Annotated in this window: 52 protein-coding genes and 1 pseudogene (1 of these 53 running past the window's edge); 33 read left to right on the top strand and 20 right to left on the bottom strand. The window is 73.0% G+C overall.

Annotated elements, in window-relative coordinates:
- The 3 genes and pseudogenes from DEI81_RS16290 to DEI81_RS13295 all read right to left on the bottom strand — a co-directional run.
- Positions 1–305: pseudogene (locus tag DEI81_RS16290) on the bottom strand (hypothetical protein); the annotation flags it as partial.
- A 241-nt stretch (positions 306–546) separates the two neighbouring features.
- The gene (locus DEI81_RS13290) at positions 547–1476 is read right to left on the bottom strand and encodes an AraC family transcriptional regulator (RefSeq protein ID WP_181434586.1); all 930 of its coding nucleotides are present in this window, start codon (positions 1474–1476) and stop codon (positions 547–549) included.
- Positions 1477–1628: 152 nt separating this feature from the next.
- Complete coding sequence (locus DEI81_RS13295; protein WP_181435427.1) at positions 1629–2222, bottom strand: TetR/AcrR family transcriptional regulator; 594 nt, start codon at positions 2220–2222, stop codon at positions 1629–1631.
- 258 nt (positions 2223–2480) lie between these two features.
- Between DEI81_RS13295 and DEI81_RS13300 the strand changes: the two genes are divergently transcribed.
- Positions 2481–3755, top strand: a complete 1275-nt coding sequence (locus DEI81_RS13300) for an FAD-binding protein (RefSeq protein WP_111011211.1) — start codon at positions 2481–2483, stop codon at positions 3753–3755.
- Positions 3756–3941: 186 nt separating this feature from the next.
- On the opposite strand, the gene DEI81_RS13305 is transcribed toward DEI81_RS13300, so the two are convergent.
- A complete protein-coding gene (locus tag DEI81_RS13305) occupies positions 3942–4970 on the bottom strand; it encodes a LacI family DNA-binding transcriptional regulator (protein ID WP_111011212.1) in 1029 nt (342 codons plus the stop codon).
- A 183-nt stretch (positions 4971–5153) separates the two neighbouring features.
- Here DEI81_RS13305 and DEI81_RS13310 point away from each other — a divergent pair, with 183 nt between their 5' ends.
- The 4 genes from DEI81_RS13310 (at position 5154) to DEI81_RS13325 (ending at position 10565) form a co-directional block, all read left to right on the top strand.
- Positions 5154–6101, top strand: a complete 948-nt coding sequence (locus tag DEI81_RS13310) for a carbohydrate ABC transporter permease (protein ID WP_111011213.1) — start codon at positions 5154–5156, stop codon at positions 6099–6101.
- On the top strand, positions 6098–7063 hold the full coding sequence (locus tag DEI81_RS13315; protein WP_111011214.1) for a carbohydrate ABC transporter permease: 966 nt from the start codon (positions 6098–6100) through the stop codon (positions 7061–7063). The genes DEI81_RS13310 and DEI81_RS13315 overlap by 4 nt, the downstream gene beginning before the upstream one ends.
- Before the next feature lie 86 nt (positions 7064–7149).
- Positions 7150–8487, top strand: a complete 1338-nt coding sequence (locus DEI81_RS13320) for a sugar ABC transporter substrate-binding protein (protein ID WP_111011215.1) — start codon at positions 7150–7152, stop codon at positions 8485–8487.
- 65 nt (positions 8488–8552) lie between these two features.
- Positions 8553–10565 carry a beta-galactosidase family protein gene (locus tag DEI81_RS13325; protein WP_111011216.1) on the top strand — a complete coding sequence of 671 codons (2013 nt, stop codon included), beginning with the start codon at positions 8553–8555 and terminating at the stop codon, positions 10563–10565.
- A 185-nt stretch (positions 10566–10750) separates the two neighbouring features.
- Here DEI81_RS13325 and DEI81_RS13335 read toward each other — a convergent pair whose 3' ends face one another.
- Both DEI81_RS13335 and DEI81_RS13340 read right to left on the bottom strand, forming a co-directional pair.
- On the bottom strand, positions 10751–11266 hold the full coding sequence (locus tag DEI81_RS13335) for a hypothetical protein (RefSeq protein ID WP_111011217.1): 516 nt from the start codon (positions 11264–11266) through the stop codon (positions 10751–10753).
- A gap of 95 nt (positions 11267–11361) precedes the next feature.
- Entirely contained in the window at positions 11362–13035 is a 1674-nt protein-coding gene (locus tag DEI81_RS13340) for a phospholipase D family protein (protein WP_258368730.1), read from the bottom strand.
- A gap of 44 nt (positions 13036–13079) precedes the next feature.
- Here DEI81_RS13340 and DEI81_RS13345 point away from each other — a divergent pair, with 44 nt between their 5' ends.
- From DEI81_RS13345 to DEI81_RS13435, 19 genes are all read left to right on the top strand, one after another.
- Positions 13080–15452, top strand: a complete 2373-nt coding sequence (locus tag DEI81_RS13345; RefSeq protein WP_111011219.1) for an alpha-galactosidase — start codon at positions 13080–13082, stop codon at positions 15450–15452.
- Between the two features lie 144 nt (positions 15453–15596).
- Positions 15597–17108, top strand: a complete 1512-nt coding sequence (locus DEI81_RS13350; protein ID WP_111011220.1) for an alpha-N-arabinofuranosidase — start codon at positions 15597–15599, stop codon at positions 17106–17108.
- A 78-nt stretch (positions 17109–17186) separates the two neighbouring features.
- A complete protein-coding gene (locus DEI81_RS13355; RefSeq protein WP_258368731.1) occupies positions 17187–18200 on the top strand; it encodes a substrate-binding domain-containing protein in 1014 nt (337 codons plus the stop codon).
- 106 nt (positions 18201–18306) lie between these two features.
- Positions 18307–19992: a xylulokinase gene (locus DEI81_RS13360; RefSeq protein WP_111011260.1), complete on the top strand. Its 1686-nt coding sequence runs from the start codon at positions 18307–18309 to the stop codon at positions 19990–19992.
- The gene (locus tag DEI81_RS13365; protein WP_111011222.1) at positions 19989–20720 is read left to right on the top strand and encodes an L-ribulose-5-phosphate 4-epimerase; all 732 of its coding nucleotides are present in this window, start codon (positions 19989–19991) and stop codon (positions 20718–20720) included. The genes DEI81_RS13360 and DEI81_RS13365 overlap by 4 nt, the downstream gene beginning before the upstream one ends.
- A complete protein-coding gene (araA, locus tag DEI81_RS13370) occupies positions 20717–22228 on the top strand; it encodes an L-arabinose isomerase (RefSeq protein ID WP_111011223.1) in 1512 nt (503 codons plus the stop codon). The genes DEI81_RS13365 and araA overlap by 4 nt, the downstream gene beginning before the upstream one ends.
- A gap of 433 nt (positions 22229–22661) precedes the next feature.
- A complete protein-coding gene (locus DEI81_RS13375; protein WP_111011261.1) occupies positions 22662–23357 on the top strand; it encodes a transglycosylase family protein in 696 nt (231 codons plus the stop codon).
- A 258-nt stretch (positions 23358–23615) separates the two neighbouring features.
- Positions 23616–24209 (top strand): molybdopterin-dependent oxidoreductase, encoded by a 594-nt coding sequence (locus DEI81_RS13380; RefSeq protein ID WP_111011224.1) that lies wholly within the window; start codon positions 23616–23618, stop codon positions 24207–24209.
- A complete protein-coding gene (locus tag DEI81_RS13385; protein ID WP_309146635.1) occupies positions 24206–25039 on the top strand; it encodes an FAD-binding oxidoreductase in 834 nt (277 codons plus the stop codon). The genes DEI81_RS13380 and DEI81_RS13385 overlap by 4 nt, the downstream gene beginning before the upstream one ends.
- Positions 25036–25335, top strand: coding sequence for a DUF6510 family protein (locus DEI81_RS13390; protein ID WP_181435070.1), 300 nt, complete (start codon positions 25036–25038; stop codon positions 25333–25335). The genes DEI81_RS13385 and DEI81_RS13390 overlap by 4 nt, the downstream gene beginning before the upstream one ends.
- Positions 25336–25423: 88 nt before the next feature.
- Positions 25424–26218: an HAD family phosphatase gene (locus DEI81_RS13395; RefSeq protein ID WP_111011226.1), complete on the top strand. Its 795-nt coding sequence runs from the start codon at positions 25424–25426 to the stop codon at positions 26216–26218.
- Positions 26215–28722, top strand: a complete 2508-nt coding sequence (locus tag DEI81_RS13400) for a glycoside hydrolase family 65 protein (RefSeq protein WP_111011227.1) — start codon at positions 26215–26217, stop codon at positions 28720–28722. The genes DEI81_RS13395 and DEI81_RS13400 overlap by 4 nt, the downstream gene beginning before the upstream one ends.
- On the top strand, positions 28719–29303 hold the full coding sequence (locus DEI81_RS13405; protein WP_111011228.1) for a DUF1697 domain-containing protein: 585 nt from the start codon (positions 28719–28721) through the stop codon (positions 29301–29303). Before DEI81_RS13400 ends, DEI81_RS13405 begins: the two co-directional genes overlap by 4 nt.
- Positions 29304–29385: 82 nt before the next feature.
- Positions 29386–29853 (top strand): hypothetical protein, encoded by a 468-nt coding sequence (locus tag DEI81_RS13410; protein WP_111011229.1) that lies wholly within the window; start codon positions 29386–29388, stop codon positions 29851–29853.
- A 10-nt stretch (positions 29854–29863) separates the two neighbouring features.
- Entirely contained in the window at positions 29864–30460 is a 597-nt protein-coding gene (gene folE, locus DEI81_RS13415; RefSeq protein WP_258368732.1) for a GTP cyclohydrolase I, read from the top strand.
- A complete protein-coding gene (folP, locus tag DEI81_RS13420) occupies positions 30457–31491 on the top strand; it encodes a dihydropteroate synthase (protein WP_111011231.1) in 1035 nt (344 codons plus the stop codon). Before folE ends, folP begins: the two co-directional genes overlap by 4 nt.
- Positions 31488–32405, top strand: a complete 918-nt coding sequence (locus tag DEI81_RS13425) for a pyrimidine reductase family protein (RefSeq protein ID WP_220035688.1) — start codon at positions 31488–31490, stop codon at positions 32403–32405. Before folP ends, DEI81_RS13425 begins: the two co-directional genes overlap by 4 nt.
- A complete protein-coding gene (locus DEI81_RS13430) occupies positions 32405–33067 on the top strand; it encodes an HAD-IA family hydrolase (protein WP_258368734.1) in 663 nt (220 codons plus the stop codon). The genes DEI81_RS13425 and DEI81_RS13430 overlap by 1 nt, the downstream gene beginning before the upstream one ends.
- A 186-nt stretch (positions 33068–33253) precedes the next feature.
- The gene (locus DEI81_RS13435; protein ID WP_111011232.1) at positions 33254–33817 is read left to right on the top strand and encodes a type 1 glutamine amidotransferase domain-containing protein; all 564 of its coding nucleotides are present in this window, start codon (positions 33254–33256) and stop codon (positions 33815–33817) included.
- Positions 33818–33909: 92 nt separating this feature from the next.
- On the opposite strand, the gene DEI81_RS13440 is transcribed toward DEI81_RS13435, so the two are convergent.
- Positions 33910–34515, bottom strand: a complete 606-nt coding sequence (locus DEI81_RS13440) for an MOSC domain-containing protein (protein WP_258368735.1) — start codon at positions 34513–34515, stop codon at positions 33910–33912.
- A gap of 160 nt (positions 34516–34675) precedes the next feature.
- Between DEI81_RS13440 and DEI81_RS13445 the strand changes: the two genes are divergently transcribed.
- Together DEI81_RS13445 and DEI81_RS13450 are read left to right on the top strand one after the other, a co-directional pair.
- Positions 34676–36292, top strand: a complete 1617-nt coding sequence (locus DEI81_RS13445; protein WP_111011233.1) for an AlkA N-terminal domain-containing protein — start codon at positions 34676–34678, stop codon at positions 36290–36292.
- Entirely contained in the window at positions 36289–36924 is a 636-nt protein-coding gene (locus tag DEI81_RS13450) for a methylated-DNA--[protein]-cysteine S-methyltransferase (RefSeq protein ID WP_111011234.1), read from the top strand. Before DEI81_RS13445 ends, DEI81_RS13450 begins: the two co-directional genes overlap by 4 nt.
- A gap of 124 nt (positions 36925–37048) precedes the next feature.
- Here DEI81_RS13450 and DEI81_RS13455 read toward each other — a convergent pair whose 3' ends face one another.
- Positions 37049–38275 carry a cobalamin-independent methionine synthase II family protein gene (locus tag DEI81_RS13455; protein WP_111011235.1) on the bottom strand — a complete coding sequence of 409 codons (1227 nt, stop codon included), beginning with the start codon at positions 38273–38275 and terminating at the stop codon, positions 37049–37051.
- Between the two features lie 525 nt (positions 38276–38800).
- Between DEI81_RS13455 and DEI81_RS13460 the strand changes: the two genes are divergently transcribed.
- Together DEI81_RS13460 and DEI81_RS13465 are read left to right on the top strand one after the other, a co-directional pair.
- The gene (locus DEI81_RS13460) at positions 38801–39625 is read left to right on the top strand and encodes an alpha/beta fold hydrolase (protein WP_181435428.1); all 825 of its coding nucleotides are present in this window, start codon (positions 38801–38803) and stop codon (positions 39623–39625) included.
- A gap of 74 nt (positions 39626–39699) precedes the next feature.
- The gene (locus DEI81_RS13465) at positions 39700–40575 is read left to right on the top strand and encodes a hypothetical protein (RefSeq protein ID WP_111011237.1); all 876 of its coding nucleotides are present in this window, start codon (positions 39700–39702) and stop codon (positions 40573–40575) included.
- 13 nt (positions 40576–40588) lie between these two features.
- Here the strand turns inward: DEI81_RS13465 and DEI81_RS13470 are convergent, their stop codons facing one another.
- Complete coding sequence (locus DEI81_RS13470; protein WP_111011238.1) at positions 40589–41398, bottom strand: DUF4184 family protein; 810 nt, start codon at positions 41396–41398, stop codon at positions 40589–40591.
- Between the two features lie 156 nt (positions 41399–41554).
- Between DEI81_RS13470 and DEI81_RS13475 the strand changes: the two genes are divergently transcribed.
- Positions 41555–42073: a hypothetical protein gene (locus DEI81_RS13475; protein WP_111011239.1), complete on the top strand. Its 519-nt coding sequence runs from the start codon at positions 41555–41557 to the stop codon at positions 42071–42073.
- Between the two features lie 122 nt (positions 42074–42195).
- Here DEI81_RS13475 and DEI81_RS13480 read toward each other — a convergent pair whose 3' ends face one another.
- The 3 genes from DEI81_RS13480 to DEI81_RS13490 form a co-directional block, all read right to left on the bottom strand.
- On the bottom strand, positions 42196–42975 hold the full coding sequence (locus DEI81_RS13480; RefSeq protein WP_111011240.1) for a DNA-formamidopyrimidine glycosylase family protein: 780 nt from the start codon (positions 42973–42975) through the stop codon (positions 42196–42198).
- Positions 42968–47653 (bottom strand): ATP-dependent helicase, encoded by a 4686-nt coding sequence (locus tag DEI81_RS13485; RefSeq protein WP_111011241.1) that lies wholly within the window; start codon positions 47651–47653, stop codon positions 42968–42970. The genes DEI81_RS13480 and DEI81_RS13485 overlap by 8 nt, the downstream gene beginning before the upstream one ends.
- 303 nt (positions 47654–47956) lie before the next feature.
- Positions 47957–48286, bottom strand: a complete 330-nt coding sequence (locus DEI81_RS13490; RefSeq protein ID WP_111011242.1) for an ATP-dependent DNA ligase — start codon at positions 48284–48286, stop codon at positions 47957–47959.
- 167 nt (positions 48287–48453) lie between these two features.
- Between DEI81_RS13490 and DEI81_RS13495 the strand changes: the two genes are divergently transcribed.
- Together DEI81_RS13495 and DEI81_RS13500 are read left to right on the top strand one after the other, a co-directional pair.
- The gene (locus DEI81_RS13495) at positions 48454–49122 is read left to right on the top strand and encodes a PadR family transcriptional regulator (RefSeq protein ID WP_111011243.1); all 669 of its coding nucleotides are present in this window, start codon (positions 48454–48456) and stop codon (positions 49120–49122) included.
- A gap of 122 nt (positions 49123–49244) precedes the next feature.
- Positions 49245–49787, top strand: coding sequence for an NUDIX hydrolase family protein (locus tag DEI81_RS13500; protein WP_111011244.1), 543 nt, complete (start codon positions 49245–49247; stop codon positions 49785–49787).
- Positions 49788–49931: 144 nt separating this feature from the next.
- On the opposite strand, the gene DEI81_RS13505 is transcribed toward DEI81_RS13500, so the two are convergent.
- From DEI81_RS13505 to DEI81_RS13530, 6 genes are all read right to left on the bottom strand, one after another.
- Positions 49932–50129: a CsbD family protein gene (locus DEI81_RS13505; RefSeq protein ID WP_111011245.1), complete on the bottom strand. Its 198-nt coding sequence runs from the start codon at positions 50127–50129 to the stop codon at positions 49932–49934.
- Positions 50130–50235: 106 nt separating this feature from the next.
- Complete coding sequence (locus DEI81_RS13510) at positions 50236–51822, bottom strand: DEAD/DEAH box helicase (RefSeq protein ID WP_111011266.1); 1587 nt, start codon at positions 51820–51822, stop codon at positions 50236–50238.
- A 375-nt stretch (positions 51823–52197) separates the two neighbouring features.
- A complete protein-coding gene (locus DEI81_RS13515) occupies positions 52198–52566 on the bottom strand; it encodes a GntR family transcriptional regulator (protein WP_258368737.1) in 369 nt (122 codons plus the stop codon).
- Positions 52563–53222 carry a DUF1684 domain-containing protein gene (locus tag DEI81_RS13520; RefSeq protein ID WP_258368738.1) on the bottom strand — a complete coding sequence of 220 codons (660 nt, stop codon included), beginning with the start codon at positions 53220–53222 and terminating at the stop codon, positions 52563–52565. The genes DEI81_RS13515 and DEI81_RS13520 overlap by 4 nt, the downstream gene beginning before the upstream one ends.
- A 100-nt stretch (positions 53223–53322) precedes the next feature.
- Positions 53323–53814 (bottom strand): hypothetical protein, encoded by a 492-nt coding sequence (locus DEI81_RS13525; protein WP_146244102.1) that lies wholly within the window; start codon positions 53812–53814, stop codon positions 53323–53325.
- A gap of 7 nt (positions 53815–53821) precedes the next feature.
- Complete coding sequence (locus tag DEI81_RS13530) at positions 53822–54463, bottom strand: GNAT family N-acetyltransferase (RefSeq protein WP_111011248.1); 642 nt, start codon at positions 54461–54463, stop codon at positions 53822–53824.
- Positions 54464–54498: 35 nt separating this feature from the next.
- Between DEI81_RS13530 and DEI81_RS13535 the strand changes: the two genes are divergently transcribed.
- Positions 54499–55128, top strand: coding sequence for a hypothetical protein (locus DEI81_RS13535; RefSeq protein WP_111011249.1), 630 nt, complete (start codon positions 54499–54501; stop codon positions 55126–55128).
- 58 nt (positions 55129–55186) lie between these two features.
- The gene (locus tag DEI81_RS13540; protein WP_111011250.1) at positions 55187–55489 is read left to right on the top strand and encodes a DUF427 domain-containing protein; all 303 of its coding nucleotides are present in this window, start codon (positions 55187–55189) and stop codon (positions 55487–55489) included.
- A gap of 119 nt (positions 55490–55608) precedes the next feature.
- Here DEI81_RS13540 and DEI81_RS13545 read toward each other — a convergent pair whose 3' ends face one another.
- Positions 55609–56838 carry an Nramp family divalent metal transporter gene (locus DEI81_RS13545; RefSeq protein WP_111011251.1) on the bottom strand — a complete coding sequence of 410 codons (1230 nt, stop codon included), beginning with the start codon at positions 56836–56838 and terminating at the stop codon, positions 55609–55611.
- Positions 56835–57146, bottom strand: the 3' portion of a protein-coding gene (locus tag DEI81_RS13550) for a CGNR zinc finger domain-containing protein (protein WP_258368739.1). The gene runs 378 nt beyond the window's last position; the window shows 312 of its 690 coding nt (coding positions 379–690); its start codon lies beyond the right edge, outside the window; its stop codon occupies positions 56835–56837. Before DEI81_RS13550 ends, DEI81_RS13545 begins: the two co-directional genes overlap by 4 nt.

The following is a 57146-nucleotide window of genomic DNA, read 5'->3' on the forward strand; positions in this document are numbered from 1 at the left end:
GGGGCCGGAGCTGCCGGGCGGGGCGCAGGTACCGCGGGAGCGGGCGCCGCCGGGGCCGGAGCCGGTGCTGCGGGGCGGGCCACGGGCTGGACCGCGGTGCCGACGCCGTCGACCACACCGCTGACGGTGTTCCCCACGGCGCCGAGCAGGGAGTGCGACGAGGTCGTGCCCGGGGTCGTCTCGGCCGCCGAGGCCGGCTTCGCCCCGAGGAGCAGTCCGAGCACGACGAAAGCCGCTGCGACGACGGTGCCGAGCAGGGCGAGCCGGACGAGCGCGATCCTGGGTGCGCGCAACGGCTTGTCCATGCGCTCACCTCCTGATCTGGCTGCGCACGACTGAGTGGTTGTCAGGGAATGTACTCCGGCTCGTGAGCGGGTCGACGAATGCCAGGGATCTCTCAGGTTCTCCGAGCGGCGGGCGTGATGACGCCTGCCGACCGCGGAACCTGCCGCGGGGACGCACGCCCCCGAGCGCGTGGAGCCACGAGCGCGGGTGGCTCCCGGGCCGACGCCGGGTTCCCGCGGCGTGGTGCCGGCAGCGGGCCGGTCAGTGCCGGAGGGTCTCCTTCGGGTACTCCCCGAACCGCGCCGCGTAGGCCGCCGAGAACCGGCCGAGGTGCAGGAAGCCCCAGCGGTTGGCGACCTCGGCGATCGTCGTCGTCGTGGCACTCCGCTCACGGAGCTCCGCGTGCACCCGGTCCAGGCGGACCTCCCGGATGTACGTGTTCGGGGTGACGTCGAACTGGCGCTGGAACGCCTGCTGCAGCGCCCGGAGGCTCAGGTTGGCCTCCTGCGCCAGGTCGGTGCTCGTGATCGGCAGGTGCGCGTTCTCGTGCACGTACTCGACGGCGCGGCGGATGTGCGCGTTCCGGGGGAGCAGCAGATCGCGCGGCAGCCCGTCCGTCTGCTGCGGGAACAATTCGAGGAACGAAACCGCCCCGAGCCGACCCATCTCGGCCTGGAGGAGCGGGCTGGCCTCGCGGTCCAGGACCGTCTTCGAGATGAGCGACACCGTGTCCCGCCAGAGCTGCATCGCCCGGTCGCTCGGCTCCGCCGTGTGGTCGAACCGGACCGTCGGCGCGTCGAGCCCGCGCTCGGCCGCGACCTCCTCGACGGTGGTTCGTTTGATCTGCACGAGCTTCTGGTCGTAGTCCTCGAAGGCGAACCGGAAGGGGCGGTCCGACGGCCAGATGCGGGGCCGGTTCGGCAGGAGGTCGACCTCGTCGCGTCCCAGGTCGAGCCTGCCCGTACCGGACGTGATCCACTGGACCACGTAGTCGTCCCCGCGGGGCATCTCGCCCTCGAGGCGGCCGTGGAAGCGGACGTTCCGCAACGTCAGATGGTCGTCGCCGACGACGCTGTACCGGAAGTCGAAGTCGTCGGCGGTGCGTTCAGCGCGCCACGATGCTCCGGCGTACTCCGCAGCGAGTACGTCGCGTGCCTCGTCGAGGTCGGCTCCTCGGAGGTCTTTGCGCACGCGGGATGCGCGGTCGTCAGTCATCATCCACCGCGCGCAGTGTCGCACATGCATGCAAACAATTCGTCGGCGCTGTCCGAAGAGCGCGGACGGGCCGCACAGCCGGCCATCGCCCCGGGAGGACGCACGGCGCGTCCGACGGGCCCAGCGCCTCAGTGACCCTCGACCGTGTACACGGCGATGAGCATCGCGGCCGCTGACCGAGCGGACGACGCGGGACGGACCGACCCGTGGATGGCCGCCTCGACCTGCGCGCCCTCCGCGAGCAGGGACACGGCGTGCGCGAGGTGACCCGGCAGCCCCGCCCGGTCGCAGAGCTCGGCCAGGTACCGCTCGAACCAGGTCAGGTGCTCGTCCGCCAGTTGCGCGACGTCCGCATTCCGCCGGCCGAGTTCCCCGTAGCCGTTGATGAAGGCGCAACCGCGGTAGGAGCGCTGCCGGAAGGTCGCCTCGAGGTACGAGAACACCGCGAGGATCTGGTCACGCGGGTCGGTGAACACGGACACCGCGGCGGTCAGGTCCGCGACCCAGGAACGGTGCCGGGCCTCCATGACGGCGACGACCAGCTGGTGCTTCGTCGGGAACTCGCGCCGCAGCGTCTCGAGCGGCAGGTCGGCGTCACGAGCGATCCGCCCCACCGACACCGGCCCGAACCCGCTCCGGTCGAACAGTCGGTCCGCGCTCGACAGGAGCCTCGAGCGGAGCTGCCGTTCGAGGATGGTGGTGTTCCGAGGAGGAGGCGTCATGGTGTGGGGTGTGCGGTGCGCCCCCGATGGTAGGGACGAGCGCTGAGCGCGTGCCCCGCCTGTCCGTGATGAGCGGGGACCGGCGTCGATCATCCAGGAAACGCTGGTCCTGGCCTCCGACCGTCACCGCGACCGCGCCGGCCGCGACGTTCCTCCACGTGTGGCGGTCGGGGTGGCGAGCGTCGGAGCGGCTGCACTACCGTGTGCACCACCGCGGGTGAGCGCTCACCCGCGACGCCCGACCCGCGGAGGAGCGGCATGAGCACCATCGAGACCACCGGCGCGGACCTCCGCACGAACTGGGCCGGGAACGTCACCTACCGGGCTCGCGAGGTGGTCAGGCCGACCACCCTCGACGAGCTCCGCACCGCCGTCACGAGCAACCCCCGGGTGACGGCGCTCGGCTCGCGGCACTCCTTCAACCTCGTCGCCGACACCGACGGCGTGCAGATCGCCCTCGGCGCGATGCCCGAGGTCATCGAGATCGACAGCGAGCGGCGGGTCGCCCGTGTCGCCGCCGGTCTGACCCACGCGCGCGCTGCCGCCGCCCTCGACGAGGCCGGGTTCGCCCTCGCCAACCTCGCATCGCTGCCACACATCTCCGTCGCGGGCGCCGTGGCGACCGGCACCCACGGATCCGGCGTCCGGAACGCGTCGCTCGCGTCGAGCGTCGTCGGTGTCGAGATCGTCCGTGCGTCCGGCGACGTCGAGGTGCTCGATGCCGACCACCCCGACCTCGACGCCCACCGGGTGGGCATCGGCGCACTCGGCGTCGTCACCGCCGTCCACCTGGCGATCGAGCCCCGGTTCGACGTGGCCCAGCGCATCCACACCGGCCTGCCGTGGGAGGTCGTCGACGCCCGCTTCGAGGACGTCATGTCCGCCGGGTACAGCGTCAGCATGTTCACCGGGTACGTCCACGACGGCATCCGGCAGGTGTGGACGAAGCGCCGTGTCGACCGTGACGACCCCGTGGTGGACCTCGAGGACCTCGGCGCCATGCCCTCGACCTCGCCGCTGCACCCCGTCCCCGGGTCCGACAACGCCGGCGTGACCGAGCAGGCCGGCGTGCCCGGCCCGTGGCACGAGCGGCTCCCGCACTTCCGATCCTCGTTCACCCCGAGTGCCGGTGCCGAGATCCAGTGCGAGTACCTGCTGCCCGCGTCGGACGCGGTCCCCGCGATCCAGGCCCTGCGCGGCATCGGCGAGGCCATGGCGCCCGTGCTCTACGTCTCCGAGATCCGTCGCGTCGCCGCCGACACCGCGTGGCTCGCCCCGAGCAGTGAGCGGGACTCGGTCGCGTTCCACTTCACGTTCCACCGCGACCCCGAGGGCGTCGCGGCCGTGTTGCCCCTGATCGACGCGGCGCTCGCCCCGTTCGACGCCCGGCCGCACTGGGGCAAGGTCACCGCGATGCCGGCCGAGCAGCTCCACGTGGTCTACCCGCGCCTCGGGGAGTTCGCGGCGCTCGCCGACCGGGTCGACCCCGAGCGGCGGTTCCGGAACCCGTTCCTGACCGAGGTGCTCGGCTGAGCGAGGGCGCCCGCCGCTCGGCAGCCCGGCTTCCGTGACATCCGACGGTGCCGCTGTCGCTCGACCGCGGGACCGTCGACGCATGCTCGTGGGTCGGATGCAGCCGCATCAGGCGACTCGACCGGTGTCGAACGACAGCGAGTGTCGGGAACAGGCGGCGTTCTCGAGAACCGGGACGCAGGGCGGCTAGCGGTTCGGCGGCGCCGCGCTCGCCCGCTCCACGAGTGACACGGGGACGAGCCCTCCGTGGTCGGGCGCCGACCGCCCCTCGATCTCGGCGATCAGGGTGGACACCGCGCGCCGCCCGACCTCGTCGAACGACTGGTGCACCGTCGTGAGGGGCGGCCAGAACGAGTCGGCCTCGGGCATGTCGTCGAACCCGACCACGCTCAGCGTCCCGGGAACGGCACGCCCGGCCTCGTGTGACGCACGGAGGATGCCGAGCGCGGTCTGGTCGTTCGCGGCGAAGACGGCGGTGATCTCCGGCCGGGCGGCGATCCGCTGCCCGGCGGTGTAGCCGGCGTCGGTCGTCCAGTCGCCCCGGATGACGTCGGGCACGGGACGCCCGGCCCGTTCGAGGGTGGCGCGCCACGAGGCCTCCCGCCGCATGGCGGAGTACGACGCGCGGGGTCCGCTGACGTGCCAGACGGTGTCGTGGCCCAGGTCGAGCAGGTACTGCGTGGCGATCCGGGCGCCCTCGGCCTGGTCGGTGTCGATCGTGGGGTGCTCGGCGGTGGCGGAGGAGTCGACCACGACGACCGGCACGCCGTCGGGCAGCGCGACCTCGGCGGCGTCGAGCACGTGCGACTCGATGATGATCACGACACCGTCCACGGCCTGTTCGGACAGCCGGGTGAACGCGGACCGGACCCCTGCCTCGGTGCGCCGGGCCATCGGGAGCAGGGTGATCGTGAAGTCGGCTGCGCCCGCGGCCTCGGCGATGGCCTCGAGCGTCCGCATGTTGCCGAACGACGCCAGGGTGAACAGGATCACCCCGATGGTGCGGAACCGCCCCGAGCGGAGGGCCCGGGCGGCACGGTTCGGCCGGTACCCGAGCTCGGCCATCGCACGACGCACGCGCTCCCGGGTGTCGTCGCTGACGTTGTCGAACCCGCGGGCGACGCGGGACACGGTCTGCATCGAGACCCCGGCGGCCTGCGCGACCGCGGCCAGTGACGGGGCCTTGCGGATCTCCGACGGGGTCTCCGTGCTCATCGGGGTCCCCTCCTGGCCCGCCGCGATCGGTCGGGTCCACCTCGTTCGGCCGCATCATCGCACGAACCGGGCCTCTGGTCACGATTCTGCGTCGGCGCTTGCATGTTGACGTTGCCATGCTACGGTGAACCGCGCGATGTTGACGTCAACATCTGCGGAGCACCGTCTGGACGAAGGAGTCGTATGACCGCGATCACCGCGCGCCGGGGAACGTCACCCGGCGGCCGGAACGGCGCCCGTGGCGGCGCCCGGGGCAAGGGCCGAGCCCGCCAGCGCTGGACCGGCTGGCTGTTCGTCGCGCCGTTCATGATCGTGCTCGTCGCGATGCTCATCGTGCCGATCGGCTACGCGCTCTGGCTCAGCCTGTTCCGCGACCAGCTCATCGGCGGCAACCAGTTCGTCTGGTTCGCCAACTACCTGCAGCTGTTCCAGGACGCCAAGTTCTGGGCCGGGTTCCTGCGCGTCGTCCTGTTCCTCGTGGTCCAGGTGCCGGTCATGCTCGTCCTCGCACTCGTCGCCGCACTCGCACTCGACAGCGGTCGCCTCTACGGCTCGGCGTTCTTCCGCATCGGGGTGTTCCTGCCCTACGCGGTGCCCGGTGTCGTCGCCGCGCTCATCTGGGGCTTCATCTACGGCAACCAGTTCGGCCTGACCGGCGCTGCGAACAAGGCCCTGGGCATCGACCTGTTCGAACCGTTCAGCCCACACTGGGTCCTTGCGTCGATCGGCAACGTCGTCACGTGGGAGTTCCTCGGCTACAACATGCTGATCTTCTACTCCGCGCTCCGGGTGGTGCCGACCGAGCTGTACGAGGCGGCCGAGATCGACGGCGCCGGGCCGCTCCGCACGATCATGTCGATCAAGATCCCGGCGCTGCGCGGCTCGATCGTCATCGCCACGATCTTCTCGATCATCGGCAGCTTCCAGCTCTTCAACGAGCCGAACCTGCTCAAGACGCTCGCCCCGAACGTCATCGGCAGCGCATTCACCCCGAACATGTACGCCTACTCGCTGTCCTTCAGCGGCCAGCAGTTCAACTACTCCGCCACCGTCGCGATCGTCATGGGTGTCATCACCGCCGTGATCGCCTACGTCGTCCAGGTGCGCGGCACGCGAGCGGAGAACCGATGAGCGCCGTCCAGACCCCACCGCCCGTCACCATCGCGACCGAGGGCACACGCGGCCGCGACCCGCGTGCCCGCGCTCCCCGGGCCTCCCGTCCGGGTCGCCGGATCGGCGCTGGCTCGCCCAGGCCGCGCCGGAGCGGGCTGCTCACCGCCGTCATGGTGGTGTTCACCGTCTACTCGTTCGCGCCGCTCGCCTACCTGGTGATCAACAGCACGAAGACGCAGTCGTCGCTCCTGTCGACGTTCGGCCTCTGGTTCGGCGGACACTTCAACCTGATCCAGAACCTGCACGACACGCTGACCTACAACGGCGGGATCTTCCTGCAGTGGTTCGGCAACACCCTGCTCTACGTCGTCGTCGGTGCCGGCGGGGCGACGCTCCTCGCCACGGTCGCGGGCTACGGCATGGCGAAGTACGCGTTCCCCGGCCGCCGGGCCGTGTTCGCCATCGTGCTCGGCGCGGTCGCGATCCCGGGCACGGCGCTGGCCGTCCCGACGTTCCTGCTGTTCTCGCAGGTCGGCCTGACGAACACGCCGTGGGCGATCATCCTGCCGTCGCTCATCAGTCCGTTCGGGCTCTACCTGATCTGGACGTACGCGATCGACGCCATCCCGATGGAGCTCATCGAGGCCGCCCGCATGGACGGTGCCGGCGAGTTCCGGATCTTCTTCACGATCGGGCTCCGACTGCTCATGCCCGGCGTCGTCACGGTGCTGCTGTTCGCGGTCGTGGCCACGTGGAACAACTACTTCCTCCCGCTGATCATGCTGAGCGACCCACGCTGGTACCCGCTCACGGTCGGCCTGAACCAGTGGAACGCGCAGGCCACCGGCGCCGCCGCCCAGCCGATCTACAACCTCGTCGTCACGGGTTCGCTGCTCACGATCATCCCGATCGTCGCCGCGTTCCTCTTCCTCCAGCGCTTCTGGCAGTCCGGCCTCGCGGCCGGATCCGTCAAGGCGTGACTCCCCGCCCCGTCGGCCGGGAGGCCCGGGGCAGCACCCAGCACCACCGCACCCCTGCGATCCACAACGAAGTGAAAGGCATCACCATGCACAAGCGTCTCCGGCGCGGCCTCGCCGCCGTCGCCATCGGCGTCTCCGCCGCGGTCGCCCTCGTCGGCTGCGCGAGCGGCAGCTCGTCGGCCTCGGGCGGCAGCGCGAGCGACGTCTCCGCCGCGCTGAAGAAGGGCGGCACGATCACGTACTGGTCGTGGACCCCGTCCGCCAAGGCCCAGGTCGCCGCGTTCGAGAAGGCGTACCCGAAGGTGCACGTCAAGCTCGTCAACGCCGGCACCGGCACCGACGAGTACACGAAGCTCCAGAACACGATCAAGGCCGGCTCGGGCGCGCCCGACGTCGCGCAGGTCGAGTACTTCGCCGTCCCGCAGTTCGCGCTGTCGAACTCCCTGGCCGACCTCACCTCGTACGGGTTCGGCTCGCTCAAGGGCAAGTACTCCGCGAGCACGTGGGACTCGGTCGCCATGAACGGCAAGATCTACGGTCTGCCGCAGGACTCCGGCCCGATGGCGCTGTTCTACAACAAGCGCATCTTCGACCAGTACGGCCTCGCCGTCCCGAAGACGTGGAGCGAGTACGTCGCCGACGCCAAGAAGCTGCACGCGGCGAACCCCAGCGAGTACATCACCGCGGACAACGGCGACCCCGGATTCGCGACCAGCATGATCTGGCAGGCCGGCGGCACCCCGTTCACGACGAACGGCACGAAGGTGTCGATCGACCTGCAGGACGCGGGGAGCAAGAAGTGGACGTCGACCTGGAACCCGCTCGTCCAGGGCAAACTCCTCTCGACCACGCCGGCCTGGAGCGACGACTGGTTCAAGCAGCTCGGCAACGGCCAGATCGCCTCGCTCATCACCGGCGCCTGGATGCCCGGCAACCTCGAGGCGAGCGCCCCGGCCGGCAGCGGTGACTGGCGCGTCGCCCCGATGCCCACCTACGACGGCAGCAAGGCCGTCACCGCGAACAACGGGGGCAGCTCGCAGGTCGTCATGAAGCAGTCGAAGAACCCGGCGCTCGCGGCGGGCTTCCTCAAGTGGCTCAACTCGTCGAGCGCGAGCACGAAGATCTTCGCCAAGTCCGGCGGGTTCCCGTCGACCACCGCCGACCTCGAGTCGTCGTCGTTCCTCAACGACAACCCGTCGTACTTCGGTGGCCAGAAGATCAACGAGGTCCTCGTCGACGCGTCGAAGAACGTCAAGTCCGGCTTCACCTACCTGCCCTACGAGGTCTACGCGAACAGCGTCTTCGCGGACACGGTCGGCCAGTCCTACCAGAACAACACGTCGCTCGACAGCGGCCTGCAGTCCTGGCAGAGCCAGCTCGTCAAGTACGGCAAGCAGCAGGGCTTCACGGTCTCGTCCAAGTGACCGAACGGTGCCCGGGCGCGCGTCGCCCGGGCACCGTCCCCTCCCATCCGAAGAAAGGCACGCTCATGCGTTTCGCCATCGGCCCCGACGACTTCCTGCTCGACGGCGAACCCCACCGCGTGCTCTCCGGAGCGCTCCACTACTTCCGCGTCCACCCCGACCAGTGGGCGGACCGGATCCACAAGGCCCGGCTCATGGGCCTCAACACCATCGAGACGTACGTCGCCTGGAACGCCCACGCGCCGTCGCCCGACACCTTCGACCTGACCGGCGGGCTCGACCTCGGCCGGTTCCTCGACCTCGTCGCGGCCGAGGGCATGCACGCGATCGTCCGCCCCGGCCCGTACATCTGCGCCGAGTGGGCGAACGGCGGACTGCCGTCCTGGCTGTTCGCCGACGCGAACGTCGGCGTGCGCCGGAACGAGCCCCGGTTCCTCGCCGCCGTGCAGGCGTACCTCGAGCGCCTCGCCCCCGTGCTCGTGCCCCGGCAGATCGACGCCGGCGGCCCGATCGTGCTCGTGCAGGTCGAGAACGAGTACGGCGCCTACGGCTCGGACCCCGCCTACCTCCGGGCGCTGCTCGCCATGCACCGCGACATCGGGCTCACCGTTCCGTTCACGAGCGTCGACCAGCCGATGGGCACGATGCTCGAGGACGGCACGATCCCGGGTCTCCACGCCACCGGCTCGTTCGGGTCCCGCGCGTCCGAGCGACTCGCGACCCTCCGAGGTGTGCAGCCGACCGGCCCGCTCATGTGCTCGGAGTTCTGGGACGGCTGGTTCGACAGCTGGGGCGAACACCACCACACGACCTCGGCGACCGACTCCGCCCGGGAACTCGACGCACTCCTCGCCGCCGGGGCGTCCGTCAACGTCTACATGTTCCACGGCGGCACGAACTACGGCCTGACGAACGGTGCGAACGACAAGGGCGTCTACCGACCGATCGCGACGAGCTACGACTACGACGCACCGCTCGACGAGGCCGGGCTGCCCACCCCGAAGTTCCACGCGTTCCGATCGGTCATCGAGCGGTACGCGCCCGTGCCGGACCTGCCGCCGGAGTTCGCCCCGGACGCACCCGCCCCGGCCCCGGTGCCCGATGTCGCGATCCGGTTCGACCGTGCCCTGTCGCTCTGGAGCACCGTCGACGACATCGCCACGTGGACGCACCACGACGACGTCCCGACCGTCGACGCACTCGGGAGCGGCGCCGGCTTCGTGCTCTACCGCACCGAGGTCGACCTGCCCGCGGGCGGCGTCCTCACCGTCGAGGAGGTCCGCGACCGCGCCCAGGTGTTCCTCGACGGGCGACCGGTGGGCGTCCTCGAGCGCGAGCACCACGACCACGCGCTCGTCCTGCCGCCGGTGGGCCGCGCCGTGCTCGACGTCCTGGTCGAGGACCAGGGACGCGTCGACTACGGCGTCCGCATCGGGGAGCCCAAGGGCCTGGTCGGCCCGGTGACCGTCGACGGCGTCCCGCTGGCCCGGTGGTCCGTCACGCCGCTCGACCTGGTCGCGGCCGTCGCCGGTTCCGCGGACGGCCGGGAGGCCCGGCACGCGTCCGTCCCGCAGCCCGCGCCCGCCGTCCCCGCCGCCGTCGCATCGCTCGGCCATCACCCGTCGGACGGCGCCGCGAAGCCTGCTGCCGTGTCCCCGGCTGCGGAGCCCGCCGCCGACGTGCCCCCGGTCGCGGACAGCCCGCTCGGCGAGCACATGACGGAAGGGGCCGTGCTGACGGCGCCGGCCCCGGCCCTCCCGGTCGTCGCCGCGCTCCGCGATGCCCGGCCCGACCCGGCCCCGACGCTCGCGGGGCCGACGTTCGCGCTCGCGACCGTCGAGCTCGACGCCGTGCGGGACCTGCACCTGGCGCTCGACGGGTTCGGCAAGGGCGTCGCCTGGGTGAACGGGTTCTGCCTCGGGCGGTACTGGTCGCGTGGCCCCCAGCGGACGCTGTACGTGCCGGCGCCCGTCGTCCGCGCGGGCCGCAACGAGGTCGTCGTGTTCGAGCTCGGTGCCGCCGCCCGCCGCGATGCGGTGTTCCGGGGCTCCGCGGACCTCGGGCACACGGAGGCCTGATCCCCGAACCGGCTGGTCTACTCCGTCACGGATGACCACATCGTCGTGTTGCAGGCGCGCGACCACTCCTGAGGTGACCGAGCCGGAGCGGTCGGTGTCGTGCTGATGGCACATGGCGTCCGGATCGCCGAGGCGCGACCGCTCCGATGTCGCCTGTGAGGGCAGGGTCGCTGCCACCGCACGAGTCACACCCCGATCATCTGGGGCCGACGCCGGGCTCCGACGATGCGGCCCCGCACGAAGAGCACGACCGTCCGCCCGAGCACCTCACCGACGGCCATCAGCAGGAGCGCGTCCACCCACGCCGATTCCTCGATCCGGTGCTCGACGCTGAAGGTGGTGAGGTGCAGCTGCCCGGCAGCCGAGTTCGCCCAGAGTTGGAACGCCAGGCGGAACCCCATGCCGAGCACCCAGAGGGCGGCTGCCGCCGGTGTGGCCCGGGCGAACGGGTGACCGTCCTTCCGCCAGACGCGCGTCAGAGCCGCGGCGCCGATCCCGAGCGTCACACCCACCGCCGGTCCGAGGAGGACGAGGAGGACCCCGTTCGCGGTCGTCGGGAGTGCGTGCCCGTAGTGGAGCACGGCCACGGCGACGAGTGCGATCGGCAGGAGGAGCTGCACGATGCCGAGCCGTCGTCCGCGGAGTTGCAGCACCACGAGTCCGAGCAGGGTGCCGTCGATGAGCCAGTCAGTGATCGTCATGCGGCAAGCCTCGCGATCCCCGCGCGGCTGGGGCACCACCCCGGGGTGGTGCCGGGGGTGGTGATGTGGCACCCGGTCGGGCGGAGCCGGACCGGTCAGAACCGCGCCGTGCCCCGCAGCCGCCGCGGTCGCCCGTCCGGGTCCACCGCCAGCCGCGCGACCGCTCCGGCCCAGAGCCGCTGGACCGCCGAGATCGGCTCGGGCGTGTGCTGCCGGACGTGTCCGACCGGCCGCGGTCCGGGCTCGCCGTCCTCGTGCCAGTGGTCGAGGGCACGAGCGGTGGCCTTCCACAGCGCGAGTCCGCCGGTCAGGTCCTGGAGCCGGGGGTCGTCCGGCGTCGTCCCGAGGTGCTCCGCCCACAGCTGGAGGCGCAGGTCACGCGGCAAGGAGGAGTCCGGGCCGTCGTCCGGCCGCGCCGCTCCGTCGACCACGGCGCAGGTGAGCTCGCTGTCACTGGTCCAGGATCGGCGGTTGAAGTTGTCCGACCCGCACGTCATCCAGGTGTCGTCGACGATGCAGATCTTGGCGTGGATGTAGATCGGCGTGCCCGCGGTGTTCTCGAGGTCGAACACCCCCACCCGGTGCGGGGCGGTGCGCTGCAGGGCCCGCACGGCTCGGAGCTGCCCGATGCGGCTCGGTGGTCCGGCGAGGGGACCGTCGGAGTCGGGGTAGCGCGGCACGACCACGATGACGTGCAGGTCCGGGTTCCGCTCGAGCGCGTCCGCGATGCCGGTGGCGACCTCGGTGGACCACAGGTACTGGTCCTCGATGTAGATGAGTCGCCGCGCCCGCTCGAACGCCTTCGTGTACGCCCGGGCGACGCTCCGCTCACCGGCGGGGGCGAACGGGAACGCCGGGCGCTTCACTCCGTAGGTGCGGAGGAGCTGGACCGCGTGCGTGCCGGCGGGCGGCGGCGGGGGTGCGGTCTCCGGCAGCGGCTCGGGGTGCCGCGGCATCCGTGCGAGGCGCTGCAGGAGCATCCGGTAGGGGTCCCGGTGGTCGAGCGGGTGCGGATCGTCCCACCGCTCGGCGAACACGGCGAGGACGTCGGCCACGACCGGTCCGTGGAGTTCGAGGGCGGCGTCGTGCCACGGCGGTCGGTCGCCGTAGCGGGGGTCCATCGAGAGCGCCTGCGGGTCACCGGCGTGGTCGGCGTCGTCCCGCCGGCTGTGGCAGAGGTCGATCCCGCCGACGAACGCGACGTCGCGGGCCGGGTCGTCGCGGTGCCGGATGACGAAGAACTTCTGGTGGTGCGAGCCGAACACCCGCACGCGCTGGTCGAGGAGCACCTCGCCGCCGGCGTCGTTGACCTCGCGCCCCAGCAGCTCGTTCGACCTGCCGCTGATCGGCGAGGAGATCCGTTCGCCGTGCGATCGCCAGACCAGGCCGCGGACCTCGACACCGCCTCGGGCCAGGTCCGCGAGGAGTTCCCCGATCGTCGGCCCGTCGGGGAGCAGGCGCTCGTCCGCGTCGCCGCGCCAGTCCGTGAACCAGACCCGGTCGCCGGGCTCCAGCGCGGTGAGTTCCTCGTGCAGCCGGGCGAAGTACGGCGCGCCGTGCACGATCGGCACGACGAGGTTGCCCTCCGACCACGCCGGTTCGCCGTCGCGGTCGGCATGCACCGCGGTGGCCGTGTTGCCACGCTCGCCGGCGCGCAGGAACCAGTGGCGGGCGTCCTCGTACACGGTGGGAACACTACGGGAGGCGCTCCCGGGCGTCCCGTGCGTGCGCACGAGGGCGTACCGCCGCGGGTCGTGTTGTGTGCGCACGGCCGGAGCCGGGATGCTGGCAGGGCGACGAGTCAGGAGTCCCGATGACGCACCTCCCGGTCCCCGATCAGGCCACCGCATCCTCCGTGCCGGACGCGGTGGTCCACCTGAGCAGCGGCGGGGTGAGCCTCGTGCTCGACGCGTCGTCCGGCCTCCTGCCCGCGGTCGTCCACTGGGGAGCCGCGCTCGGGTCGCTGACCGCGGACGACGTCGCGGCGCTGTCCGAGGCGGACGTCCCGCCGGTCGGCGGGAACGCCGTCGACGAGCCGGTGCGCGTCGCCGTGCTGCCCGAGGGGTGGACGGGATGGACCGGGAGGCCCGGGATCAGCGGCCACCGGAGCGGCCGGGACTGGTCGCCGCGGTTCCGCACGACGGCGGTCCGCCTGGAGGCCCGGGGGCACGAGGGCGCGCTGGCCGACTTCCGGGAGGTCGGGGCCGGCACCGTCACCGTGACCGCGGCGGACGAGGTGGCCGGGCTCGGGCTCGTGGTCGTCGTCGAACTGCTCGAGAGCGGCCTCGTGCGGCTGCGCGCCGAGGTCGAGAACACGGGTGCGGAGGAGTACACGCTCGACGACGTCACGCTCGCGCTGCCCGTGCCGTCGCGAGCGCGCGAGGTCCTCGACTTCGGCGGACGGTGGGGCGCGGAGCGGACACCGCAGCGGACCGAACTCGTGACGGGCATCCACGAGCGGCAGGGCCGCAAGGGCCGAACCGGTGCCGACGCGGCGACGGTGTTGAGCGTCGGGACGCCCGGGTTCGGGTTCGCCGGCGGTGAGGTCTGGGGCGTGCACACCGCGTGGAGCGGGAACCACCGGCACGCGGCGGAGCGCGTGTTCAGCGGCGAGCAGGTGCTCGGCGGTGGGGAGCTCCTGCTGCCGGGCGAGGTCCGGCTCGGCCCCGGCGCGTCCTACCGCACGCCGTGGGTGTTCGGCGCGTACGGGGTCGGTCTCGACGACCAGGCGCGGCGCTTCCACCGGTTCCTGCGCTCGCGCCCCCGACACCCGCGGCGGGACCGCCCGGTGACGATCAACGTGTGGGAAGCCGTGTACTTCGACCACGACCTGGGACGGCTGACGGACCTGGCGGAGCGCGCTGCCGGGCTCGGGGTGGAGCGGTACGTGCTCGACGACGGGTGGTTCCGGGGCCGCCGGGACGACACCCGCGGGCTGGGCGACTGGGTGGTCGACGAGGACGTCTGGCCGGACGGGCTGCACCCGCTCGTGGACCGCGTGCGGGAGCTCGGCATGGAGTTCGGCCTGTGGTTCGAGCCCGAGATGGTGAACGAGGACAGCGACGTGGCCCGCGCGCATCCGGAGTGGCTCATGCAGACGGGAGCGCGCCTCCCGGTCCGGTCACGGAACCAGCAGGTGCTCGACCTGGCGATCCCCGAGGCGTACGAGCACGTGCTGGGGCAGATGACGGTCGTGCTCGAGGAGTACGCGATCGCGTACGTCAAGTGGGACCACAACCGGGACCTCGTCGACGCGGGGCGGTGGCCGGGCGGCGAACCGGCGGTGCACGAGCAGACCCGGGCGGCGTACCGGCTCATGGCCACGCTGAAGGAGCGGTTCCCGGGGCTCGAGATCGAGTCGTGCTCGTCCGGGGGCGGGCGGGTCGACCTCGGCGTCATCGAACACACGGACCGGGTCTGGGTCTCCGACTGCATCGACCCCCTCGAGCGCCAGCGGATGAACCGGTGGACGATGCAGCTCCTGCCGCCGGAACTGCTCGGGTCGCACGTGGCCTCGGGCGTGAACCACACGACGGGGCGGTGGCACGAGCTGTCGTTCCGCGCCGGGACCGCCCTGTTCGGCCACTTCGGGATCGAGTGGGACCTGGCGCGGGCGACGGAGCTCGAGCTCCGGGACCTCGGCGCGTGGATCGACCTGTACAAGCGGTACCGGGACCTCATGCACCGCGGGGAGCTCGTGCGGGTCGACCAGGTGGACCCGACGCTCAACGTGTACGGCGTGGTGGACCCCGCGCGGCGGGAGGCCCTGTTCTTCGTCGCCACGATCGGGCGGTCGGACGTGTCACCGCGGGGTCGCCTGACGTTGCCCGGCCTCGACCCGGCGACGCGCTACCGGATCACTCCCGTGCTCGTCGGCGACCCCGAGGCGGGGGTGCAGCCCGCATCGTGGTGGGGGCCGGTCGTCACTGCTGCCGATCCCGCCACGGCATCCGCATCGAACCGCGTCCTTCCTGACGAACCCCGCGATGACGCGGTTCGAACGGACGGAGGCGGTGCAACGCCCACGGGTGCCACGTGTGCCACGGGGACCAGCGTCGGCGACGGGACGGTCCGTCGGTTCCGCGGGACGGTCCTCCCGGGCAGCGCGCTCGCGTCGGCGGGGCTGCAAGCGCCCCTGATGTACCCGGAGCGCGTGGTCCTGCTGCACGTGACGGCCGAGGACTGACCGCCCCGGGTCACCGGACGCGGCGCTGCCCAACAGACGCGACGGCATCCCGCGGCACGGCGCGGATCGCGTTGTGTCCCTCGGGCTTCCGCCGTACACTCGGACCCACTACAACGTTGTAACCGCGAACGAAGGAACACCGCAATGCCGCGCGTCCACCTCTCCCTCGACCCTGCGTTCACCATCGGCCCGGTCCGGCGTCGCCTGTTCGGCGGGTTCGTCGAGCACCTCGGCCGCCACGTCTACGACGGCATCCACGAGCCGAACCACCCCACCGCCGACGAGCAGGGCTTCCGGCAGGACGTCATCGAGCTCGTCAAGGAGCTCGGGGTCACGACGATCCGGTACCCCGGCGGCAACTTCGTGTCGGGCTACAACTGGGAGGACGGCGTCGGCCCGGTCGACCAGCGTCCCCGCCGTCTCGACCTCGCGTGGCACGCCACCGAGACGAACCAGGTCGGGCTGCACGAGTTCTCGCACTGGCTCGACCAGGTCGGCAGCGACCTCATGCTCGCGGTGAACCTCGGCACGCGCGGCACGAAGGAGGCCATCGAGCTCCTCGAGTACACGAACGTCCCCGGTGGCACCACGCGCTCCGAGGAGCGCAAGGCGAACGGGCGGGAACGGCCCTTCGACGTCCGCATGTGGTGCCTCGGCAACGAGATGGACGGCCCGTGGCAGGTCGGCCACCGCAACGCGGTCGACTACGGCAAGCTCGCTTCGCGCACCGCCAAGGCGATGCGCCAGATCGACCCCGACATCGACCTCGTCGCGTGCGGGTCCTCGGGCCGTGGCATGCCCACGTTCGGCGCCTGGGAGCGCGAGGTCCTCGAGCAGACGTACGACGACGTCGACTACATCTCCTGCCACGCCTACTACGAGGAGAAGGACGGCGACCTCGTCAGCTTCCTCTCGTCCGGTATCGACATGGACCAGTTCATCCGCTCGGTCGTCGAGACCGCGGACCACGTCAAGGCCGCCCGGAAGTCGGACAAGACGATCGAGATCTCGTTCGACGAGTGGAACGTCTGGTACATCACCGACTGGGAGGCGCAGCAGAAGACGTACACGATCGACGAGTGGCCGATCGCGCCGCGGCAGCTCGAGGACATCTACTCGGTCGCCGACGCGGTCGCCTTCGGCGGGCTCATGATCACGCTGCTCAACCACGCCGACCGGGTCGCCTCGGCCAGCCTCGCGCAGCTCGTCAACGTCATCGCCCCGATCATGACCGAGCCGAACGGCCCGGCCTGGCGGCAGACGACGTTCTTCCCGTTCTCGCTCACGTCGCAGCTCGCCCAGGGCCAGGCGCTCAAGGTCGCGATCGACGGCGACACGATCGACACCCCGGTCTACGGTGCCGTCCCCGTGGTGGACGCCGCTGCGACGACCGACGGTGAGCGCACGTCGGTGTTCCTCATCAACCGGAGCACCGACGCGGCGACGACCGTCACGCTCGACCTCGGCCGGCTCGGCGCGAGTGCGACCGGCGCGGTCAGCGCCCAGGGCATCTGGGACGACGACGTCTACGCCAAGAACACGCTCGAGGACACCGAGCGCGTCGGCCTGCGGACGAACGACACCGCGACGTTCGAGGACGGCACGCTCACGATCGAGCTGCCGGCGACGTCGTGGACGGCGGTGACCATCGGCTGAGCCGACCTGGCGGGGTGCGGGTCGGTCCCGCACCCGGCCAGGGCTCGGTCGCCGATGCCGGAACGGTACGGTGCAGACGTGACAGCAACCCCGGAGCGGAGCGTGACGCGCTCGCCGACGATCTTCGACGTCGCCGAGCGCGCCGGGGTCTCCCACCAGACGGTGTCCCGCGTCATCAACGGTGACGCGACGGTGCGGGCGCCGTTGCGCGAGCGCGTGACCGCGGCGATCGCCGAGCTCGGGTACCGACCCCGTGCCGCCGCCCGGGCCCTCGCGAGCCGGACGAGCCGCGCCCTCGGTGTCGTGTCCACGGGCGGTGCCCTGCACGGTCCCACGAGCACCGCGCTCGCGTTCAACCAGGCGGCCCGTCGTGCCGGGTACCACGTGCTCACCGCGACGCTCGACCGGGCGGAGCCGGAGTCGATGCGCGACGCCGTCGAGACCCTCCTGGCGCAGGACGTCGCCGCGATCGTCCTCGTCGCCGCGGACTCCACCGCGACCGACGCCCTCGCCGCGCTCCCGGTGGCCCCGCCGGTCCCCGTCGTCATCGCGAACGGTCGCGCCGGCCAGGTCGCGGGGTGGACCGCGGTCGCGATCGACCAGGCTGCCGGCGCGGAACTCGCCGTGCGGCACCTGCTCGACCGGGGGCGGCGCCGGATCGCGCACCTCACAGGCCCGGAGGTCTCGCAGGAGGCCGTGGTCCGCCGCGACACGTACGAGCGACTCGTCCGCGAGGCCGGGTTCGAACCGCTCGTGCTGGCGGGTGACTGGACGCCCGAGAGCGGGTACGACGCCGGGCTCGCGCTCGACCGGGACACGGTCGACGCCGTGTTCTGCGGGAACGACCAGATGGCGCTCGGCGTGCTCCACGCGTTCGCCGACCGGGGTGTCCGCGTGCCCGAGGACGTCGCCCTCGTCGGCTTCGACGACATCCCCGAGGCGGCGCACTTCACCCCGCCGCTCACCACCGTGCGGCAGGACTTCGCATCGCTCGGCGAACGTGTGCTCGAGGCCGTCCTCGTCGTGCTCACCGGTGGTGCCGTGACCGACCGGACGGTCGAGCCGGAGCTCGTCGTGCGCACCTCGACGTAGCCCGCACCGCCGGTCGTGACCGGCCCACCCACCCGATCCGTGCCTCCCGGCCTTGCCGAAGTGAGCGCTCACATGGCACGATCACACCATGACGAAGGAGTCGCCCATGCCCGATGACGACCAGGCGCGCCAGCGCCACGCCGACGAGGTCAGCGAGGGTCGCGCGACCCTCGGGATCGAGCTCGGCTCCACCCGCATCAAGGCGACCCTCGTCGGCGCCGACCTGCTGCCGATCGCATCGGGCAGCCACGAGTGGGAGAACGAGTTCGTCGACGGCCGGTGGACGTACCCGCTCGACGCCGTCTGGTCGGGCCTCCAGGCCTGCTACGCGGACCTCGTGTCCGACGTCCAGGACCGGTTCGGGGTGCGCCCCACGCGCTTCCGGGCCATCGGCGTGTCCGCGATGATGCACGGCTACCTGGCGTTCGACGCGGACGGCGAACTGCTCGTCCCGTTCCGGACCTGGCGCAACACCTCGACCGGCGCGGCGTCCGCCGAGCTGACCGAGGCGCTCCAGTTCAACATCCCGCTCCGTTGGTCCGTCGCGCACCTGTACCAGGCGGTCCTCGACGACGAACCGCACGTCGCCGACATCGCGTCGCTGACGACGCTCGCCGGGTACGTGCACTGGAAGCTCACGGGGCGTCGGGTGCTCGGCGTGGGGGACGCGTCGGGCGTGTTCCCGATCGACCCCGCCACCGGCACCTACGACGCCGGCATGCTCGCCACGGTCCAGGAGCGCGTCGGACAGCGGGCCGCGCACCTCGACCTCGCGGCCGTGCTCCCCGAGGTGCTCCCCGCCGGACGGGAGGCGGGGCACCTGACCGCGGACGGCGCACGACTGCTGGACCCGACCGGCTCGCTGCAGGACGGCATCCCGCTCTGCCCGCCCGAGGGGGACGCGGGTACCGGCATGGTGGCCACGAACGCGGTCGCGCCGCGCACCGGGAACGTGAGCGTCGGCACGAGCATCTTCGCCATGGTCGTGCTCGAGGAACCCCTCACCGCCGCGCACCACGAGCTCGACGTCGTGACGACGCCGTCCGGTGACGCCGTCGCGATGGTGCACTGCAACAACGGCGCGAGCGAGCTCGCCGCCTGGGCGCGGGTGTTCGGCCGCTTCGCCGAGGTCACCGGGTCGCCGGTCGAGCCGGACCGGGTGTACGCGGCGCTGCTCGCGGAGGCCCTGGACGCGGACCCCGACGCCGGTGGCCTGCTGTCCTCGAACTACCTGTCCGGCGAGCCGGTGACGGGCGTCGAGGAGGGGCGACCGCTCCTCGTCCGCAGTCCCGCGGGTCGGTTCACGCTCGGCAACCTCATCCGGGCCGAGGTGGACGCGGCGTTCGCGACCCTGCGCATCGGCATGGACGTCCTGGCGGGCGAGGGAGTCGCGGTCGACCAGCTGCTCGCCCACGGGGGCCTGTTCCGGACGCGCGGGCCGGCCCAGCAGTTGCTGGCCGCCGCGTTGCGGGTGCCGATCGCCGTCGGGGCGACCGCGGGTGAGGGCGGCCCGTGGGGCATGGCGGTCCTCGCCGCGTACCTCGAGGCCGCCGACGAGCGGTCCCTGGCCGAGTACCTGGCCACCGAGGTCTTCGATGGCGACACGGTCGACGTCGTGCAGCCGGCGGCCGAGGACGTCGCGGGCTTCGCCACGTTCCTCGAGCGGTACCGGGCCGGCCTGGCCCTGCAGCCGGTCGCGGTCGCGGCCACACCGGCCGGCACGAGTGACGGCGACGCCGCCGGCGACGCCGTCGCGATCGGCGACACCCCGAACGAAGGAGCAACCCCATGACCGAGGACACCCCCGTGTCCGGCGACGCCGTGTCCGACGACGTCCGTGCCGCCGTGCAGGCGACCCGCGAGAAGGTCGCCGCCCTGCACAGCGAGCTGACCCGGAACGGACTCGTCGTCTGGACGGGCGGCAACGTGTCGGAGCGCGTGCCCGGCGCCGACCTGTTCGTCATCAAGCCGTCCGGCCTGACGTACGACGAGCTCCGTCCCGAGAACCAGATCGTCTGCACCCTCGACGGCGTGCCCGCCGACGGTTGGGCCAACGAGCACGGTCCGTCGAGCGACACCGCCGCGCACGCCTACGTGTACCGCCAGATGCCGAGCGTCGGCGGCGTCGTGCACACCCACTCGACCTACGCCACCGCGTGGGCCGCGCGGGGCGAGGAGATCCCGTGCGTCATCACCGCGATGGCGGACGAGTTCGGCGGGCCCATCCCGATCGGTCCCTTCGCGATCATCGGTGACGACTCGATCGGCCGCGGCATCGTCGCGACGCTCGAGGGGCACCGCTCGCGCGCCGTGCTCATGCAGAACCACGGGGTGTTCACCATCGGCAAGGACGGCCGCGACGCGGTCAAGGCGGCCGTGATGGCCGAGGACGTCGCCCGCACCGTGCACATCAGCCGGCAGCTCGGCGAGCCGCTGCCGATCGACCCCGCCGACATCGACCGGTTGTTCGACCGGTACCAGAACGTCTACGGACAGGAACCCAAGGGAGCGATGCAATGACGCAGATCGACAGCGGACTCGACGGATACGAGATCTGGTTCCTGACGGGGAGCCAGGGGCTCTACGGCGAGGAGACCCTCCGCCAGGTCGCGGAGCAGTCGCAGGCGGTGCACGCGCAGCTCGCGGCGCAGGTGCCCGTCGAGCTCGTGTGGAAGCCGGTGCTCACCGACCCGGACTCGATCCGCCGCGCCCTCATCGAGGCGAGCGCGGACGACCGCGTCATCGGGGTCACGACGTGGATGCACACGTTCAGCCCGGCGAAGATGTGGATCGGCGGCCTCGGTGCGCTCACGAAGCCGTTGCTGCACCTGCACACACAGGCGAACGTCGAGCTGCCCTGGGGCGAGATCGACTTCGACTTCATGAACCTCAACCAGGCCGCGCACGGCGACCGCGAGTTCGGCTACGCGCTGGCCCGCATGGGGGTCGCGCACGCCACGACGATCGGCCACGTGTCGGATCCGCGTGTCGTGGCCGAGGTCTCGGCGTGGGCCCGTGCGGCCGCTGCCTGGGCCGCCGTCCGGTCGCTCAAGCTCGCGCGCTTCGGTGACAACATGCGGTACGTCGCCGTCACCGAGGGTGACAAGACCGAGGCCGAGATCGCGCTCGGCGTCCAGGTGAACACCTGGGCCGTCAACGAGCTCGCCGACGCGGTCGCCGACGTCGACGACACCGACGTCGACACCCTCGTGGCCTCGTACGAGGAGGAGTACGACGTCGTCGCCGAGCTCCGTCGCGGTGGCGAGCGCCACCAGTCCCTCCGTGACGGGGCCGCGATCGAGCTCGGGCTCCGCTCGTTCCTCGAGGCCGGCGGGTTCGGTGCGTTCACGACGAACTTCGAGGACCTCGGCGCGCTCAAGCAGCTGCCGGGCCTCGCGGTGCAGCGGCTCATGGCCGACGGCTACGGGTTCGGTGCCGAGGGCGACTGGAAGACCGCCGTGCTCGTCCGCGCGATGAACGTCGCCGGGGCCGGGCTCCCCGGCGGCGCCTCGCTCATGGAGGACTACACGTACGAGCTCACGCCGGGTCGCGAGAAGATCCTCGGCGCGCACATGCTCGAGGTCTCGCCGACGTTGACGGCCGCACGCCCCACGCTCGAGATCCACCCGCTCGGCATCGGCGGCAAGGACGACCCCGTGCGCCTCGTGTTCACGGCCGATCCGGGTGAGGCCGTCGTCGTCGCGATGTCCGACGTCCGCGACGGCTTCCGCCTGACGGCCAACGTCGTCGACGTCGTCGAGCCCGACGCGCCGCTGCCGCACCTGCCCGTCGGCCGCGCCGTCTGGGAGCCCCGGCCGTCGTTCCCCGTCGCCGCCGAGGCCTGGCTCGCCGCGGGTGCCGCCCACCACACCGTCATGACGAACGCGGTCGGGCTCGACGTCGTGGAGCGCTTCGCGACGATGGCCGGGACCGAGTTCGTGGTGATCGACGAGCACACCACGATCCGCGAGTTCCGGCAGGAGCTCAAGGTGCAGCAGGTGTGGCACCGCCTCGACCGGGGGTTCTGAGCCTCCCACTCAGAACGCACGACACGCCGTGTGCACCCGAGTGCACACGGCGTGTCGTGCACTCTGGGCAGGGTCGGCGTGACCCCCGGATGCGGGGTTCCCAGGTGATTCGGATGATCGCGGCGCCCAATGCCGCCGATCCGCGCGGTCATGGCGATCCCGGGGTGTCGTTCCGCTCAGGCTGCGCGCCCGACCGAGGGGTGGACCGATCGTTCCCGGTTGAGTCCGCGTCGAGCGGTACCTATCGTGGCCGAGGTCGTCCCGGGGGTGGGGAACGACGGTGGCCGCCCCAGGCGGTTGCACCAACGAGGCCGGACGCGCGCGAACAGCTGCCCCGCGACGGAACCCTCGACCTGACCGCAGATCGGCCGGGGTGGGCAGCGGTCGTCCGACGATCGTCGGCGTGCGCGGCCCCGTGAGGAAGCACCACACCATGAAGAAGTCCATCCGTACCCGCGCGCTCGTCAGCGGGCTCGCGTTCGCCGGCCTCGCCGTCACGGGCGTCGCCCTGGCGGCACCCGCCAACGCGGCCTCCGAGTCGACCTGGGACCAGATCGCCCAGTGTGAGAGCAGTGGCAACTGGGCCACCAACACCGGCAACGGCTACTCCGGCGGCCTCCAGTTCTCCCAGAGCACCTGGGCCGCCAACGGCGGGACCGGGACCCCGGCGTCCGCCAGCAAGTCGGAACAGATCGCGGTCGCGAACCGCGTGCTCGCGTCGCAGGGCTGGGGCGCCTGGCCTGCGTGCTCGTCCCGGCTCGGTCTGAGCGGCACCGAGGGCGCGTCCGCTCCCGCGGCGACCACCTCGACCGCTCCGTCGTCGACCACCTCCACCGCTCCGTCGTCGACCACCTCCACCGCGCCGTCGGCCGCCTCGTCCACCGCGACGTCGAGCGCGGCGACCTCGAGCGCGCCCGTCGCGGCACCGTCCGCACCCGCGGCGCCGTCGATCCCGTCCGTGGCGACGAGCGGCAAGACGTACACGGTGCTCTCGGGCGACACGCTCAACACGATCGCCACGAAGCTCGGCGTGAGCGGCGGGTGGACGCGCCTCGCTGGTGCGAACACGCGCACCGTGACCGACGTCGACCTGATCTACCCGGGGCAGGTCCTGCAGCTCCCGGCCTGATCGCAGGCGCCGCTCGGTCCGCACCACGCGCGGACCGAGCGGGACACGACGGACGGGACCCGGGCGACCGGGTCCCGTCCGTCGTTCCGTTCGGCGTGGACACCGCCGTGTCGACGCCCTGTCCGGCTCGTCCTCCACATCGGCCGGTGCATGAACGCTGCCCACCATCTCGGCTCGGCACCTTGTCGGCGGGCGTGCTTCCCGGCCATCATCGGAGCACGCGCCGCGGGGTGCGCAGGAGCACGAGGAGGACGGGACATGGCGACCTTCACCAGGGGGTTCGGCGGGCGGCGGCGTGACGTGGACCCGCGGCTGCCACCGGGACAGACCACCGTGGCCGACTGGCCGGTGCTCTCGGCGAGCGGCACCTTGATCATCGAGCCCGAGGAGTGGCAGTTCTCCGTCCGTACCGAGACCGGCGCGGTGCACGAGTGGTCGTGGGACGAGGTCCGGGCGCTCGGGATCGAGGACATCCGGACCGACATCCACTGCGTGACCCACTGGTCCAAGCTCGACATGGGGTGGCGGGGCGTCCCGCTCGACGCCGTCTTCGCCGACGTCGAGACCTCGTTCGACCACCTGATGGTCCACAGCTACGGCGGCTACACGACGAACCTGCCCCTGGCCGAGGTCCTCGACGGCAAGGCGTGGATCGCGTTCGAGGCCGAGGGCGAGCCCCTGTCGCCCGAACACGGCGGCCCGGCGCGGTTGCTCGTGCCGCATCTCTACTTCTGGAAGAGCGCCAAGTGGGTCCGCGGGATCACGATGCAGGCGAACGACGAGCCGGGCTTCTGGGAGAACGCGGGCTACCACCTGCACGGGGACCCGTGGAAGGAAGAGCGCTACTGGTGAGCGTCGACGTCGGAGCGACCGCATCGGCGCAGACGGTGTCGGCCACGACGGGTGCGCCTGCGGACCCGGCCTCCCGTCCCGCGTCCGCACTCCCGCGCCCGGGGTGGCACGTGGCGCGCGTCGTCGCGGCCGCGTCCGAGACCCCGACGGCGCGGCGCATCGTGCTCGACGTCGCGGGCTGGCCCGGGAACGAGGCCGGCCAGCACCTCGACCTGCGCCTCACCGCCGAGGACGGCTACCAGGCGACGCGGTCCTACTCGATCGCCTCGCACGGGGCGAGCAGCCGGGTCGAGCTCGCGGTCGACCGGGTCGACGACGGCGAGGTCTCGCCCTTCCTGGTCGACGACGTCATGGTGGGCGACGAGCTCGAGGTGCACGGACCGCTCGGCGGCTGGTTCGTCTGGCGGCCACCGACGGAACCGGAACCGCGCCCGGTCCAGCTCATCGCGGGCGGATCCGGCGTCGTCCCGCTCGTCGCGATGGTCCGTGCGCACGCGGAGGCCGGGGACCCCACGCCCTTCCGGTTGCTGTACGCGGTCCGCACGCCGGAGGACGTCTTCTTCCGCCCGGAACTGCGGGCGGCGCTCGACGCGGACGCTCCCTTCGCACTGACGACGGTGTACTCGCGACGGACGCCCCCGGGCGACGACGCCGCACCCGGCCGCCTGACGCGGGACCGCCTCGGTGCCGCGATCGTGCCGGCGGCGGCCCACCCGCGCATCTACGTCTGCGGCTCGACGCCGTTCGTCGAACAGGTCATCACGTGGCTCGGCGAGCTCGGGTACGACACCCGGGGCGTGCGAGCCGAGCGGTTCGGAGGCAGCGCATGACGACCCGACTCGACGGCAACGCGGCGGCCGGGGTCCTGGCCGACGTCTTCGGCACGGACACCACCACCGCACGGGTCCGATGCTCCGGCTGCGGGGCGGTCGGGGTCGTCGCCACGGTGGTCGTCCTGGCCGATGCGGCGGGCACGGTCCTCCGCTGCCCCGAGTGCGACGACGTCCTCGCCACGGTGGTCGACGACGGCGCCACGGCCTGGCTGTCCATGCCCGGGGTGAGCGCGATCGGCATCCCACGACCGGTGCCCCTGGGCAGCCGCGCACGGGCCCGGCCCGGAGGCTGAGCGGACACGCCCTGGTCGGACTCCTACACTGGCCAGTCGCAGGAACCCCACCCCACCCCGCCACACCCCTCGGAAGGTCGATCGCCCGATGACCACCCCGTCCACACGCGTGCCCGGCAGCCTCGCCGAGCAGCGTGCGCTCCTCTTCGACCTCGACGGCGTCCTGACGCCCACCGCGGACGTCCACATGCGCGCATGGTCACGGCTGTTCACGCCGTACCTCGAGCAGCACGGGGTCGCCCCGTACACCGAGCAGGACTACTACGCGTACATCGACGGCAAGCCGCGCTACGACGGCGTCCGGTCCCTGCTCGTCGCGCGGGGGATCCAGGTCCCGGAGGGCGACCCGTCCGACGGCCCGGACGCCGACACGGTCTGTGGTCTCGGCAACCGGAAGAACGCCGCGTTCAACGCCGAGCTCGAGGAGAACGGCGTCCTGCCGTACCCCGGCTCCGCGCGGTTCCTCGACGCCGCCATCGCTGCCGGGTACCTCGTCGCGGTCGTCTCGAGTTCCGCGAACGCCCGGTCGGTCCTGCGCACCGCGGGGATCCTCGACCGCTTCCCCGTCGTGGTGGACGGCACCGTCGCGATCGCCGACCACCTGGCCGGCAAGCCGGCCCCCGACACCTTCGTCGACGCGGCGCACCGCCTCGGACTGACGCCGGCGTCGTGCGTCGTGTTCGAGGACGCCCTCGCCGGGGTCCAGGCCGGCCACGCCGGGGCCTTCGGACTCGTCGTCGGCGTCGATCGCGGTGCGGGCGCGGACGCCCTCCGCGCGCACGGCGCGGACGTCGTCGTGCCCGACCTCGCCGACCTCGTCGACGACCTGCCGGCTCCGGGCACCGTCACCCACCCCACGGACGCTCCCGGGAAGGACGCATGAACCCGATCACCGCGGATCCCCTTGACCGCACCCGCTACCCGATCGACGAGTGGGCGCTGGAAGAGGCCGAGTACGCCCCCGACGAGCAGGGCGTCGCCGAGACGCTGTTCGCGGTCGGCAACGGGTACCTCGGCCTCCGGGGGAACTTCGACGAGGGCCGGGGCGGGTTCTCGTACGGCACCTACGTGAACGGGTTCCACGAGATCTGGCCGATCCGCCACGCGGAAGAGGCCTTCGGGTTCGCGAAGGTGGGACAGACCATCGTCAACGCACCGGACGCCAAGGTGATCCGGCTCTACGTCGACGACGAACCCCTGGTCCTCGCCGAGGCCGACATCCTCCGGTACACGCGACGGCTCGAGTTCCGTGACGGCTACCTGCTCCGTGAGACCGAGTGGAGCACGCCCTCGGGTAAGCGCGTGCTCATCCGCTCGCGCCGACTCGTGTCGTTCGCCGACCGGCACTTCGCGGTCGTCGACTACGAGGTCACGATGCTCGACCACGATGCCTCCGTGCTGCTGTCGAGCCAGATCCTCAACCGCCAGGACGTGCCCGACGAGTACCACGCGATGATGCAGACCGCGGCGCCGATGTTCGACCCGCGCAAGGCGGAGCAGTTCACGAACCGCGTCCTGCAACCGCGCTTCCGGCGGAACACGGGCGAGCGGTCGCTGCTCGGTTACCAGACGTCGAGCTCGGGCATGACCATCTGCGTGGGGGCCGAGCACCGGCTCGAGACCGACAACACGTGGGACCACACCGCGCAGATCGACGACGACCTCGCCAAGCACGTGTACCGGATCACGGCCAAGGCCGGACAGCCGATCCGCCTCGTCAAGACGATCACGTACCACACGTCGCGCGGGGTCCCCGCCCGGGAGCTCGCCGATCGCTGCGACCGGACGCTCGACCGTGCGGCCGAGACCTCCGTGGACGACATGTTCGCGCACCAGCGGGCGTGGATGGACGACTTCTGGGCCCGGAGCGACGTCGAGATCCCGCACGAGCCCGGCCTGCAGCAGGCGGTCCGGTGGAACCTGTTCCAGCTCGCGCAGGCCACCGCCCGCACCGATGGCCACGGCATCGCGGCGAAGGGCGTGAGCGGCTCCGGGTACGGCGGCCACTACTTCTGGGACACCGAGGTCTACGTGCTGCCGTTCCTCAGCTACACGGCACCGATCGTCGCCCGGAACGCCATGCGGTTCCGCTACAACATGCTCGACGCCGCCCGTGACCGCGCTCGCGAGCTGAACCAGCGCGGCGCCCTGTTCCCGTGGCGCACGATCAACGGTCAGGAGTCGAGCGCGTACTACGCGGCCGGCACCGCGCAGTACCACATCGACGCCGACATCGCCCACGCGCTCATGCAGTACGTCCGGGCGAGCGGTGACCGCGAGTTCCTCAAGCGTGGGGCGATCGACATCCTCGTCGAGACCGCGCGCTTGTGGGAGGACCTCGGTTTCTGGCGGCGGAACGGCGACCGGAAGTTCCACATCGACGGCGTGACGGGCCCGGACGAGTACACCACCGTCGTCGACGACAACATGTACACGAACGTCATGGCCCGCGCGAACCTGTGGTTCGCCGTGAACGCGTGCCGTGAACTCCGTGCCGACGACCCGGTCGAGTTCTCGCGCATGGTCCGTCGTACGGGCCTGGACGAGTCGGAGATCGCGGGCTGGGCCGCGGCGGCCGAGGCCATGGAGATCCCGTTCGACCCGCACCGGGGCATCCACCCGCAGGACGCCCAGTTCCTCGACAAGGAGCTCTGGGACCTCGAGAAGACGCCGGAGTCGAAGCGCCCGCTCCTGCTGCACTACCACCCGCTCGTGATCTACCGGTTCCAGGTGCTCAAGCAGGCGGACGTCGTGCTCGCGCTGTTCCTGCAGGGCCACGAGTTCACGCCCGCCGAGAAGCGCCGCGACTTCGAGTACTACGACGCGCTGACCACCGGTGACTCGACGCTGTCGGCGGTCGTCCAGTCGATCATCGCGGCCGAGGTCGGGTACCACGAGCTCGCGGAGCAGTACTTCCTCACCTCGCTGTTCGTCGACCTCGCCGACCTGCACGGCAACACGTCCGACGGCGTCCACGTCGCCTCGACGGGCGGCGTCTGGGGTGCCCTCGTCAACGGCTTCGGCGGCATGCGCGACCACGGCGGCCGACTGACGTTCAATCCGCGGCTGCCGAAGACATGGCCCGGCCTGACCTTCCGGCTCACCGTGCAGGGGAACCGGATGCGCGTCGAGCTCGAACCGGATCGCATGACCTTCACGATCGAGCACGGCACCGAGGTCACGGTGTGGGTGCACAACGAGGAGTTCCTCGTCTCGGCGGACCACCCGCTCGTCGTCGAGCTCGGGCACCAGGGGCCGCGGCTCGAGGCGCACGCGCCGACGACGAGCGACATCCAGGGCACGCTCCGTGCCGACGGATCCGTCATCACCGCGTCCATCCCGACGATCTCGCTCGAGCGCGACGAGGTGGAGGCGCAGCCGTCGTGAGTGCACGCCGGGTCGCCGCCGACGCGGACGTCGGCACCCGCTGGGTGGCCCTGCTCCGCGGCGTGAACGTGGGCGGGGTCACCGTCCGGAACCCCGAACTCACCGCGGTCGTCGCGGGGATCGGCGGCACCGACGTCCGACCGGTGCTCGCGAGCGGCAACGTGGTGTTCACGGCCCCGGCGCCCGACGCCGGACCGGAGCACGCGGTCGCGCAGGACGCTGCGGAGGCGACCCTCCGGGACCGGCTCGAGCGCGGCCTCCAGGACCGGTTCGGCCGCCCGGTGCCCGTGGTGCTCGTGCGACAGGACCGACTGGCGGCGCTCGTCGACGCGTTCCCGTTCCCGGTCGACGCGGCGACGCACGCGTACGTCGTGTTCTCGTCGGACCAGGACGCCCTCGAGGCCCTCGTCGCCGACCCGGTGCAGCCGCCGGATCGGGTGGTCGTCGGCGACGGCGTCGTCTACTGGGCGTGCCCGAAGGGGTCGAGCACCGACACCCCGTTCGCCAAGCGTGCGGCCACGTCGCGGTTCCGCGCGACGACGACGACGCGGAACGTGAACACGCTCCGTCGCATGGCGTGACCGCGGCACCATGCGCCAGGGAAACGCGCCGGGGGACACCGCCCCGGGGGCGACCGGCAGCCACCCGAGTACAACGATCACCATGACGAACGAACGTCCCGACACCGACGGGCCCGACGCAGCCCATCGGATCCCGGAGGGGGTCGACGACGCCACGGTGGACGCCCTCGGCAAGCTGTCCGAGGGGCTCGAGGCGCTCGAGCACGCTCGCGGCCTGCTGTACGGCTTCCACCGCCTCACGGGTACGGCGGACCTCGCGATCGGTGAAGCGGTGGACCTGTTCCGCCAGGCCGGACACGACGACGTCGCCGACCGCATCGAGCGTGACGTCGTCGGCCGCAACGTCATCGCCGGCCGATGGACGTTCCAGATCGTCGAGGACTATGACGACGGCTACTGGTCGGTCGTGCGCGACGCCGAACGGGAGGCCCGCGAGCAGCTGGCCGGCGGCCGTCGCCACCTCTTCGAGGCCCGCATGAAGGAGCAGCGCCGCACCCACGGGGCGCCCCACCACGAGGCCCTGCCCGCCGATGTCGGCGAGCAGGTGTGATGATGGGGCGGTGAACGGACGCCAGGACCGGGCTCGCGTCGAGGCGGCCGTGCGCGAGCTCCTCGCCGGTGTCGGCGAGGACCCGACGCGTCCGGGCCTCCAGGCGACGCCCGCGCGGGTGGCGGACGCGTTCGCCGAGTTCTTCAGCGGCCTCGGGGTCGACGCGACCGACATCGTGCGACGCGGGGCGGTGCCGGCCGAGCCGGACGAGCTCGGTGAGGTCGTGATCGTGCGCGACGTCCGGTTCCGCTCGGTGTGTGAGCACCACCTGCTGCCGTTCCTCGGGGTCGCCCACCTGGCGTACGTGCCGGGCGAGCGGATCATCGGGCTCGGCACGCTCTCGCGAGTGGTCGACGCGATCGCCTCGCGGCCGCAGCTGCAGGAGCGGCTCGGGTCCGAGGTCGTGTCGGCCATCGCCGAGGGGCTCGACGCCCCGGGGGTGCTCGTCGTGCTCGACGCCGTGCACGCCTGCGTGACGACCCGTGGTGAGCGGCAGACGGCCAGTTCGACGGTGACCGTGGCGAGCAGCGGAGTCCTCGCGGACCCGGTCCGTCGGGCCGATGTCATCGCGCTCATCGGCGCGGCCGGCAGCGGAGCGGTGGCATGACGGCGGACGCGGCCGTGGGCCTCCCGACCGGCGCCGTGCTCGTGACCGAGCCCGAGCGCGCGGCCGACCCCGAGCGCGCGACCGGCCCTGAGCGCACGGCCGCCCCCGTGCTCGCGACCGGTGCCGTGCTCCCGCCGCTCCGCCACCCCGTCCGCAGGATCGGCCGCCGGACGTTCGACTTCGACCGGCGGATCGCCGTCATGGCGATCGTCAACCGCACCCCCGACTCGTTCCATGACCGAGGCGCCACGTTCGCGCTCGATCGAGCGGTCGCCGCAGCGGTGGCGGCGGCGGACGAGGGCGCGGACTGGGTGGACGTCGGCGGCGTCAAGTTCGCCCCCGGCCCCGAGGTGCCCGCGGACGAGGAGGCCGACCGCGTCGTGCCCGTGGTGCGCGCGCTCGTCCAGGCCTCGGACGTGGTCGTGTCCGTGGACACGTTCCGGCCCGAGGTCGCGGCGGCGGCGATCGCCGCGGGCGCCTCGGTCGTCAACGACACGACGGGGTTGTCGGATCCGCGGATGGCCGACGTCGTGGCCGACAGCGACGCGACGGTCGTCATCACCCACAGCCTGGCTGCCCCGCGGCAGGAGCACCCGATGCCGCGGTACGACGACGTCGTCGGCGACGTGGTCGCGTTCCTCCGGCGGCGGGTCGACCTCGCGCTCGAGCGTGGTGTGCCGGAGTCGCGGATCGTCGTCGACCCCGGACACGACCTCAACAAGACGACGGTGCACTCGCTCGAGTTGACCCGACGACTGGCCGAGGTCGCGGCGCTCGGGTTCCCGACCCTCGCGGCGGTGTCGAACAAGGACTTCGTCGGGGAGTCCCTGGGGCGGCCCCGGGGTGAACGGCTGGCGGGGTCGCTCGCGGCCGCGACCATGAGCGCGATGCTCGGCGCCCGGATCCTCCGCATGCACGACGTCCGTCCGGCGGTCGACGCGGCCCGCATGGTCGAGGCCGTGCTCGGCTGGCGCGCCCCCGTCGACCCGGTCCACAACCTGTTGCCCGAGGGCAACCGCCCGGTCGCATGAGCCCGGACGAGCACGCCGCCGACGAGCCCGCAGCCGCAGCCGCCGCCGGGGCGACGGACGCCGCCGCAGCCGCCGCCGGGGCGACGGACGCCGCCGCAGCCGCCGCCGGGGCGACGAACCCCGCCGCCGCCGCCGGGGCGACGGATGCCGCCGCCATCGAGCAGCTGTTCCCCGCCGCCGGCCCGGGACCGCTCGACGACGACGCACTCCTCGCCCTGTACGGCCGGGAGGCCCGACACCCCTCCCCGACGACGGCCGACGGCTGGGTGCGCGTCAACTTCGTGAGCAGTCTCGACGGCTCCGCCACCGCCGAGGGCGTCTCCGGTGGCCTCGGCGGCCCAGCCGACCTCCGCGTGTTCGACCTCCTGCGCCGCCTCGCGGACGTCGTCCTCGTCGCAGCCGGGACCGTCCGGAACGAGGGGTACGGGCCGATGCGCCTGCACGACGCGGACGTGGCGTGGCGGCGTGCGCGGGACCTCCCGGACCACCCCGCGTTCGCGATCGTCAGCGGGTCCCTGGCGCTCGATGCGGCGTCGCGGGTCTTCACGGAGGCACCGGTGCGACCGGTCGTCCTGACGCATGCGGAGGCACCCGCGGACCGACGCGCGGCGCTCGCCGCGGTCGCGGACGTCGTCGACTGCGGGGCGGACGCCGTGGACGTCGCGGTCGTCCGGCGGGCGCTGGTGGAGCGCGGCCTCGCCCAGATCCACTGCGAGGGCGGGCCCGGCCTCCTCGGGGCGCTCGTGGCGGCCGATGCGGTGGACGAGCTGTGCCTCACCGTCAGTCCGGTCCTCGAGGGCGGCGACGGCCCCCGGATCGCGCGGGGCGGTGCCGGACAGGGCCTCCGCTCGATGCGGCTCGCCCACGTCCTCCGCGCCGGCGACATGCTCCTGACGCGGTACCGTCGACCGTGATGCCGCATCACCTCGACCACGTCACCGCCGGGTTCCTGTTCGACATGGACGGCACCCTCGTCGACTCCACCGCGATCGTCGAGGCCGCCTGGGGGCGCTTCGGGGCGGAGCACGGCATCGACCCGCGCGAGATCCTCGCGTTCTCGCACGGTCGCCAGACCATCGACACCGTGACCCGGTTCCTGCCCGACCGGTCCCACGACGAACGGGTCGCCCTGTCGGCGGCGCTCGTGGCCGACGAGGTCCGTCGCACCGACGGCATCACCGAGGTCCCCGGCGCCGGCGCGCTCATGCGGACCCTCCTCGACCTCGGAGCGCCCGTCGCCCTCGTGACGAGCGCGCCGCGCGACCTCGCACTGAACCGGATGGTGGCGGCCGGCGTCCCCGTGCCCGAGGTGGTCGTCACCGCCGAGGACGTGCCGAACGGCAAGCCCGCTCCCGACTGCTACCGGCTCGGGGCCGAGATGCTCGGTCTCCCGCCCGGGGACTGCACCGCCTTCGAGGACGCTGAAGCGGGCCTCGTGTCCGCCGTGGCGTCGGGGGCCCACGTCGTCGTGGTCGGCGCGCACACGTCCCCGACGACCGAGGGTCTCGACCGCGTGACGGACCACACGCGCGTCACGGTGTCACGCGCAGACGCGGGCTTCCGCGTCCGGGGCTGAGCGCCCGCCGGGCCGGGAGCAGGTGCCGGGCCGAGCCGGTGTGCACCCGGGGGACGGGGCGCCTCCACGTCGGCTGCGACCTGCGGACGCTCGCGGGTGATCACGCCGACACTCGATGGAGCCGCCGGACACGACCCGACGGCGGCGCGGAGCCGATCCGGACCGCGCACCGACGGAAGGAGCACCATGGCCGACGAACTGAACGGCACGAAGATCCTCGTGATCGCCACGAACTACGGGGTCGAGCAGGACGAGATCGTCGTCCCGGTCGAGCAGCTCCGCGAGAAGGGCGCCGCGGTCACGATCGCCGCCAAGGAGCAGTCGCCCATCCAGACGCTCGTGGGCGACAAGGACCCGGGCCAGCAGGTGGACGTCGACCTCGCGCTCGACGAGGCCGACGAGAGCGACTACGACGCGATCCTCATCCCCGGCGGCACCATCAACGCCGACACACTGCGCCGCGAGCCGGGAGCGATCGCCCTCGTCACGGCGTTCGCCGACGCGGGCAAGCCCATCGCCGCGATCTGCCACGGTCCCTGGCTCCTGGTCGAGGCGGGCATCCTCCCCGGACGCACAATCACCTCGTTCCACACGCTGCAGACCGACATCCGCAACGCCGGCGCCGAGTGGGTGGACCGCGAGGTCGAGGTCGACGTCTCGGGGGGCTACACGCTCATCACCTCCCGCAACCCCGGCGACCTGCAGGCGTTCGTCCCCGCGATCGAAGGGGCGGTCGTCCCCGTCGGCTGACCCCGGCACGTCGAACACCCTGGTGCCCGTCGAACCGCGTGATCCCGCGGTTCGACGGGCACCACGCGGTTCGACGGCCACGCGAACCGTGCTCAGCCCAGCGGCACCGCCGCCCGGAGCGTCCCCGGGCCGAGCGTGAGCACGCCGTCGGTCAGCGGCTCGCAGCGGATCCCGCCCCGACCCCGCATCCCGCGGAACGCGCCCGGCCCGATCGCCACGTCCATCCACGCGCAGGGGTTCGCCGCACGGTGTCCCTGCAGCACGACCGGGCCCGACCCCGTGTCGATCGAGAACAGGACGCCGCGGAGGGCCTCGACGTCGACGCCGCGGAGCACCACGTTGCGTCGGGTGAGCGCCGGGTCCAGCGGGATGCCGAGTTCCGCCGCGAGCGCCTGGAGCGGCTCGGCCCCGATCACCGTGACGGACGCCTGCCGGTGCGCGGGGTGGCCGTGGAACCGGTCGCCGACGATCCCGAGCCCGGCCCGGACCGTGATCCGCTCGTGGAGCTCCGGTCCGTCCGCCGGGGCCGGACCGTCGGCGGGCCGGCCCTCGTAGCGGTGCCGCGGTGCGGCGAGCAGCAGCTCGACGGTCACCGGGTACGCGGTCGTCAGCAGTCCGGCCGGGAGGCCCGGAGTCGCGTCCGCCCCGTCGCGCGCGTCCGCCCCGTCGCCGGCGGGGTGCTCACCGCTCGCGTCCATGACACCCGACCGTACCTGTCGGCGTCCGCCGTGCCTCCCGGTCGAGGTGCGGAGGCGGACCGAGCGCGCCACTGCGCGCCCGCCGGGCCGATCCCGTCGACCCTGCCGCCGTGTCCGATTCCCGCTGGTTCGGGTCGGTGGCGCGTGTCAGGCTGGGAGCATGGACACGGGCGGGGGGACGGGCGCGACCTCCGACCCGCTCCACGCGGAGCGCTACCGCATCGCCGCGTCGCGCGACGCCCGCTTCGACGGCCAGTTCGTCACCGCCGTCCACTCGACGCGTATCTACTGCCGACCGAGCTGTCCCGCTCGCACGCCGCGGAGCTCGGGCGTCACGTTCTACCCCACGAGCGCGGCCGCGCACCTCGCCGGGTACCGCGCGTGCAAGCGGTGCCTGCCCGAGGCGAGCCCCGGCAGCCCCGCGTGGAACGTGCGCGAGGCGCATGGCGCCGCGCGCGCCATGCGCCTCGTGACGGACGGCGTGGTCGAGCGCGACGGAGTGCCGGCGCTCGCCGCACGCCTCGGGTACTCCCCGCGACACCTCACGCGGATCCTCGTGCAGGAGCTCGGCGCCGGGCCGAAGGCGCTGAGCCGCGCGCAGCGCGCCCAGCACGCCCGGACGCTGCTCACGACGTCGTCGCTGCCGGTCGCGGACGTCGCGTTCGCCGCCGGGTTCGGCAGCGTGCGGCAGTTCAACGACACCGTGCGCGAGGTCTTCGGGCTCACCCCGACCGCGCTGCGGGCGCGGAGTGGACGCGCGGCGCCGACGCCGGACGGGGCGCTCCGCGTCCACCTGCCCGCGCGACCGCCGTTCGACGCCCACGGCCTCTTCGCCTGGTTCGCCGCCCGCGCGCTGCCCGGCGTCGAGGTCGCGGCCACCGCCGCGGATCCCGGCGGCGCCCGCTACGAGCGGGTCGTGCGACTGCCGGGAGGCCCGGCCTGGTTCGCCGCGACCCCCGCCGACCCGGGGCCCTCCGGCCGCGGTACCGGCATCGACCTCGAGGTCCGGATGACGACGCTGTCCGACCTCCCGACCCTCGTCGCGCGCGTCCGGTCCCTGTTCGACCTGGACGCGGACCCGGTCGCGGTGGACGCCCTGCTCGGAGTGGTCCCGGAGCTGGCGTCGTCGGTGGCCGCCGTGCCGGGCATCCGGGTGCCGGGGGCGCTCGACGCCGACGAGCTCGTCGTCCGGGCGGTCCTCGGGCAGCAGGTGCGCGTCGCCGCGGCGCGGACGGCGCTCGGTCGTGTGGTGGACGCCCTCGGAGAGCCGGTGCCCGACACCGTCGCGCCCGGGATGCGGATGTTCCCGACGGCCGCCGTACTCGCGGATGCCGTGGGGCGACAGCTCGTCGCCGAGGCGGGAGCGGGGTCGGCGCCGCCGGGCGACGCGGAGCGGGTCATCCGCGGTCCCCGAGCCCGTGTCGCGACGCTGCACCGGGTCGCGGCGGGGCTCGCCGACGGATCGCTCGTCGTGGACCGGGCCGCGACGCTGGACGACCTCCGCGCGCGACTGCTCGCCGTGCCCGGGGTCGGGCCCTGGACCGCCGCGTACGTCGCGCTCCGGGTCCGGCACCACCCCGATCTCCTCCTCCCCAAGGACGTCGCCGTGCGGAACGGTGCACAGGCCCTCGGGATCCCCGACGACCCGCGCGGACTCTCCGTATGGTCGTCGGCACTCGCTCCCTGGCGGAGCTACCTGACCATGCACCTCTGGCGCGCTGCCGCACGCACCCCGCCGGACCAGGGGCATCGACCGAACGGAAGGCACATCCCATGAGCACGATCGACCTGCGGCCCGAACCGGCCGCGTCGGAGTCGGCGTCCGTCGTACCGGACGCGGCATCCCCGCTCCGGTCGTCCGACGCCGTCGTGGTCCCGCCCGAGCCTCGCGCGGCGACGACGGTCGCGCGCGTCGCCACCCTCGCGACGCCCGACGGTCCGTTCACCGTGCTCGAGGACGGCGACGGCACGGTCCTCGCGTCCGGATGGACGGCGGAGGCCACCGAGGTCCTCGCCCGGCTGGCGGAGCGCCACCGACCGGTGGTCGTCGTGCCGGGTGCGGTGGCGTCGGCCACGGCGGTCCAGGCCTACTACGACGGCGACGTCGAACCGGCCATGCAGGTGCGCGTCCGGCAGTTCGGCACGGAACTGTTCGCCGAGGGCTGGCGGCAGCTCCGGCTCGTGCCGGCGGGCACCGTGCTCACGTACACGCAGCTCGCCGCGGCCATGGGGCGTCCGGAGGCCGTGCGCGCCGCGGCGAGCGTCTGCGCCCGGAACGCACCGGCACTGTTCGTGCCCTGCCACCGGGTGCTCCGGAGCAACGGCGGCCTCGGGGGCTTCGCCTGGGGCGAGCACGTCAAACGGTCCCTGCTCGAGCGCGAGGCCGACCTCGCCGCGCGGACGGTCTGACGACCGAGCACGGATCGCGGCGGCCGCGAGGACGGACGGCCCGACCCCCAGGAGGGGCCGGGACGACGGACGGCCCGACCCTCAGGAGGGGCCGGGCCGTCCGGTCAGCGCGATGTGTGACGGCTCAGAACAGCTTCGCCGAGGCCCGTCGGGCGCCCTCGCCGAGCGACTCGAGCTTGGCGGCGGCGATCGAGGGGTGGACGCGGCCGCCCAGACCACAGTCGGTCCCGGCGATGACCCGCTCGCGGCCGACGAACTCGGCGAACCGCTCGATCCGCTGCGCGACCAGGTCCGGGTGCTCGACGACGTTCGTGGCGTGGCCGACCACACCCGGGATGATCACCTTGCCGTCCGGCAGCTCGGTGTCCTCCCAGACGGTCCACTCGTGCTCGTGGCGGGCGTTCGCGGCCTCGAACGAGTAGGCGCTCGCGTCGATGTCGAGCATGAGGTCCACGATGTGACGGAGTTCGATGTCCGTCGTGTGGGGTCCGTGCCACGAGCCCCAGCACAGGTGGAACCGCACGCGCGAGGTGTCCAGGCCGCGGAGTGCGTGGTTGAGGGCCTCGACCCGGATCCGGGTGAACGCGCGGTAGTCCTCGACGCTCGGCTCGGGGTTGATCTGGTCCCAGTTCTCGGCGATCGAGGGGTCGTCGATCTGCAGCGAGAGCCCCGCGTCGAGGATGATCCGGTACTCCTCGCGGAGAGCGTCGGCCCAGGCCCAGATGTGCTCTTCCTCGGTCGCGTAGTACTCGTTCGCGACGCGGGCACCGGAACCGGGCGAGAGCGCGGTGATGAACCCGTTGTCGACGTCGTTCGCCTCGAGCGCGTGCTTGAGGTTCGCGGCGTCGGTGCGGGCGGCCTCGTGGCCCGTGTAGACGATCGGCCCCGTCGTCGTGGGGAACGCGGTCGCGTTCTTGCCGACCCCGATCCCGCTCTCCGGGTCCTGGTAGGCGTCCCGGAAGGCGATCCAGTCCCGTCGGTCGGGGAACGAGGTCAGGCGGACGTGCCCCGGCTCCGAGCGGACGGGCTCCTGCGTGAAGATGTTCTCCTCGGTCAGGGACAGGCCGCTGACGCGCTGGAACGAGTAGCCCCACCAGGCGCCGTAGTCGACCGAACTCGACATCGCCTTGCCGTACTCGCCGTCGCCGGGTTGGGTGATCCCGAGCCGGACCTGCCGGGCGACCACGTCGTCGACGGCGGCACTCGTCAGGGCGCGGACCTCGTCGGTGGTCTGCAGGGTGAACCCGTCCTCGGCGAGCGGTCGCGCGGCGTTCGCGGCGATGAGCTCGGGGGTACGGGGAAGGGAACCGGCCGTGGTGGCCTGGATGTGTGTGGTGTTCTCGAATGACATGCGTGCGCTCCTCGGGGACGGAGTCGTCGTGCGACTCCCTCGGGCAGTGGGACGTCGCAGGCGTGCGCGGCGGCCGTCCACGACGGGAGCGGTCGACGCCGCGCGCGAGGCTTCGCGTGGTGCGCTGCGTGGAGGCAAGCGTGCCACGGGTCCGGCGCCGCACGGCATCTGTTACGCCACGCGACGGACGCGATCGCCGACGCCACCCGAACTGGGGTCAAGCGCGATCCCATCGGTCCGGAACCCCGCATCGAAGGCATGGCGAGAAGTGCCCGGCGCTCGGCGTCGGGGAGCCCCCAGGGCCGAGGGCGCACCCGTTCGGGTCGGGTCGCCGTCGCCTCGGGGCCGGTCCGTTCGGGTGACCGGCCCCGGGGGCTTCGTCCGGACGACGGCTCCGCTCCGTGCCGGAGGCGCGACGACCACCCCTGGTTGCGGGTGATGACGCGTCGGGAGTGCGCTGACAGAATCGGGAGCGCCTTCCCCGGAAGCGCCCCAACCACGCGCCATCCCGTCCAGAGGACCTCCATGCACGTCGAACCCGCTGAGCGCACCGTCGTCTCCGCGGACGGCACTGCGATCGCGACGTCCACCACGGGCAGCGGGCCGGCGCTCGTGCTCGTCGCCGGGCCGTTCGACCACCGCGCCTTCGGGGCCCTCACCGATACCGCCACGGCCCTCGCCGAGCACTTCACCGTCACCTGGTACGACCGCCGTGGCCGGGGCGAGAGCGGTGGCGGGCTGGCCGAGGCGCAGCGCGAGGTCGAGGACCTCGAGGCCGTCATCGCCGCTGCGGGCGGGCGACCGTCCGTCGTGGGCCTCTGCGCCGGGGCCGGGTTGGTCCTCCTGGCCGCTGCGGGCGGAGCGCCGATCGAGCGAGCGGTCGCCTGGGAGCCGCCGTACCGCGCGTCGGTCGATCCGCGGTTCCCGGACCCCGAGCGCATCACGGCCCTCGTCCGTGGCGGTCGTGCCGCGGCAGCGGTGCGGTTCTTCCTGCGTCGCGTGCTCGGCACGCCCTGGCTCGCGCCCGTCGTCCTGCGGATGCAGCGCCCGGCGTGGGCCGGTCTGCTCGCCGGTGCCGCGACCCTCCCGAACGACGTCCACGTCATGACCGGGTTCGCCCTGCCGACCGAGGTCCTCGCCCGCATCACGACACCCGTGCTCGTCATGACCGGCGGATCGAGCCCCGACTGGCTCAAGCTCGCGGCCCACGCGGCGGTCGAGGCCGTGCCGGGGTCGGAGCACACCGTGCTGCAGGACCAGGCGCACGTCGTCAACGGTGCCGCGCTGGCCGAGGGCGTCGTCCCGTTCCTCCTGCGGGAGCGGGTGGAGGAGCCCGACCCGCTCGGCTGACCTCGGTCGGCGCGTCACCAGGGAGCGCGTCGGTCCGCGTCCGTCCCTCGGCGTTCGCCTGGGAGGATGGACGGATGACGACCCCTCCGCGCCTCGGTCTGCTCCTCGACGTCGACGGTCCGATCGCCAGTCCGGTGTCGCGGACGATCGCCATCCCGTCCATCGTCGAGGACCTCGTGGCACTGGCGGCCCAGGGGATCCCGGTCGTGTTCAACACCGGGCGCAGCGACGCGTTCATCCGCGAGCAGGTCGTCGGGCCGTTGCTCGCCGGCGGTCTCGCGTCCGGTGGTCGGGTGCACGCCGTGTGCGAGAAGGGCGCGGTCTGGTGCTCGATCGACCCGCGGTTCGACGGCGGGATGAGCGCGATCGAGGTCGCCGAGGACCTCGCGCTCCCGGTGGACTTCGCCGACGAGATGCGCGCCCTCGTCGCCGACACCTTCGCCGACGTCGTCTTCTACGACGAGACGAAGCGGGCGATGGTCTCGATCGAGCAGCGGGTCGACGTTCCGAGTGCGACGTTCCTGGCCCGGCAGCCCGACCTCGACGCCAGCGCGATGGACGCCCTCGTCCGCCGCGGGTACGGGGTGCGGCGCCTCGACGACGTCCGCGCGGCCGACGACGGCAGCGTCACCTGGCGCATCGACCCGACGATCATCTCCACCGACATCGAGTCCGCCCGCACCGGCAAGGACATGGGAGCGGAGCGTGCGCTCGAGCTCCTGGCCGACGACGGCGCCCTGCCCGCGACCTGGCGCACGGTCGGTGACTCCCGGAGCGACTACGCCATGGCGGACTGGCTGCACGAGCACGGGCACGATGTCGCGCACGTGGACGTCCGCCCGGCTGACGGTGTGCCCGAGACCCCGTACCCGGTCCTCACCGCGCCCGACGGCGTCATCCACGACGAGGCGGGAGCCCGGTTCCTGCGCACCTGGGTCACGGCCCCCTGACGAATCCGCCCGGTCACCGGCCGCGGGGCACGACCCGATCCGGCGCCCGTCCCACGCGCACCAGCGCGAGGCCGACGGCCGTCAGCACGAGCAGCACCGCGCACACCCGCACGGCCAGGATCGCCGCCCAGCCGAGCACGCCCTCCGCGCTCGATCCGACCAGGAGGAGCGGGGCAGCTCCGACGATCGTCACCAGCCCCGCGACCGCCAGCAGTGCGACGCGCAGCCCCCGTGCGATCCCCGCGGGCAGTCGTCGTGTTCGCGGTACCGGGGGCGTCCGGCGCAGCCAGAGCACGAACGCGACGGCGAGCACGAGCATCCCACCCACCGAACACGTGTTCTGCACCAGGTCGTACACGGGGTGGCCGTGGATCGACGCACGGAGGACCGCGATCCGCGCGACCGACCACCCGTGCCGGTGCGTGAACGAGTCCCACGCGACGTGGCTGTAGACGCCGGCGATCACGGTGGCGAGCACCAGCGCCAGCCGACCCACCCGCGCGGCGGGCGTCCGGGACCGGAAGGCGGACCACGCACTCGTCGGGTCGTCCCAGGACGCGGGCAGTCGGTCGTGCACCGACCGGGGTTGGATCGCGGTGAACGCCCATCGGAGCCCGAAGGTCCACGCGGCCAGGGCGATGAGTGCGACCGGCGTGGACACCGTCAGCGCGCCGAGTGCCGAGTGCGTCACCCCGTACGCGGGCAGCTCCGGGACGAAGAGCACCGCGTCCGGTGCCATGGCACCGACGGCGAGGGCTGCTGCGGGAACCCGGGTCCCGCGGAACGGCAGCGCCACGATCGTGTGGCTGACGGTGAACGGCATGCGCGGATGATGGCACACCGGCACCAGGAGGAACCGGGCCGAGGTTGCGCGACACCCGTGGATCAGCCGCGACGTCGAACCGTCGGGGGACAGACACGCTGAGCGGACTCCCGGAAATGGGAGCCCGGGCAGGAGCGCGCGGGTACGGTCCGGGCCATGAGGACCACGAAGATCACGAGCGCGGCCATCGTGGCCGTCGCGTCTGCACTCCTGCTCACCGGCTGTCACACCGCGGGCACCGGGGGCGCGCAGAACCAGGATCCCGTCGGCAAGGTCCCCGGCTCCCAGCAGCAGCAGACGAACCCCGCGCAGCGCAACGGGTCGAAGTGCCCCGTCGCGAACGTCGACGTCGTCGAGCAGATCAACCACGCGCTCGGCACCCACGACGACATCGACTTCGCCGACACGTGGAAGACCACGGGGGGTTGGTACATCGGTGCCTCGGTGGCGCCGACGAACGGCCAGGACGACCCGAACGAGGACGAGGTCGCCGTCTGGGTGACGACGAAGAACCCGACCATGGCGAAGGGGCAGACGTTCGACGGCACGATCTACGCCGTGAACGCCGCGGCGCGCAACGGCTCGTCGTCGCCGAACGCACCCGCGGGCTTCACCGCGTCGTCGTCGGACGCGAAGACCGTGATCAGCTGCATCGTCGAGGACATCGACCACTGATCCACGCGGGTCCGCCCGCGCATCGACTCTGAGCGCCGCGGCCGGCCACGAGCCCCGCGGCGCTCAGTGCTGTCTGCGGCGCTCAGTGCTGTCTGCGGCGCTCGGTGCTGTCCGCAGGGGGTTCAGTGCTGACAGCGCGGACACCAGTAGGTGTCCCGCAGCGACAGCGCGTCCTCGCCGAGCGTGCCGTACCGGATCCGCGTGCCGCAGCGGAGGCACGGCTTGCCGTCGCGCCCGTAGACCCAGAATCGCTGCCCCGGCCGGGTGTTCCCCGTCGTGACGCGGTTGGAGCGGTCGCGGTTCGCCACGATGAGCCGTTCCGCGAGCGCCACCATGCGCGTCGGGTCGCTGACCTCGCCGACGGGCCGCGTCGGCAGCACCCCGCGGAGGAAGCACAACTCGTTCCGGTAGACGTTGCCGAGCCCGGCCATGACCCGCTGGTCGAGCAGCGCGAGGCCGATCGGGCGGGCGGGGTCCGCGACGAGGTTCGCCTCGGCGCGCGCCGGGTCCCAGTCCGGCCCGAGCAGGTCCGGGCCGAGGTGCCCGACGATCGTGTCCTCGTGCTCGCGGGGGACGATCTCGAGCACGCCGAGTGTGAATCCCACGGTGGAGACGCCCTCGGCGTCGAGGACGGCGCGTGCCTGGTGTGCCGGGCGCCGCCAACGGTCACCCGGCGCGTAGACGTCCCACCGGCCCTCCATCTTGAGGTGCGAGTGGACGGTGACGTCGCCGATTCGGTGCAGGATGTGCTTGCCGCGCGGGACGACCTCGTCGACCACGCGCCCGGTCAGGTCGACGGTCGCGAACGCCGGTACCCGGAAGTCGGTGCGCGTCAGGACCTTGCCGGCCAGGGCCGCGTGCAGCTTGTGGGCCGCGCGGTAGACGGTGTCGCCCTCAGGCACGGAGTCGCAGTCCCTGTGGCGTGGCGGTGAACCCGGCGTCGCGCAGCAGGTCTCCGAGCGGCGTCTCGAGCACGAAGGTCCCGTCGACGCGCTCGACGGCGAGGCGCCCGAGCCCACGGCGCACCGTCGCGGCGATGGACTGCGCGGCGGCGGCGAGCACGGGTTCGTCCGGGGTGAACGTCAGCACGCTCTTGCCGCCCCGCTCGACGTACACGGCGAGGTGGCCGTCGACGATCGTGACGAGTGCACCGGCCTTGCGTCCCGGCCGGTGTCCGCGCGAGCCGTCCTCGTCCGTGTCGCCCGCCGGCCAGGGCAGCGCCGCCCCGAACGGGTTGGCGGGATCGGTCGCGGCGAGGGTGATCGCCACGCGACGGCGCTCCGGGTCGGCCTCGGCGTCGTCGATGTCCTGGCTGTACGTGCGGAGTCGGTCGACGGTGGGCCCGGTCGCGAACTGCGCCGCGCCGAGGCCCTCGACGAAGTAGCCGCGACGCGCACGCCCGGTCTCCTCGAACCGGGCGAGCACGCGGTACACGCCGGCGAACCCGCCTCGGACGCCCTCGACCTGCACGGCACCGCGGGTGACGACGCCGTGGCGCTCGAGCAGCTGTTCGGCGAGTGCGGCCGCGCGGACGGTCTGGTCGGGCTCGGCGAGGGGGAGGAGCGACCACCGGCCGCCGACGGTCGGCGGCCCGGACTGTGCGGGCAGGGTCGGTCGTCGTCGGCCACGGTAGGCGCGCGTCCGGGGCGCGGCGACCCGGGTGTGACCGCCGATCACGGACCGGAGTGGCGCGAAGGTGTCGTTCGTGATCTGCCCGGCCCACACGAGGTCCCACAGCGCCGTCGCGAGGGCCTGGTCGTCCGTGCTGCCGACGGACTGTGCCAGCTGCCGGAAGAAGTACGCGCCGCCACCCGCGAGCGCCCCGAGCACGTCGCGCTGCAGCTCGGTGGTGTCCGCGCCGGACGGTTCGGCGAGCGTCGTCGAGGCCGTGTCCGCCAGGTGCAGGCGCACCCAGCCGTCGTTCCCCGGCAGCGACCCGCCGCCGGACCACAGGACCTCCCCGGTCGCGGTCAGCTCGTCGAGCATCGCCGGTGTGTAGTCGACCACGCGGCTCGGCAGCACCAGGGACTCCCACGCGGACGCCGGGACCGCGACGCCGGACAGCTGGTCGACGACCTGCAGCACGCCGTCGACGCCGCGGAGGCCCCCACGGGTCTCGGGTGTGTGCACGTGCTGCCACGCGGGCAGGAACCGGGCGAGCGCGTCGGGGGACACCGGTTCGACCTCGTGCCGGAGCGCGGCGAGCGACCGCGTCCGGATGCGCCGGAGGACCTCGGCGTCGCACCACTCGGCACCCTGACGGTCCGGGCGGAACTCGCCCTCGACGACGCGCCGGTCCGCGACGAGGCGCCGCAGGACGTCCGTGACCACCGCGACCCCGAGGCCGAGGTGGGTGGCGGCCTCGCCAGCCGCGAACGGCCCGTGGCTCCGTGCGTACCGGCCGACGAGGTCGCCGAGGGGGTCGGCGACCGGCTCGACGAACGCCGTCGGTACGCCGATCGGCAGGGCCACCCCGAGGGCGTCACGGAGGCGCGAGGCGTCCTCGATCACGGACCACCGCTGCTCGCCCCGGAACGTGAAGCCGAGGAGCCGGCGGTCCCGCTCCAGGTCCGTGAGGGTCGTGGTCATCGTCGCCCGGGCCTCCGCGGCGGCGGACTCGGACGTGGCGGCGCCGTCGGCGAGCCAGCTCCGGGCCACGCACTCGTCGAGGTCGAGCGGTCCCACGAGGCGGAGCACGTCGACGAGCCCCTCGGCGTCGCGCGCGCGGCGGTCGGGTGACAGCCGCTGCAGGTCCGCCTCGACGCTCGCGAGCACGCCCGGGTCGAGGAGCTCCCGCAGCTCTGCGCGACCGAGCAGTTCGCCGAGCAGGGTGGCGTCGAGCGACAGCGCCGCGGCCCGACGCTCGGCGAGGGGCGAGTCGCCCTCGTACATGAACGCCGCGACGTACCCGAACAGCAGGGAGCGTGCGAACGGCGACGGCTGCTCGGTCTGGGTCTCGACGATGCGGATGGACCGACGCGCGATGTCGTCGGCGATGCCGAGGAGGGCGGGCACGTCGTAGACGTCCTGCAGGACCTCGCGCACGGTCTCGAGGATGATCGGGAACGTCGGGAACTTGCGCGCGACGTCGAGCAGTTGCGACGCCCGCTGGCGCTGCTGCCAGAGCGGCGACCGCCGGCCCGGGTCACGGCGCGGCAACAGGAGCGCGCGAGCGGCGCACTCGCGGAACCGCGCGGCGAACAGCGCGGAGCCCCCGACCTCGTCCGTCACCAACGCGTCGAGGTCGTCGCGCTCGAACACGAACAGCTCGGAGCCGGGAGGCTCGGCGTCGGTCTCCGGGATCCGCACGACCACGCCGTCGTCGCTGGCCATCGCGCCGCCGTCGATCCCGTACCGCTCGCGCAGGCGCGCCCCGACCGCGAGTGCCCACGGTGCGTGGACCTGCATGCCGAACGGCGAGTGCAGGATCATCCGCCAGTCGCCGAGTTCGTCCCGGAAGCGCTCGACCACGAGCGTCGTGTCGGTCGGCACGTGCCCGGTCGCCTCGCGCTGCTCCCGGATGAACGTCAGGAGGTTCGTCACGGCGCGGTCGTCCAGCCCGCTGCCCGACACCCGGGCCCGGGCGTCGTCCGGCGCGGCCGTGTCGAGCTCGCGCACGTACGCGCCCATCGCCCGGCCGAGCTCGGCGGGGCGGCCGATGCCGTCGCCCTTCCAGAACGGGACGCGTCCGGGCTGGCCGAACGCGGGACTGACGAGCACGCGGTCGTGCGTGATGTCCTCGATCCGCCAACTCGTCGCCCCGAGGGCGAAGACGTCCCCGACGCGGGACTCGTAGACCATCTCCTCGTCGAGCTCGCCGACGCGCGATGCCTTCTCGCCGACCATGAACACGCCGAACAGACCGCGGTCAGGGATCGTGCCACCGCTCGTCACGGCGAGGCGTTGGGCACCCGGACGCCCGGTCATCGTGCCGTGCACGCGGTCCCAGACGAGCCGGGGGCGCAGCTCGGCGAACTCGTCGCTCGGATAGCGCCCGCTCACGAGGTCGAGGGTCGCCTCGAACGCGGAGCGCGGCAGGCCGCTGAACGGAGCACTCCGCCGCACGAGCTCGAACCAGTGCTCGACGTCGACCTCGTCGAGCGCGACGGCGGCCACGGTCTGTTGAGCGAGGACGTCGAGGGGGTTCGCCGGTACCGCGATGGACTCGATGGCGCCCTCGACCATGCGCTCGACGGTGACCGCACTGTGCACGAGGTCGGCGCGGTGCTTCGGGAACAGGACGCCCCGCGAGATCTCGCCGACCTGGTGTCCCGCCCGGCCGACACGCTGCAGGCCGCTCGCGACCGAGGGTGGTGCCTCGACCTGGACGACGAGGTCGACCTCGCCCATGTCGATCCCGAGCTCGAGGGAACTCGTCGCCACGACGCACCGCAGGCGCCCCGACTTCAGGTCGTCCTCGATGATCGCGCGCTGGTCCTTCGACACGGAGCCGTGGTGGGCGCGGGCCAGGACGGGGACGGCGTCGTCCGTCGTCGCGCCGCCGCCACCGGCCGTCTGTCCGGAGCCGCCGATGAGCTGTGCGGGCGGGCGTCGCGGTGTCGCGCGTCCGTCGTCCGAGCCGGGTCCGTGCTCGGCGGCCTCCCCGGCGTCCGCGGCGACGGCGACCAGGGCCTCCTCAGGGGCGCCGACCAGCCCGAGCCGTTCCTCGTGGATCTCGTTGAGCCGTGCCGTGAGCCGCTCCGCCAGGCGCCGCGAGTTCGCGAACACGATGGTCGACCGGTGGGCCTCGACGAGGTCGACCACGGCCTCCTCGACGTGGGGCCAGATCGAGCCGTTCGTCGGCGTGGCCGTCGGGTCGTCACCCGCGGCGGGCTGCCCGAGTTCGGCCATGTCCTCGACCGGGACGACCACGCGCAGGTCGAACGTCTTCTGGGCGGGCGGCGCGATGATCTCGACCGGGGCCCGACCACCGAGGAACCGTGCGACCTCTTCTGCCGGGCGGACCGTGGCCGACAGGCCGATCCGCTGCACCGGGCGCTCGAGCAGGTCGTCGAGGCGCTCGAGGCTCAGGGCGAGGTGCGCGCCCCGCTTCGACGCCGCGACGGCGTGGACCTCGTCGATGATGACGGTGTCCACGTTCCGCAGGGTGTCCCGGGCCGAGGACGTGAGCATGAGGTAGAGCGACTCGGGCGTCGTGATGAGGACGTCGGGCGGCGTCCGCTGCAGCAGACGACGATCGGCGGCGGGGGTGTCACCGCTCCGCACGCCGACGGTGACGTCCGGTGGCTCGAGCCCCAGACGCTTCGCCGTCTGCGTGATGCCGACGAGCGGGCTGCGGAGGTTGCGCTCGACGTCGACGCCGAGCGCCTTGAGCGGGGACACGTACAGCACGCGGGTCCGTGCCCGCGGATCGGGCTGCTCGGGCGCCGTGATGAGCCGGTCGATCGACCACAGGAACGCCGCGAGGGTCTTGCCGGACCCGGTCGGCGCGACGACGAGGGCGTGGCGCCCGGTCGAGACGGCGTCCCACGCGCCGGTCTGCGCGGCCGTGGGCGCGGTGAACGCCCCGCGGAACCACGCGGCAGTGGGCGGCGAGAAGCGGTCGAGCACGTCGGTCATGTGCGGCCCATCATGCCCGCGACGCCCGACATCCGGCCGGGAGGCCCGACCCCGCCCACGTGCTCCGACTCGCCTCCGGACGGAGCCCGGCCGGGCCCGACGCGGAGCGCCCCTGAACCCGGCTCCCCGTGCCGGCACCCGCCCCGGCTCCTCGTCGACGGACGACGGCGACGACGCATGAGACATCGTCAACGCATTGCACGATACGGCAGGGCGCGAGGTCTCGCATCCCCTCGACCCGTCGCCAGGCCGTCGCTCCACGCCGCGCGTCACGCCGTGGCCGGGGCTGGCGGACAGCGCGCTTCAGCCGTCGTCGCCGCCGGCCCCGTCCCCGTCGCTCGGCTCCGGCACCAGGTGCAGCCCCTGTGCCGAGTTCGCGGTGGCGGTGAGCGCTGCGACCCACGCCCGGTTGAGCGAGGGTGGCCGTGACCCGAAGTACTTGAAGTACAGCGGGATGGACGGGTCGATCCACACGCTGCTCCGGCCGTCCCCGACCGAGGAGTCGTCGCGCCACGAGAACAGGAAGCTCTCGCGTCGCCGGAGCTTGGCGATGATCACGACGCTGAGGTGCGCGAGCGTGCGGTCGTCGAATCCGATCTCGACCACGTTCACGCCGTACACGAACTTGCCCATGGCGTCTCCCTCCGGTGACCGACCGTCGGGATCGGTGGCGGTCCCGTGCCGATCAGGATGCTCGCTCGGCCGGAAGTCCGCCCCAGGCTTGACGGCCCGCGCAGTAACGACATATCGTCGACGCATCGCGATACCGCGATGAACGCGACATGAACAGGAGGTCGACCATGCGATCCATGCATGACGACGAACACGGCCACGACGGCCACCACCAGGGCCGCAGAGGCCCCTGGGCCGCACGCTTCGGCGGCGCCCGGGAACACCACCAGCACGGCGGCGGCCGAGGCGGCGCGGGAGCGCCGTTCGGACCCGGCGGCTTCGGACCCGGCGGCTTCGGTCCCGGCTTCGCGCCCGGCTTCGGCTTCGGGCGAGAGGGCCGGCGCGCACGCCGTGGCGACGTCCGCCTGGCCGTCCTCGGACTGCTCGCGGACGGCGCCGAGAACGGCGAGCCGTACAACGGCTACGGCCTCATCCGCGCGATCGCCGAGCGGACGGGAGGGAACTGGCGTCCGAGCCCGGGGTCGGTCTACCCGACCCTCCAACAGCTCGTCGACGAGGGTCTGGTGCGCGCCGTGGGCACCGACGGGCGGAGCACCTACGAGCTGACCGACGCCGGCCGCGCCGAGGTCGAGGCGCGCTCCGCCGACATCGCTCGCGCCTGGGAGACGAGCCCGAGCGGTGTCTCGGACACCCAGCGCGCGTTCGCCGAGGGGCTGCAGAAGCTCTTCGGGGTCGTGCACCTCTACCGCTCCGGAGCGTCGGAGGCGCAGCTGGCCGCGGCGCAGGACAAGATCGACCAACTCCGCCGCGAGCTGCTCCAGATCCTCGCGGAGTGAGCCGGCGCCACGGGTCCGATCCACGGACCCGACCCGGACCGGCGGCGGTGACCGACCGCGTGCACACCGTGCCACGCGTGCCGGTCGCCGCCGTCGCTCGTCCTGCCTGGTAAGAACGGACCATGGCCTCGTTGCGCACTCCCGACCCCGACTCCGGCTGGCTGTCCGACGAGGAGCTCGCGTCGATCCGGCGCCGACTCCCCATCTGCTACGTCGAGGCGCTGCCCGTCCGCACCGACGGACTCGGTGTCGTGACGGAGGTCGGCGTCCTCCTCCGGGTCAGCCCGAGCGGATCGATCGCGCGCACGCTCGTGTCGGGCCGCGTGATGTACGGGGAGTCGCTGCGGAGCGCGCTGTTCCGTCACCTCGAGAAGGACCTCGGTGCCATGGCGTTCCCGCAGCTGCCCGCGAGCCCGACGCCGTTCACGGTCGCCGAATACTTCCCGCTGCCCGGCGCGTCGGTGTACACGGACGACCGGCAGCACGCGATCTCGCTCGCCTACGTGGTGCCCGTGACCGGCACGTGCGAACCCCGCCAGGACGCCCTCGAGCTCACGTGGATGACCCCGATCGAGGCGGCGAGTGACGCGGTGGCGGCCGAGATGGAGGGTGGCCGCGGCTCCCTGCTCCGCGCCGGGCTGGCGTCGGTCGGCGCCCTCATGTGACCAGGGGTCAGCACCCCCACACCACCGACACCCGCGACCGCTGCCGGCGCCCCAGCTCGGGAACGACGAACGGCTCGGGAACGACGGACGGCCCCGACGATCATCGATCGTCGGGGCCGTCCGCAGCCGTTCTCCGGCTTGGTCCTACTTGTCCTTGAAGCTGTCCGCGACACCGTGCGCGGCGTCCTTGACGTCCGTCACACCCTGCTTCGCAGAGCCCTTGGCCTGGTCGGTCTGGCCCTCGGTCTTCAACCGGTCGTCGCCGGTCGCGTCGCCGAACGCCTCCTTGGCCTTGCCGAGGAGCTTCTCGCCGTTGTTCTTCATGTCTTCCGTGCCTGCCATGGGCTCTCCTTCCGTCGGGGACGGTTGCCGTCCGGGCCACGTCGTGACCAGGACGCCGCTCACCGTACGCGGATGGGAGGACGTGCTCCCAGCGGGTTGCCAGCGATCAGTCGCGCGCGGATCCGGCCGGACGGGAGGCCCGGCGCGAGCCCGTCCGGCGGGCCGGCTTCTCGTCGTGCCACGGCTGGGCGGGCCGCCCCGTCTCGGACGAGTACACCGCGGCCGAGCCGCCACGCGTCACGGAGGACTGTGCGCGGCGACCGCCGCCGGACGTGTGGCCGGTCGACCGCGAGCCGGCCTGGCCGCCACGGCGGGGCTCGCCGCGACGCGCGTCCGAACGGTGCCCGGCCTCGTCACCGGAACGGGTCCCGGCGGACCGCTGCGGACCTCCCGATCGACCCTGCGTCGGTTCGCCGGTGGCGGTGCCCTGCCCGGTCCCGCGACCGCCGCGGCGACGGCGACGCCCGGCACCCTCGGTGGCCGAGGCGGCCACCGCGTCGGCGACGGAGCGCGTGGCGCGCTGCGGCTGGCGCTGCGTGGGCGCGGCCTCCGCGACGTGGCGGATCGGTGCGACGTCCCCGACGAGCTCGGTGACCGCGGCGGACCGTGCGGTCACCTGCTGCGGGCGCGCGCCGATCGACGCCTTCTTGAGCATCTGCGCGACGTCGCGGCGCTGCTCGGGGAGCACGACCGTCACGACGTCACCGGCGGACCCGGCACGGGCGGTGCGGCCCGAGCGGTGCAGGTACGCCTTGTGCTCGGTCGGCGGGTCGACGTGCACGACGAGCTCGACACCGTCGACGTGGACACCGCGTGCGGCGACGTCGGTGGCGACGAGGACCAGCGCGTCACCCGATGCGAAGCGCGCGAGGTTGCGGTCCCGCTGCGGCTGCGACAGGTTGCCCTGCAGGTCGACGGCGGGGATCCCGGCCGCGGTCAGCGACTTCGCGAGGCGCTTGGCGTGGTGCTTCGTGCGCATGAACATGATGCGACGGCCCGAGCCCGAGGCGAGCACCTGGACGAGGTCCTTCTTGTCGTCGGCCCCGGACACCTCGAAGATGTGGTGCGTCATCTGGTCGACGTGCGACGAGGCGTCGTCGACGGAGTGCATGACGGGGGAGTGCAGGAACTGCTTGACGAGCTTGTCCACGCCGTTGTCGAGCGTGGCGCTGAAGAGCAGTCGCTGACCATCGGCCGGGGTGGCCTTCATGATCCGCGTGACGACGGGCAGGAACCCGAGGTCCGCCATGTGGTCGGCCTCGTCGAGGACGGTCGCCTCGATGCCGTCGAGCTTGACGTGCCCCTGCTTCATGAGGTCGTCGAGTCGGCCCGGGCAGGCCACGACGATGTCGACCCCGCGCGAGACGGCATCGACCTGACGGCCCTGGGAGACACCGCCGAAGATCACGGTGGTGTTGAGGCCCATCGCCTGGGCGAGCGGGGCGAGCACGGCGTCGATCTGGGTCGCGAGCTCTCGGGTCGGCGCGAGGACGAGCGCGCGGGGGTGGCCGCTCCGGCGACGGCGCTGGTCGCCGGCGAGCCGGGCCACGAGCGGGATCGAGAACGCGAGGGTCTTGCCGGAGCCCGTGCGGCCGCGGCCGAGGACGTCCTTGCCGGCGAGGGTGTCGGGCAGCGTGTCGACCTGGATCGGGAACGCGCCGGTCTTGCCCTGCGCGGTCAGGACGTCGACCATGGCGGTCGGGACACCGAGTTCGGCGAACGAGGTGGTGGGGGCGTCCGTGTCGGTGGACGCGGGAACGGTGGAGTCGGAGGTCACGAGGGCCTTTCGGATGCGCACGGCCGACGGCCGTGCGGAGCGGGACGCCGGCGCGGACGCGCGGGCGGGTTCGCCGCAGTGAGCCAGGCACGGCCCTCCGTTCTGGAGGCCCGGTGCACGATACGCATCGGTCCGGCCGACCATGTGGCCGGGGACCGGGAGAGTCTCGGGGGCGTCGTACGACGCACGAGGCAGTGGAACGCCTCGAGTGCACCCATCATATCGCCGTCGGCACCGGAGGGCCAGGGCGACGGGTGTCGGACCGCGTCGGACGGGTGCGCGCTCGGCGCGTCAGTCCTGCCAGCGGTCCCGCAGCGCCGCCACCGTCTGGTCGAACGACAGGCCGTCGTGGCGGGCCTGCTCGGCGAGGACCCGAGCGGCGGCGTCGACCGCCTCGGGCACGGCGGCAGGCCGGACCACGCGGGTCCCACCGCCGCGCGCCGTCGTGACGAGACCGGCCTCCTCGAGCAGCCCGTAGGCCTTGGCGACGGTGCCGGGCGCGAGCCGGAGTTCGCCGGCGAGGCCGCGCACGCTCGGCAGGCGCTCGCCGTCGACCAGGTAGCCCGCGGCGATCTGCGCGGCGATCTGCGAGCGGACCTGCTCGTACGGCGGGACCCGTCCGCCGGCGTCGATCGCGACGAGGTGCCCGGTGCCGCTCACCGCACGTCCTCCGCCGCCACCACGCCGGAGCGCTCGCCCACGGGGATCGGGACGGGGACGGTGTTGCCGGGCGGCGCGAGGGGGCACGCCCATGCCGGGTCGTAGGCGCACGACGGGTTGTACGCGAAGTTGAGGTCGACCACGAGGGAGTCAGGGGTGCCACCGAGGTCCGCGCCCTTGATCGTGTCGAGCAGGTAGCGACCGCCGCCGTACGTGCCCCCGGGGCGTCCCGCGTCGGCGTCCTTGACGGGCACGAACAGCCCACCGCCGTACCCGGCGTGCGCCCAGACGTCGAGCGGTCCGACGTCGGGCACCCGCACCAGGCCGACGCGATCGAAGGCGACGATCCCGTCGGTGCCGGTCGGGACGTCGAGGTGCGCGGGCTCGGTCGGCTCGACGGCGAGCTCGAACCGCCAGTCGGGGTCGTACGCCGCCACGGGCAGCCCGGTGAACCCCACAGTGTCCTCGGGGAGGAGCGGGCTGGCGGGGTGCTCCGCGAACATCGCGTCGCGTCCGGCCCGCCACAGCACGTGCGCCTCGGCCGGGTCCCCGACCGCACGGACCCGGCGGTACAGGTCGAAGGTGCTGCGCCGCCAGTCGATCGTGGCGAAGGTGGCGGCGGTCGTCTCGTCCACGGCGGTGCTCGCGTCGGTCACGGGAGCGAGGGTACGCCCGACGGCGATCCGGTGCCCTCCGCCGTCCACAGGGCGCGCCAGCCGCGCCCGGCTCTGGTCGGCGTCTCCGGAGGACGGGGGATCAGACGCGGGATCGGCCGCGCGCCGCCCAGGTCGGCGCGAGCACCCGCATGCGCAGGCCGCGCCACTGCCACACCACCCACATGCCCGGCCACAGCGCGACGCCGAGCCCCCACGGCCGCGTGCGGTACACGAGCCGGTCGTGCAGCAGGGTCCGTCCGTCCGCGGTCGCCGTGGCCGCCATCCGGTGCCGGATCGTCATGCGCGCGAACAGGCCGGAGATCCCCCCGCCGACGTCGCGCTGCACGGGGACGCCGTCGACCTCGTACCGCTCGAGGTGCACGTGGGTCGCACCGCTCGGCAGCACGCCGAACGCGTCCGCCCGGACCCGGTGGGGCTCGTCGGGGGTCCACCGCTCCGGGAACCCGCCCGGTTCGAGCGACCGGTACACCAGCAGGGGGCGGGTCACGGCGACCATCACGGCGGGGTCGAGCAGGGCCTCCCGGACCGTGGCGACCGGGGCGTCCAGCACCACGCGGAGTCCGACGTGCACGGTTGCCTCAGGCGTGCCGGCCGGCGTGCCGACCCTCGTGGCGGCTGCCCGCGCGGCGGTCGTGGGCGGCGAGCCGCTCACGCAGACCGAGCCGGACCGTGGGCCACTCGCCGTCGGTGATCGAGTAGACGACGGTGTCGCGTCGACTGCCGTCCGGCCCGAGCCGGTGGTTGCGGAGGACGCCGTCGAGCTTCGCGCCGAGCCCCTCGATCGCGGCACGCGACTGCCGGTTGTGCCAGTGCGTGCGGAACTCGACCGCGATGCACTCCCAGACGCCGAACGCGTGGGACAGCATGAGCAGCTTCGCCTCGGGGTTGACGCCCGTGCGCTGCGCCGAGCGCGCCAGGAACGTCGCGCCGATCTCCACGTGCCGGTTCAGCTCGTCGACGTCGAGGAACGTGGTCGCCCCGACGACCCGACCCGTCGGACGGTCACGGATGGCGAACGGGACCATCGTGCCCGCCGCGTGCTCGGCCAGCCGACGGTCGATCTCGCCCTCGACCTCGGCCGGGCGGGGCACGGACGTGTACCAGGTGCGCCAGAGGTCCCCGTCCGCCACCACGGCCCGCAGGTCGTCGGCGTGCTCGTGTCCGAGCGGCTCGAGCGTGACGCGGTCGCCGATGAGGGTCGGGATCGGGTCGATGTCCATGCGGCGATGCTAGTCGTCGCGGCTACAGTGAGGGGGTGCACGAGCGTGGACAGACGAAGTACCAGGTCCGGTTCGGGTGGGGCGCCGCGGGCGCGGGTCGCATCGCCGCCGACGCCCACGTGCTCGTGTGGGTCGACGTCCTCCCGACATCGGAGGTCCGGGCCGTCCTGCCGCTCCTCCCCGCGGGCCCCGAGGTCGTGCACGCGGGACTCGCGGACGCGGACCTCGTGGCGGAGCGGGTGCTGGGCCTCCAGGCCGCACTCGGTGACCGGTGCGTCGTCGCCGTGGTCGGCGCCGGTGTCGACGACGACGCGACGGCCGGCGGTGCGGCGCCGTCGCTCGAGGACGCCGGGGAGGCCGTGGCCGATCCCGCCGGCGCACCCGAGCCCGCCGTCGAGGACCTCCTCGCCGCCGGCGCGGTGGTCGACGCGCTCGCCGCTCGGGGCATCGACCACACGTCGCCCGAGGCCGCCGCGGCCTGCGCCGCGTACACGGGCCTGCGGCGTGCCGTCCGGCACCTCCTGACGGCGTCGGTGAGCGCGACGATGCTCGACGCGGTCGGCCGTCACGACCTGGTGGAGGCGGCGCTCGCCGCCCCCGCGACGCTGCGGACCCTGCGCGCCGGGGGCGCCGGCGGCGGACGGGAACACGGTCGCCGCGGGTAGCGTTCCATAACGGGAACGCGGTCGCCCGGGCCGCGGACCGATCGACCCAGGAGGAACCATGAAGGCCGTCGCCAACGGCACCGTGATCGCCGAGGCCCCGCAGGAGGACCTCATCCAGATCGAGGGGAACTGGTACTTCCCGCCGGCGAGCGTGCGGACCGACCTGCTCGAGGAGTCGGACACGCCGTACCACTGCCCGTGGAAGGGCGACACCCAGTACTTCACGGTCCACGCCGGCGACCAGGTCCTGCCCGACCGCGCGTGGTCGTACCCGGACCCGATCCCGTCGTCGTTCGACCGCGTCGGCAAGGACTACAGCGGCTACGTCGCGTTCTGGAAGGAAGTCCAGGTCACCGACTGACCTGACGCGTGCCCCGCGGCCGGATCCGGGACGTCCCGGGTCCGGCCGCGCTGCGTCCGGGACGGGGGCCGGAGGCCTGCCTGCGGGCCACCTCGGACGGCCGGCAGGGGCGCGCGGGCTCAGCCGTGCAGCGTCAGCCAGATGAGCGCGACGTTGAGCGCGACGATGACGACCGCGATCACCGACGCGAGCACCCGCGTCCCGATCGCGTTGACGTCCGGCCCCATGAGGCTCCGGCGGGACGTGTACGCGACGAGCGGCACGACGGCGAACGCGATGCCGAAGCTGAGGACCACCTGGCTCACCACGAGCAGGACGGTCGGGTCGACCGCGACCGCGAGGAGCACCAGGGCGGGCACGAGCGTCAGGAGGCGCCGGAGCAGCAGCGGGATCCGGACGTGCAGCAGGCCCCGCATGATCTCCGCCCCGGCCATGCAGCCCACCGACGTCGACGCCAACCCCGACGCGAGGAGCCCGACCGCGAACAGCACGCCCACGACCGGACCCAGGTGTGCCGTGATCGCATGCTGGGCACCGGCGATCGTGTCGGTGCCCCCGACCCCCTGCAGCGTCGCGGCCGCCAGGACGAGCATCGCGACGTTGACCCCGCCCGCGACGACGAGCGCGAGCCCGACGTCCCAGCGGGTGGCGCGGAGCACCCGCCGGCGCTCCGTGCCCGGCGCGGCCGCCGCGTGCCGGTCCCGGCTCAGCGCGGAGTGCAGGTAGACGGCGTGCGGCATGACCGTCGCGCCGAGCATCGACGCCGCGAGCACGACCGACCCCGAGCCCTCGAACCGCGGCACGAGTCCTGCGAGCATCGCCGACGGTGATGGATCGGTGAACACGAGGCCGGCGCAGAACCCCACGGTGAGCACGGCGAGCATGCCCGAGACGACGACCTCGAACGTCCGGGCGCCCCGGCGGGACTGCACGGCGAGCACGACGACCGACACGATCCCCGTGACGACCCCGCCGACGAACAGCGGGAGCCCGAACAGCAGGTGGAGCGCCAGTGCGCCGCCGATCACCTCGGCGACGTCGGTGGCCGCCGCGACGACCTCGGCCTGGGCCCAGAACAACAGTCGCGCGGGGCGGCGCATGTGCGCGCCGAGCACCTCGGGCAGTGAGCGACCCGTCACGATGCCGAGCTTCGCCGACAGGTACTGCACGACCACCGCGCTCGCGTTCGCCGCGACGAGCACCCAGAGCAGCAGGTACCCGTAGCGCGCGCCGGCGGTGAGGTTCGCGGCGACGTTCCCCGGGTCGACGTACGCGATCGCCGCGACGAACGCGGGCCCGAGGAGTGCGAGACCGCCCGCCCGCCGACGTTCCGGCCGCGGGTCGGTCACCGTGCTGCGACGCGCGCGCGGTGCGCGCGGACCTTCTCGCGGTTGCCGCACCGTTGCATCGAGCACCACCGCCGGGTGCCACCGCGCGACCCGTCGTGGAACACGAGTCCGCAGTCGGCGGCCGCGCAGCGGCTCAGCCGACCGGCGTGGTCTCCCTCGACGCCGTCGAACCCGACCTCGGTGAACAGCGCGACCGCGTCACGCGCGATGCTCGACAGGGCCTGCGCGAGTCGGACGCGGTTCGCACCGGCGCGACGACGCCCTCCGGCGAGGGTCGGCGGGACGTCGGGCAGGGCGGCGAACAGGTT

Origin of the sequence: Curtobacterium sp. MCBD17_013, assembly GCF_003234565.1 — a bacterium.
Taxonomy (GTDB): domain Bacteria; phylum Actinomycetota; class Actinomycetes; order Actinomycetales; family Microbacteriaceae; genus Curtobacterium.

Bases quoted from the DNA above. Each gene is read 5' to 3' on its own strand.
- folP (WP_111011231.1), top strand. From the start codon at position 30,457: ATGACGGCGGACGCGGCCGTGGGCCTCCCGACCGGCGCCGTGCTCGTG.
- DEI81_RS13325 (WP_111011216.1), top strand. From the start codon at position 8,553: ATGCGTTTCGCCATCGGCCCCGACGACTTCCTGCTCGACGGCGAACCC.
- DEI81_RS13295 (WP_181435427.1), bottom strand. From the start codon at position 2,222: ATGACGCCTCCTCCTCGGAACACCACCATCCTCGAACGGCAGCTCCGC.
- DEI81_RS13365 (WP_111011222.1), top strand. From the start codon at position 19,989: ATGACCGAGGACACCCCCGTGTCCGGCGACGCCGTGTCCGACGACGTC.
- DEI81_RS13315 (WP_111011214.1), top strand. From the start codon at position 6,098: ATGAGCGCCGTCCAGACCCCACCGCCCGTCACCATCGCGACCGAGGGC.
- DEI81_RS13540 (WP_111011250.1), top strand. From the start codon at position 55,187: ATGAAGGCCGTCGCCAACGGCACCGTGATCGCCGAGGCCCCGCAGGAG.
- DEI81_RS13395 (WP_111011226.1), top strand. From the start codon at position 25,424: ATGACCACCCCGTCCACACGCGTGCCCGGCAGCCTCGCCGAGCAGCGT.
- DEI81_RS13305 (WP_111011212.1), bottom strand. From the start codon at position 4,970: ATGAGCACGGAGACCCCGTCGGAGATCCGCAAGGCCCCGTCACTGGCC.
- DEI81_RS13475 (WP_111011239.1), top strand. From the start codon at position 41,555: ATGAGGACCACGAAGATCACGAGCGCGGCCATCGTGGCCGTCGCGTCT.
- DEI81_RS13470 (WP_111011238.1), bottom strand. From the start codon at position 41,398: ATGCCGTTCACCGTCAGCCACACGATCGTGGCGCTGCCGTTCCGCGGG.
- DEI81_RS13380 (WP_111011224.1), top strand. From the start codon at position 23,616: ATGGCGACCTTCACCAGGGGGTTCGGCGGGCGGCGGCGTGACGTGGAC.
- DEI81_RS13450 (WP_111011234.1), top strand. From the start codon at position 36,289: ATGAGCACGATCGACCTGCGGCCCGAACCGGCCGCGTCGGAGTCGGCG.
- DEI81_RS13445 (WP_111011233.1), top strand. From the start codon at position 34,676: ATGGACACGGGCGGGGGGACGGGCGCGACCTCCGACCCGCTCCACGCG.
- DEI81_RS13460 (WP_181435428.1), top strand. From the start codon at position 38,801: ATGCACGTCGAACCCGCTGAGCGCACCGTCGTCTCCGCGGACGGCACT.
- DEI81_RS13490 (WP_111011242.1), bottom strand. From the start codon at position 48,286: ATGGGCAAGTTCGTGTACGGCGTGAACGTGGTCGAGATCGGATTCGAC.
- DEI81_RS13440 (WP_258368735.1), bottom strand. From the start codon at position 34,515: ATGGACGCGAGCGGTGAGCACCCCGCCGGCGACGGGGCGGACGCGCGC.
- DEI81_RS13425 (WP_220035688.1), top strand. From the start codon at position 31,488: ATGAGCCCGGACGAGCACGCCGCCGACGAGCCCGCAGCCGCAGCCGCC.
- DEI81_RS13335 (WP_111011217.1), bottom strand. From the start codon at position 11,266: ATGACGATCACTGACTGGCTCATCGACGGCACCCTGCTCGGACTCGTG.
- DEI81_RS13455 (WP_111011235.1), bottom strand. From the start codon at position 38,275: ATGTCATTCGAGAACACCACACACATCCAGGCCACCACGGCCGGTTCC.
- DEI81_RS13430 (WP_258368734.1), top strand. From the start codon at position 32,405: ATGCCGCATCACCTCGACCACGTCACCGCCGGGTTCCTGTTCGACATG.
- DEI81_RS13400 (WP_111011227.1), top strand. From the start codon at position 26,215: ATGAACCCGATCACCGCGGATCCCCTTGACCGCACCCGCTACCCGATC.
- DEI81_RS13410 (WP_111011229.1), top strand. From the start codon at position 29,386: ATGACGAACGAACGTCCCGACACCGACGGGCCCGACGCAGCCCATCGG.
- DEI81_RS13390 (WP_181435070.1), top strand. From the start codon at position 25,036: ATGACGACCCGACTCGACGGCAACGCGGCGGCCGGGGTCCTGGCCGAC.
- DEI81_RS13345 (WP_111011219.1), top strand. From the start codon at position 13,080: ATGACGCACCTCCCGGTCCCCGATCAGGCCACCGCATCCTCCGTGCCG.
- DEI81_RS13375 (WP_111011261.1), top strand. From the start codon at position 22,662: ATGAAGAAGTCCATCCGTACCCGCGCGCTCGTCAGCGGGCTCGCGTTC.
- DEI81_RS13310 (WP_111011213.1), top strand. From the start codon at position 5,154: ATGACCGCGATCACCGCGCGCCGGGGAACGTCACCCGGCGGCCGGAAC.
- DEI81_RS13300 (WP_111011211.1), top strand. From the start codon at position 2,481: ATGAGCACCATCGAGACCACCGGCGCGGACCTCCGCACGAACTGGGCC.
- DEI81_RS13510 (WP_111011266.1), bottom strand. From the start codon at position 51,822: ATGGTCGACGTCCTGACCGCGCAGGGCAAGACCGGCGCGTTCCCGATC.
- DEI81_RS13435 (WP_111011232.1), top strand. From the start codon at position 33,254: ATGGCCGACGAACTGAACGGCACGAAGATCCTCGTGATCGCCACGAAC.
- DEI81_RS13500 (WP_111011244.1), top strand. From the start codon at position 49,245: ATGGCCTCGTTGCGCACTCCCGACCCCGACTCCGGCTGGCTGTCCGAC.
- DEI81_RS13320 (WP_111011215.1), top strand. From the start codon at position 7,150: ATGCACAAGCGTCTCCGGCGCGGCCTCGCCGCCGTCGCCATCGGCGTC.
- DEI81_RS13465 (WP_111011237.1), top strand. From the start codon at position 39,700: ATGACGACCCCTCCGCGCCTCGGTCTGCTCCTCGACGTCGACGGTCCG.
- araA (WP_111011223.1), top strand. From the start codon at position 20,717: ATGACGCAGATCGACAGCGGACTCGACGGATACGAGATCTGGTTCCTG.
- DEI81_RS13530 (WP_111011248.1), bottom strand. From the start codon at position 54,463: ATGGACATCGACCCGATCCCGACCCTCATCGGCGACCGCGTCACGCTC.
- DEI81_RS13485 (WP_111011241.1), bottom strand. From the start codon at position 47,653: ATGACCGACGTGCTCGACCGCTTCTCGCCGCCCACTGCCGCGTGGTTC.
- DEI81_RS13505 (WP_111011245.1), bottom strand. From the start codon at position 50,129: ATGGCAGGCACGGAAGACATGAAGAACAACGGCGAGAAGCTCCTCGGC.
- DEI81_RS13360 (WP_111011260.1), top strand. From the start codon at position 18,307: ATGCCCGATGACGACCAGGCGCGCCAGCGCCACGCCGACGAGGTCAGC.
- DEI81_RS13495 (WP_111011243.1), top strand. From the start codon at position 48,454: ATGCGATCCATGCATGACGACGAACACGGCCACGACGGCCACCACCAG.
- DEI81_RS13350 (WP_111011220.1), top strand. From the start codon at position 15,597: ATGCCGCGCGTCCACCTCTCCCTCGACCCTGCGTTCACCATCGGCCCG.